The sequence below is a fragment of the Gilliamella sp. G0441 genome, assembly GCF_050589305.1.
GTDB lineage: Bacteria > Pseudomonadota > Gammaproteobacteria > Enterobacterales > Orbaceae > Gilliamella.
The window spans coordinates 1-57,671 of the sequence record NZ_JBNRJF010000012.1; the positions used below are offsets into that span (position 1 = coordinate 1).

The window sequence follows — 57,671 nt, forward strand, 5'->3', positions numbered from 1 at the left end:
TCAAAGGTAATGTAGAATCCAATGTTGCAAAAAACCAAAAAGGTAATGAATCAAGTAATTTTGGTGACCATGTAAAAAAAGAACAAGAAATTAATGCTGGAAAGGGGACGGGAGGATCTTTAACCGGAAAACCAACTCAATTACCACATTCAAGTAGTTCTGACAATATACGCTCAATTATGAGAGAAAATGAAAGTGCTCAAATTCTTGCAAACAATGGTTATCATGTTGAGCAAAATCCCATTATTCCTGGATTAAAAAATTCTGACTATAAAATAAATGGTGAGATATTTGATAATATTGCCCCTAAAACAAATTCGGTTCGTAATATCTATGACCGAGCATTAGAAAAAATAAATGCAGGTCAAACAAAAAGTGTTGTTATTAATTTGGCCGATACAAAAGTAAGTGTTGGCGATTTGCAAAAACAATTTAATGATTGGCCAATGAAAGGGTTAGATAAAGTCATTGTCATTGATCAATCAGGAAAACCTACAAGAATTAAATAAGGATAAATAAATGGCAATCGATATAACATGTTATACCAAAATAGAAACCAACGTGTTACAGTCAAAGTTAGATTTGATTAAATTTAAATTTAATCATTTGTTTAGTCTATCATATATAATGTATGACGCACATAATATTCTAAATAATCAACAAATTGAACTCATTGACGATCGTACAGAAAGATATAATCAAGAGACTAAATTGTTAATTGCTGAGGAATTTGGTCTTAAAGAACCAAAATCTTATTTTATGATATCTGTTAATGATAAATCCTTTCCGGAAATGAACACATCTGAAATAGCAGATCTATTACGCACAGAGCTAGGAAAAGAAAATATTATTATACTGCTTAATGGAGAAGAATTAATTTAATAAATTTCCCCGATCACCAGATTGGGGATTTTTACGTATCTCTTGATCTGTATTGCAATTTTATTTGTAGCAAAATATTTTGGACAAAAGTGAAAATATTGGAGCAAAGATCCTATAGGATATAATGGTAATAAAGTTTATCAACGTAATGATTTGTTTGATCCTAAATCAGGAAAAACAAACTCACAGCTTATGGAACAAGGGAGAGCACCAATAGGCTATGATAAAAAACTAATTAATTTACATCATATGACTCAACGGCAAGATGGTGCTATAGCGGAAGTTACACAATCATTCCATCAACAATATGGTGATAGAATTCATATTAATCCAAATACCATTCTTTCGGGAATAAATCGTAACCAGTTTAACAAATGGCGCTCTAATTATTGGAAAAATAGAGCAAATGATTTTAAATAATGGGAGTATCAATGAGTGATCTAAATAACGTTATTGAACTTTTAAAAAAATTATCAAATGGAGAGGTAATTGATGCCCCTCTTCCTGATGATAATTTGCTTGATAATTATGAGAAAGAAATTAACTTTTGTTTACCAAAAGATTACAGAAAGCTTCTTAAAGAAGCAGATAATATCTTTTATGGAACAATTGAATTATTATTAGTAACAAAAGAAAAAAAATATCCTTCTGAATTATCATTAGTATTGAATGAAGCAAGGGAGCTAGGTTTACCTGAAGATTGGCTACCAATATGTGAGGATAATGGTAGCTATTATTGTTTACTTCCAAATGGTAAAGTACATTATTGGACACCAGATGGCTATAGCAATGATTCTTGGGAAGATCTTGCAGATTGGGTAGAACAAGTATGGATTAATGGAGATTAAATAGTTTATTAGTCAAAATTTAGAATTAAGATCATTATTAAATAAATTATGAAAATAGCCAATTAAAATGGATAGAGTTCTTTTATATCGTTTTAAAGTTTCAAATCAATCTCTATCACTAACTTGCACTGTTCAATCTTAATAATAACAGGGCAGCCCACATAAAAACCAAAATGCTCCAGCCAGCGCCCCTTAATGGTCAGTTGTGGTTTGGGGTTGGGTTTTGTGCCTTGTCTGTGGTTGATTGTAGCTTAGAATATGTCTTATCCATAGTTAACTTCTTTGAAGTTAGTTGTGGATAGCAATAGTAGTTGGTTATTGTTTGTTCGTATTGTTTTACTTCAGTGCTTTAGTTAGCCAGCAGTTGAATCAACTTCTTGGTTAAAAAGATATCCAAAAATATTTTAATCACAATTTAATCTTCTTTCGTTAACTCCTTAATCTCCTGAAACATCTTTAAAAGCTTTCAGTTTTAAAACTGAATATTCAGTCACTGCAAGATACGGATGATTACGACTACGAGAAAATCAGTGCCTCGGTCAGTGGCACGGCAGGCTCAGGATTTAGTGTCAATGGTTCGATATCAGCAACGAATATAGACAGTAAATGGGCAAGTGTGACAGACCAGTCGGGGATATTTGCCGGAAAAGGCGGTTATGATATTTATGTGGGCAATAATACTGACTTAAAAGGTGCGGTGATAGCGTCGGAAGCGGAAGATAAAAGTAAGAACAAACTTGATACCGGCACCATCAGCTTCAGTGATATAAAAAACAAGGCAGACTTTAAAGTGACGCATGTTTCGGTGAGTGGGGGTATCGGAGGTCCGGGTGTCCCAACGGCTTATCAAAACAGTGATAGTGACTCAAGCACGACAAAATCGGCGGTTGAAAAAAGGCGAGTTAATCATCCACAATAAAGAGTAGCAAAAATAGGCTATCAATGAATTAAGTCGGGATACTGAGAATGCGAATAATCTGCTGAAACAGATATTTGATAAGCAAAAAGCGTTAGACAAAACTGAAAAATTGAATTGTTTAGTAAATATTCTTAAATTATATATCGTTTCAAACAACGATATATCTAATATCACTTATCTTTTTGATAGAAGTATGTTCAAATATGAACGAAGCTAGGTAACGATAAGTTTGGTAATGAATAATAATGATTGGAAAAAATAGATCAAATTTAGAATTTCATATATCAATATTAGACAAAATAAATAGAAGATATCCATCGATTATACTTAATAAAAATATTTCTATTATCTTGTTGTTATTCATAATAGTATTTAATTGCTTTGCAATAGATAGCGATACTCAATTAGATCCAATGAAAGCGTTTGATAAATATGCTTGGATGGAAACTGAGCAAGAAAAAATGCATAATTGGTTATTATCTGAATCCGATCGTTCAGTCAATATTCTTGAAAAGTTGGATTGGTTTGCTCCGATTAAAAAACGACTTGAAGAATTAACTGAATATGGAACTGAACCAGTAATTTTTTATATTAGATTACAAGGTAATAACACTTTTTATTTTAAACAAACAGCTCAGCATCCTTATAATCGTCTCTTTGTGAAAGATCGTTTTGGTAAAGAAACACTATTGATTGATCCTCCTGTTGGTTACGGTATCTATGATTACTATCCTTCTTATGATGGGCAATATATTGCTTATAGTATTTCTGAAAATGGTTCGAATATTTCTACAATAAAAGTGTTTAATTTAAAAACTCGAACACATCTTCCAGATAACTTATCGGGCATTACTGACACAAATTTATTGTGGGCGGAGGATAATTTATCTTTTTTCTACCATAGAAATAATTTATTCGAAGCCAAAAATATAAAAGCCGGAATCGAGGAAATTTATTTTCATCGTTTAGGTTCTGATACAAAAAAAGATATCGTAATTTTTGGTAAAGATCAGCTGTCGAACTATAACGCCAGAACAGATCAAAATACATCTTTATCACTTTCTTCGAATTGGGCGATTGCTTGCTCTTCATCTTCATTATCAGGCTATAATCTTGATTTATACAAATTACCTCGAGAGAACCTTAATAAAAATAATGTTAGTTGGAATAAAATTATCGATAGAAAAGAGAATGTTACGGATTTTTTGATAAAAGATAATTGGTTATATTTGGTTAAATATAATGATTATTCAGGCTATAGTATTTTTCGGGTTAATCTTAATAATATCAATCAATCAGAAGAAAAAATTATTGAATGGCAAAATGGAGAATTAACGAATTTTGTCGCCAATAAAGATGCAATTTATCTCACCTATCATGATTCTGAGCAATTAAAATTTGTGTCTATTCCTTTTTCAGATATTCATAATATTAAATCGATTCCTATTTCAAATAATAATGAAGTAACGGCTATATTTACGAATTCAGATCAAGATGAGATTTTATTTACGCAACAAAGTTGGACTAGCCCACCCAAAATATTTCGTTATCATCCGAATAATCAGTTAATTGAAGATTCTAAAATTTTAAATTCAGATCATGCTTTATTTTCAGAATATGAATCTGAACAAAAATGGGTTGAATCAAATGATGGAACACTCATTCCATTAACACTCATTTATAAAAAAGGAATGAAATTTGATAGTAGTGCACCAACTTGGTTAACAGTGTATGGTGCCTATGGTGAAAGTGAATTCCCCAATTATGATGCTTCACGTTTAATATGGCTTGAAAAAGGTGGCATAATTGCCATAGCTCATGTGAGAGGCGGGGGAGAATTAGGTCCGAAATGGCATTATGATGGTACAGGTTATAAAAAACAAAATTCAATTAATGATTTTATAAAATGCGCTGAATACTTAATTCATTATCATTATACTCAATCCTCTAAATTGGTGATAAGTGGAAATAGTGCTGGCGGTATTGTTATAGGTATGGCATTAATAAAACGTCCGGATCTTTTTGCTGCTGCATCAATTAAGGTTGGCATGTTGAATATGAGTCGATTAGATAAAATTCCAATAGGAATGGCTAATTTTGAGGAATTTGGTTCACCCTTTAAAAAACATGAGTTAGAAAATTTAATTAATATTGATGCCTATCTTAATTTAAAAGAAGGTGTTAAATATCCTAATGTCATGGTGTCGGTAGGATTACAAGATGATCGCGTTTCACCATGGCAAAGTGCTAAATTTGCAGCAAGACTTAATGATATTAAGCGTCAACAAGATGAAAGGGTTTTTATTATTACCGATAAGTATGGTGGACATTTTATGGATAACTTTTTATATATGATGACATTCTTTTTTTGGAAAACAGATAGTGAATAGTAATCTTATATAAATCTTAATGAAAAAAGATAACTAAAATTATATTTATAACGCCATTAGTTGTTTCTTATTAGCAATAAAAACACCATTATTTTAAACGAAATATTGAGTTCTAAAAACGAGTTAAATATAACGCCATGTTATTATTTTATAACCTACAAAAATAATTCTTATCTTGCTTGTTTTATGATGATATTTTGCTTTAATAGTAAAAAAGTCTCTTGGTATAACATCTACTTTTGGAAATAAAATATGAAAAATGTTGGTTTTGTTGGATGGCGTGGAATGGTGGGGTCGGTTCTGATGCAACGTATGGTTGAAGAACACGATTTTGATTATATTAATCCTATTTTCTTTTCGACCTCACAAGCAGGGCAAGCTGCACCTAGTTTTGGCGGTAAAACAGGAACATTGCAAAGTGCCGATAATATTGAAGCATTAAAGGCGTTAGATATTATCGTGACTTGTCAAGGTGGAGATTATACTTCCGAAATTTATCCAAAACTACGTGCTTCTGGGTGGCAAGGATATTGGATTGATGCCGCATCTACATTGCGTATGGAAGATGACGCCATTATCGTATTAGATCCTGTCAATAAAGCGAATATTCAAACTGCATTGGACAAAGGTATTAAAACGTTTGTCGGCGGGAATTGTACAGTCAGTTTAATGTTAATGTCACTGGGTGGCTTATTTGCTGAAAATTTGATTGATTGGGTGTCGGTATCAACTTATCAAGCAGCTTCTGGTGGTGGTGCTCGCCATATGCGTGAACTTTTAACGCAAATGGGGATGTTAAATGCCGAAGTTGCCAAAGAACTACAAGATCCACATTCTTCTATTTTAGAGATTGAACGTAAAGTAACCCAAAAAATGCGTGATGGAAGTTTGCCAACCGATAATTTTGGTGTACCACTTGCTGGGAGTTTAATTCCTTGGATCGATAAAGCATTGGATAATGGACAAAGTAAAGAAGAGTGGAAAGGGCAAGCTGAAACCAACAAAATATTAGGTACCAATCAAATTATTCCTGTAGATGGACTCTGTATTCGTATTGGTGCTTTGCGCTGTCATAGTCAGGCATTTACCATCAAGCTGAAAAAAGACATTAGCGTGCCGGAAATTGAAAAATTACTTGCTGCACATAATGATTGGGTGAAAGTGATACCCAATGATCGAGAATTATCAATGAGAGAGTTAACCCCAGCAGCCGTTACTGGTACATTAACCACTCCTGTTGGTCGTTTGCGTAAACTAAATATGGGTAAAGACTATTTATCAGCATTTACCGTTGGGGATCAGTTATTGTGGGGGGCAGCAGAACCGTTACGGAGGATGTTACGCATCTTAGCATAATGGTTAACCGATGGCATGATAAAACAGCTCGATTTTTTCGGGCTGTTTTTGAATTTAAAAAGTTATTTATGCTGCATCATGTTCGAGCAAAATCATCAAAAGTGATCCATTAAATAACGCTTGTTGCACTAAAGCAAATGCACCAATTGCCGAGCGGTCATTGAGTGAAGAGCAGTTGATTGAAAGATTCTTTCTTAAATCTTCTAAACTCAATGAGTTTAAAGCGCTAGTTACTGTATCTAAAAGTATTTCTGTCGCTTTGGTGAGTTCACCTGCTAATACAATTCGTTGTGGGTTAAAAATATTGACCATAATCGCTACTGCTCGACCTAGATTTTCGCCTGCATCTTTGACTAACTTAATGGCAAGCTCATCCCCTTGATTGGCTAATTGGCAAATGTTGACGATATCACAACAATCTTTTGTTAATTTAGTCGTATAACCTTGATCAATCATCTGTTTTGCTCGTCGTTCAATGGCATCATTAACAACTCGGTTTTCCAAACAACCAAAATTACCACAATGACAGCGTTCACCTAACGCATCGACTTGAATATGTCCCACTTCGCAAGCACTTTGATTATGGTTAGTCAGTAATTGTTGATTGACAATAACACCTGATCCGACACCACGATGAACACGAATCAAAATTGAATCATCAACATCTTGCGTAGAGCCAAAATAATTTTCGGCTAATGCTAGACTTTGGATATCATTACCTAAAAAAATAGAAACATTAAATTGTTTCTGCAATATATCGGCTAAAGGCCATGCGTTAACTTGAATATGAGGTGTATATCGAACAATTCCTCTTACAGAATCAATCAATCCAGGTAGAACCACCGATATAGCAATAAGATGCTTAATCTTTTTACTATTTTTTTGAATAAATTGTTCAATTAATGTAATTAAATATTCTTGTGCTTGTTGCTGTATAAAAACGGTAAGAGGATACACTTCAGAAACTAAGCTGTTTGCTCCAAGATCATAGAGTTCAATGGTGACATGTGAACGACTTAATTGAATAGCAATGGCTTGATAATAGTCAAACTTGGCTTGAATGGAAACCGCTGGTCTTCCACCAGTTGATTGCTGGGCATCAACTTCTTTTATTAGTTTATTCTTAAGTAGCTGTCGGGTAATTTTAGTAATGCTGGCTGGGGCTAAATGACTGATTTCGGCTAACTGGATACGAGAAATGGGAGCTTGCTGAACAATTAAACGATAAATCATAGCATAATTTAATTGTTTAATTAGTTCAGCATTTCCAACTAAATTCAGATAATTAAATGTCATATTTTTTCTCAATACTATCATTAATTATCTGATATTCTAACGGGTGATTTCTCCATTAACAACCGTTTTAGTTATCGTAAAGTCTCGATTAAAAACAACTAAGTTGGCAATTTTACCTTCACTAATACTACCAAGTTGTTTATCCACACCGATTGCTTTTGCTGGGTAAAGTGTCGCCATTCTTAAGGCTTCATCTAAAGCAATACCCACATATTCAACAGCATTTTTAACTGCATCAATCATGGTTAATGCAGAGCCGCCAAGTGTGCCTTTATCGTCAACGCATAGCCCATCTTTATAATAAATGGTTTTACCTGCAAAAACAGCAGAAGACAAATTAGAACCGGCTAACAACATTGCATCCGTAATTAAAATTAAGTGATCTTTCTTAATTTTATGGCTATTGCGAATGTTTGCCCAACTTACATGATGTCCATCGGCAATAATACCAACATATACTTCTGGTTCATCATAGATTGCACCAACTACGCCTGGTTCACGTCCTGAAATATAAGGCATAGCATTAAATAGGTGAGTGCCTAATCGAATTCCATCATTGAAGCCACGACGACAGTCATCGTAATGACCATTGGAGTGACCGACAGAAACATGAATTCCTGCATTAACTAATTGTTTAATAAAATGGCTTTCAACTCTTTCTGGCGCAAGAGTAATGATTTTAATTACATCAGCATTTTCACATAGAAAATCAATCATTTTTTGCGAAGGTAAACGAATAATGTTTTCGTCATGAATCCCTTTCTTTTCAGGACTAATATAAGGACCTTCAAGATGTAAGCCTAATGCTTGATTAGGATGTCGAGCTAAGTATTCACGCATTACCGCAACCGCTTTTATCATAAATTCATCTGTTGATGTGATTAAAGTCGGTAAATAGCTAGTACAACCATAAATAAGATTGGTCGCTTGCATCGCTTCTAATGTTTCAACACTTAATGCGTCGAGTGTCTCATTAAATTGCACACCGCCACATCCATTGACTTGAATATCAATAAATCCAGGCGCAACGATCGCTCCTTGTAGATCTTCAATTTTGATATTGTCGGGTAAATTATCTTGTTTACAAATTTTGTCAATTTTATCACCGTCGATAATAACAGCATGATTTTCAAGAATCTCATAACCGGTATAAATACGACAATTTGTTAATGCATACATTGAGTTATCCTTTATAAAATGGTCACTTTAAGATTGTCTGCTTCCATTTGTTTGAAATATTTTAATGTTTTTACTTTAAGGTCATCAGTGCTTGGTTCATCACAAACAATAATAGATGCTGGGTGCATTTGTAATGCTGATACTGTCCATAAATGATTAATTGAACCTTCAACGCCGGCTTGTAATGCTAAACTTTTGTTATGACCACAGACTAATAAAATCACTTCTTGTGCATCCATTAAAGTGGCGACACCAATAGTTAATGCATGCTTTGGAACTTGATTCACATCATTATCAAAGAAACGTGAATTGGCAATGCGAGTATCTTCAGTTAGTGTTTTAATACGCGTGCGTGAACAAAGCGACGAGCCCGGTTCATTAAAAGCAATATGTCCATCTTGACCAACACCACCAACAAAAATATTGATTTTGCCATAAGATTTGATTTTTTCTTCATATTGACGGCACTCTTGAGCAATATCGGTTGCATTACCATTTAATATATGGATATTGTTTTTATCGATATCAATATGGTTAAAAAAGTTTTCATGCATAAAAGTATGATAACTTTGAGGATGATCTTCTGGAATGCCAACATATTCATCCATATTAAACGTCACCACATGTTTAAAGCTGACATCACCTGCTTGGTAGTGTTTGATCAGTTGTTGATACATCACTAATGGCGAGCTACCGGTTGGTAAGCCTAACAAAAACGGACGATCCGCTGTTGGTTTAAATTGGTTGATTTTATTCACAATACGTTGAGCAACCCAAGCGCCCACTTCTTGAGCATTTTCTAAAGGAATAAGCCTCATTAGATACCACCTTTTCTGATATAATTAGAACCACTTCTTTTTTTTTGAAGTAAAATATGTTGACTGTATTTTACTATATTAGAGCAATTAATCAAAAAAAAGCGTGATAAAAATCACATATATTGAATAATTAATTTGCGAAGTAAAATAATATAATATGAAATAGAATGGATCGTTTACTGATATCTGAAGATGCATAACAAATCATCATGTTTAGATATAGTTTAAATAAATATAAGAGGTTAAACTTATGGGAATTTTAGCTTATATGCAACGTATTGGGCGCTCATTAATGGTGCCAGTTGCAGTTCTACCTGCTGCAGCAATACTTCTAGGGATAGGATATTGGATCAATAGCGTTGAATGGGGTGCAAATAGTATTGCGGCGACATTTTTAATAAAATCTGGTGGTGCTATCATTGATAACATGCCAATTTTATTTGCTATTGGTGTTGCATATGGTATGTCGAAAGACAAAGACGGTGCAGCTGCACTTTCTGGGTTAGTCGGATTTTTGATTATTACAACATTATTATCGCCAAATTCAATTGCACTTTTTGAAGGTGTCGATACCAGTGTTGATGGTTGGCAAACGCAAATATCTCCAGCGTTTGCGAAAATCAATAACCAATTTATTGGTATTTTAGTGGGTATTATCTCAGCTGAACTCTATAACAAATTTAGTACGGTTGAGTTACATAAAGCGTTAGCTTTTTTTAGTGGCAAACGACTTGTTCCGATTATTGTTTCTATCGTGATGCTACTTATCTCTGTCATCTTTTATTTTATCTGGCCAATTATTTTTGAAGCATTAGTAAAATTTGGTGAATCGATTAAGAATTTAGGTGCAGCAGGTGCAGGGGTGTATGGCTTCTTTAACCGTATATTAATTCCAGTTGGTTTACATCATGCTCTTAACTCAGTATTTTGGTTTGATGTTGCTAACATTAACGATATTCCAAATTTCTTGGCTGGTCAAAGTGCGATAGATTCTGGTAAAGCTATTGTAGGTATTACTGGACGTTATCAAGCAGGATTCTTCCCAATTATGATGTTTGGTTTACCGGGTGCTGCTTTAGCCATGTATCACACAGCGAAAAAAGGCAATAAAGATAAAACCGCATCAATTATGTTAGCGGCTTCTTTTGCAGCATTCTTTACGGGAATTACAGAACCGCTTGAATTTGCGTTCATGTTTGTTGCGCCAGTACTTTATGTTATTCATGCAATTTTAACGGGTATTTCACTCTTTATTGCTGCAACGATGCAATGGATATGTGGATTTGGTTTCAGTGCCGGTTTAATCGATATGTTACTGCAATCTGGAAATCCTCTGGCAGTGCATTGGTATATGCTTATTCTTCAAGGTTTAGTGTTCTTTGTGGTTTACTATGTTGTGTTCCGCTTTATCATCGTTAAATTTAACCTTAAAACGCCAGGTCGTGAAGATGAAGACAGTGCTGCACAATCATCTACAAACGAAGCGGATAAACCAGCGCAGACAGCAGCGGATACCACAGCGCTTGCTGAACAATATTTAGCGATTGTTGGCGGTAAGGAAAATCTGACTAATATTGATTCTTGTATCACTCGGTTACGTTTGAGTGTAAAAGATTCTGATTTAGTTGATGAAGCAGCGGCTAAAGCATTAGGTGCAATGGCTGTGATTAAATTAGGTAAAACAGGTGTGCAAATTGTTGTAGGTCAACAAGCTGAAAAGATTGCAGATCAAATGAAAAAATTAGTTTAAACGATAACTACTTAAACTATCACTATTAATTAATCCGCCTTATTCGTCATACTTAACGACAAAATAAGGCGGGTTTTTATTTTTCTTGATTTCTTATCACCCTTCGATATTCTTATTTCTTTCCATTGTGTTTGATTTGATAATGAGTTATTGCGTTTCTAAATATGGCTTAGTTTAATGTTAATCAAACGAGATTAGTCTTAATTGAAAGGATGATGTGGGCGAAACAATTTTTAATAATGAAGCAGATTAAAAATTTAATATTAAATTAGAATGTTAAAATGACATCTTGCTCATCAAGCAATTGATTTAAATCGTAATGGTTAATTATTTTAGTGGTAATATTAAAGGTGAAATCAGAAAGGTTATGCGATTTTAGTGCTGACTCACTCACATAAACATCTTCAATATCATAAAGTTCAAGCATATTGAATGTGGCGATATAGTCACGCATCAAAATGAGATCGGGATGCTGATCAGGTAATAGATGAAAAATGCCTTTATCAATAAAAATGACCGTAATATGATTTAAAGCAGACAATGCTAAAGCTAAATCAAGTGCTTCTCGACCTTTGGCACTACCATGAGGAGAGGAATTAATAATAATGGCAATGTTTTTCATTTCATTAACCGTCATGTTTAAAATTGAATGACACGATCTGATAAAGTGATTGATTCTGTTAGCTCGCCTAAACCGGTTAATTGAAAATAATCAGCGATATTCTCTTCGGTTATTCCACGTCTTAGCGAAGCTGCAACACAAATTGTTAAGGGTAGATCATATTTTTTTGCTAATTCTTGCCAAGCGCTAACTAAATCAAATTCATCATTGGCAGGGTCGGTATATCGATTACCATTATAAACACCATCAGCATAAAAGAAGATATTTTTTATGGTGTGGGATGTATTTAACAATAAGGCTTGTGCAAATTGATACGCACAATAAGCAGATTGGGTCCCATAAGCAGGACCCAAAACAACAAGTGTATAGCTTAATGACGTCATCAACTTATTTTTTTGATGATGGTTGAGACTGTTCATTATTATTACCATCGATACCCAATAATTCAACCTCAAAGACCAACGTTGAATTTGGTAATATCGCTGCTTTATCTTCTTGAGCTGGATAATATTGACTACCATAAGCTAATTCAGGCGGGATTACTAATTTGATTTTACCACCGACCCCAATTAATTGTAGTCCTTCAGTCCAACCTTTGATTACCTCATTAAGTTTGAATGTTACAGTTTGACCTCGATCATATGAACTATCAAATTTACGTCCATCAACTAAAGTTCCTTCATAATGAACGATAACTGTGTCATTTTCATTTGGTTTTTGTTTCGATCCTTTTTGAATTACTTGATAAAGTAAACCTGATTGAGTTTTTTTAACTCCTTTTTGTTTTGCAAATTCATTACGGAATTTTTCACCATTTGCAATATTATCTGCTTTTTCTTTTTCAAATTGTGCTTTTGCTTTTTCTAAAAGGCGTTCACGAAGTGAATTAATAATAGTATTTACTTCATCTTTTGATAATTGTGATTGATTATTAAATGTTTCTTTTAAACCGCTGATCACATATTCAGGATCGATCTCAAATTCGCTATCTTTTAAGTTCATTGCAATTGATGAACCAAAGGCATAAGACTCTTTTTGTGCTAGAGTTGATAAAGTTACTTTTTCAGAATTGGCTTTTGGCTCTGCTGAGTTAACGACTTGTTCAGAATTAGCAGTAATTTGCTGAGTAGTGTTTGTGGATTGTTGTGTAGTCTGTTCTGATTGATTGGCACTATTAACATCTTTAGGATTGCTTTTAGCATCACATCCAGTTAAGGCTAATACAATTGCGCTACTAATTAGCGTCACTTTTAAAAATGATTTCACTTTTCTTCTCCAGATTGAAATTTTTCTATTATTTTGAATATTATATCTTATTTATCAAAGGATAATATATTATTTACCAATCATTTGTGTAATAAAAATTTTTTTACGTTTTATTAACATTTTCAGTAATGTATTCAAGATGATTAAATCATCCTTGAGTGCAAGTGGCATCCTCAGTTATAATGTCGAAAGTTTATATTAATATATAAGGATAGCTATTTTGACTACCGAACTGAATACCCTTGATATCGAAGAAATTATTAGTTTATTACCGCACCGTTATCCTTTTTTAATGGTTGATCGTGTGATTAGTTATGAAAAAGGTAAAACGTTAAAAGCAATCAAAAATGTGACGGTTAATGAACCTTTCTTTCAGGGACATTTTCCTAATAAACCCATTTTTCCTGGTGTATTAATTTTGGAAGCGATGGCCCAAGCAACAGGTATCTTAGCTTTTAAAAGTATAGAAGAATTATCACCTGGACAATTGTACTATTTTGCATCCATTGATAAAGCTCGTTTTAAACGACCTGTTGTACCAGGCGATCAGCTTGTGCTTGACGTGGAGTATATAAAAGAGCGTCGTGGAATTGCATTATTCCATGGTGTAGCAACTGTTGATGGTAAGTTAGTTTGCGAAGCCGAGATGATGTGTGCTCGTAAATAATTTTGATTTTTTAAATATCCCAAAAACAGTATGAAGGAAATGCTATGGCAACGGAAATACATCCAAGTTCAGTGGTAGAAAAAGGGGCTAAAATTGGCGACAATGTCAAAATTGGACCTTTTTGCTTCATTGGTGAAAATGTTGAAATTGGTGAAGGGACATTTTTAAAATCACATGTAGTCATCAATGGCCATACAAAAATTGGTAAAGATAACCAAATATATCAATTCGTATCGATTGGTGAGGTTAACCAAGATTTAAAATATCGAGGCGAACCAACGCGCACTGAAATTGGTGATCGTAATATGATTCGTGAAAGCGTTACCATTCATCGTGGCACAGTTCAAGGTGGCGGAATTACCAAAATTGGCAGTGATAATTTACTAATGATTAATGCGCATGTTGCACATGATTGTCAAATTGGTAATCATTGTATTTTGGCAAATAACGCAACACTTGGTGGTCATGTTCAGTTAGATGATCATGTCATTATTGGCGGTATGACTGCGGTGCATCAATTTTGTGTCATTGGATCGCATGTCATGGTTGGTGGTTGTTCAGGTGTTGCGCAAGATGTGCCACCTTATGTGATAGCACAAGGAAATCATGCTACTCCACATGGCGTGAATTACGAAGGTTTAAAACGTCGTGGATTCAGTAAAGAAGCTTTACAAGCTATCCGTAATAGCTACAAAATTCTTTATCGAAATGGATTAACTTTAGAAGAAGCGAAAGCCGAAATTGATGTTATTGCAAATCAATACCCTGAAGTAAAATTATTCAATGATTTTTTTGCACGTTCAACACGTGGCATCATTCGTTAATGACTATTCAATCTTTTACAAACCAATCACAAACGAACAAATTATTAACTATTGCTTTAGTCGCCGGAGAAACATCTGGCGATATTTTGGGCGCTGGATTGATTCGTTCTCTCAAAAAACGTCATCCTAATATTCGATTTGTTGGTATTGCTGGGCCTTTAATGCAAGCTGAAGGCTGTCAAGCTTGGTATGAAATGGATGAGCTTTCTGTGATGGGGATTGTAGAAGTGTTGGGAAAATTACGACGTATTTTAGCAATACGTCGTGATATTACTAAACGTTTAATTGAATTAAAACCTGACATTTTTATTGGAATTGATGCGCCTGATTTTAATCTTTCTTTAGAAGGTAAGTTAAAGCGAGCAAGGATTAAAACAATCCATTATGTGAGTCCTTCGGTATGGGCTTGGAAGCAAAAACGTGTTTTCAAAATTAAACGTAATACTAATCTCATATTAGCTTTTTTACCTTTTGAAAAAGCGTTTTATGATAAGTTTAATGTCCCTTGTCGTTTTATTGGTCACAAAATGGCAGATGATGTGCCGCTGGCACCTGACCAAGTGGCAATGCGTCAACAATTAGGCATTCCGCTCAGTGGTCGTTGTCTAGCATTATTGCCGGGAAGTCGTCATGCGGAAGTCACCTTGTTATCTGCCCCTTTTTTACAAGCAGCTCAGCTTTTACGTGATCGTTACCCTGATTTGCATATAGTCGTACCTTTAGTCAATGAAAAAAGACGACAGGAATTTGAGCAGATTAAAACGCAAATAGCACCAGAGCTGAAAGTTCAGCTGTTAGATGGTTATGCCCGTGAAGCTATGATTGCTAGTGATGCTGCGATTTTGGCATCCGGAACAGTAGCATTAGAATGTATGCTAGCCAAATGTCCAATGGTGGTGGGTTATAAAATGAAGCCATTCACTTTCTGGTTAGCCAAAAAATTAGTTAAAACCCTTTATGTTTCATTACCTAATATTTTAGCTGGTAAAGAAATTGTACCTGAGTTATTACAGCAAGACTGTACCCCTGAAAATATTGCTAATCATATTATTCCTTTTTTAGAAGGAAATAATAGTGAACTTAAAAAAACATTTTTATCATTACATCAGCAAATTCGTTGTCACGCTGATGAACAAGCAGCTCAAGCTGTACTTGATGTATTAGAGGATTCACCTTGTTGTTAGAATTTAGTTATCCTGATGCCACCTTAATTGCCGGAGTTGATGAAGTTGGACGAGGACCACTTTGTGGTGATGTTGTGACGGCAGCCGTTATTTTAGATCCCAATAAACCAATCAAAGGATTAACTGACTCTAAAAAACTTTCCGAAAAAAAACGTGAACAATTTTTTGATATCATCAAAGAAAATGCATTAGCTTGGTGTATTGCAAGAGCTTCGGTTGAGGAAATTGATAAATTGAATATTTTGCATGCTACCATGTTAGCTATGCAACGAGCGGTGACTGGACTTGCGATCCAACCTGATTTTGTTTTAGTCGACGGTAATCGTTGCCCTGAATTTGGTATTCAAACACAAGCCGTTGTCAAAGGTGATTTACTGGTGGCAGAGATTAGTGCTGCGTCGATTTTAGCAAAAGTGACGCGTGATCGTGAAATGGTAGAATTAGACAAATTGTATCCCCAATATGGACTGGCAAAACATAAAGGATATCCCACTAAGGATCATTTAATGGCAATTGAGCTGCACGGTATCAATCATCTATATCGTAAAAGTTTTGCTCCAGTTAAAAAGTTATTACTTATCTAAGGCGACCAATGTTGGTCTACTGTTATTAATAACGGTGAATTAAACATAGCGACAGGCGAAATAACAGTTTCTTGAAAAGGGACTTTATTGCCATAACGCGCTTTTAATTTTTGTTTTACTGCGGCAGATGAAAGGTTGAAATCTTTGATATTTTGTAATTGACCAATTTTTAAGTTAAGTGCTCTATTATAAATTTTCCAAACTAATTCAGAACAATAGATATAATTGTCATCCCAACCAAACCAGATATCATAAGGTTTATTTTCAAAAGTTTTTGCAACTAGCTTTAATTTATTGGTTTCCTTAAGAGATAAATTATGATCTTTAAGACGTTTGATTACATAATTTCTTTTTTTTCCTCTTTCAATAAAGCTTTTTAATGGTGTATAAGCGACTTTGCTCCCAGCTTCAAAAACATAAGGTTTACCATTTTTTATAAAAATGATTCCCATATGGCTATAGGGTGAATTTGTTGCTTGTTCAACGGCTTTACTTTGACTGGATTGAGACGATTGAAAAATAATATCGCCATCTTTTGGCTGATAATTTGCTTCACAAATAAAACAGGAAAATAACAATATAAAAATTAAAATAAATCGCATAATTTCCTATTATTCCTATGGTTACATTTTGAATTGAGTTGAAAAGTACTCTCTAAATATCCTATATAAAAAACAGCTACTGAGGATTATTTATTATCAAGTAGCTGTTGTTTATATTTCGGTTAATAATTAATTTTGCTGATTAAAAATAGAAGCAAATTTACTTTTATATTTAGCTTTGCAATCACGAGCAAAGCGGATAGTTTTAAAGATACCCAATAAACTAGCTTGATGCATTCGATATAATAATCGATGGATAATTAACGCAAACCAACCTTTCACACTCATTTCTTTATTGCCGATCAACTTAACCACGCCTTGGGCGGTATCGTGTAAAGAAATAATGGTTCCTTTATCGGTATAGACAAAAGACTTCATGGCTTGATTGTTAATCATTCTGACAATATTTTGAGCGCAAATTTTTGCCATTTGATTAGCTGCTTGTGCTGTGGGCGGAGATGCACGACCGCTATCTTGCATCGCATAAGCACTATCACCAATAACAAAGATATTATCGTCTCGTGTGGTTTGTAATGTCGGCTTAACAACTAATTGATTTGAACGACTCGATTCTAAACCGGCTATTTCTTTCAGATAATCAGGTGCTTTAACGCCAGCAGTCCAGATCATAATATCGGCTTTAATGGTTTCCCCCTCTTTTGGATAGAATCCATCACTTTCGGCCTTAGTAATCATGGTATTCGTTAAGACATGAATACCGCGTTTTTCAAGGGTTTTAGTAATACTTAATGCCGTTTTTTCGGGTAACGCCGGTAAAATACGATTGGTTGCTTCAATAACAGATACATCTAAGAAATCAGCACACATTTTGTTTTTTCGACATACGCCGAACGTTTCAACCATATGAGGTAGTTCAGAAGCTAACTCGACACCGGTTGCGCCACCACCAACAATAGCAATGCGAAGTTTTTCATCTTTAGTGTCAGCGTCTGTATCGAGAGTTGAACAGAAATTTGTGAATTTTGATAGCAGTATTTCACGTAAGCGGATAGCAGCATTTTGGTCATCTAAAAATATACAATGCTCTTTAACACCAGGCGTACCAAAATCATTTGAAGTACTGCCTACTGCTATAACCAAAATATCATATGATAGAGAAGTGTTATTATCATTTATATCCTTGATCAGAACTTGCTTATTTTCACGATCAATATTGGTAAATGTACCTTGAGTAAACTCAAAATGATGTTGTTTTGCTTGTTCAGAAAAGAAGATGTTATCAACTTGTTCATACATGGCACCTGTTGCAACTTCATGCAGTAGCGGTTTCCAAATGTGGTAACTATTTTTATCGATGAGCGTAATTTCTGCCTGTTTATTTTTACCTAACTTATCGCCAAGATTAGTTGCTAGCTCTAATCCACCAGCACCACCGCCTACAATAATTATTTTTTTCATATTTAATACCTTACGATCCTAATTAAAAATATCATACTAAATAAGTAGGTTTTTATCTATAGCCTTTTAACTAATAACATTTATAAACAAAACCTATTAAAATATTAATTTACAATAATTAAAAATAATTTATTGTATTAAATACTCTGCGTTTAATATTTATTGAATAGAAAGCAAATAAGGTGTTTATTTCGAATTAAGTTTTGTAAGCTTGTACAAATATAGCTCTTTTCGTATAATGCAAAAAGAATGTTCTTGTATGTATTTTTAGTCAATATATAATTTTCTAAACATCTCGATGTCTTATCTATTTAATATCACACACTAAAGAATTTTATGAATAAAAAAATATTTATTAGTTTTGCGTTAATCGTTATTTTAATTTCAGTGACGATTTTAATACGCTCACACAATAGTCAGCTTATTTTGCAAGGTGAGGTGGATGCACCTAATGTTAGTGTTGCGTCAAAAGCTAAGGGGCGTGTACAGCTTATCCATGTCAATCGTGGTGATGATGTTAAACCAAATGATTTACTTATCACACTTGATAGTCCGGAGCTACTAGCTCAAGTAAAAGCCGCCGAAGCAGCTCGTGATCAAGCCCAAGCCCAGGTTGCGTTATCAAATCATGGAACACGAGAAGAAAGTATTCGTTATTATGAAGCGTTACTTGAGCAAGCTAAAGTAACTTATGATAATGCGCTGAAAGAGTATAATCGTAATAAAACTATCTCAGCTAAAGGTTATGTATCACAGTCAATCTTAGACAGTGCGTTAAAAACTCGTGATGCAGCTTTTCAACAAGTTCAATCAGCACAAGCTAATTTAGATCAAGCTAAAAATGGTGATCGTATTGAGCAGCGTGAAATTTATGCAGCGAAATTAAAAGAGGCCGAAGAGCAGCTAAAACAGCTCCAAATTCAGTACGACGATTTACAAGTTAAAGCCCCTGTTGGTGGTGAAGTTGGTTCAATACCGGCTGAAGTAGGGGAACTATTTAATGCGAATAGTCCGTTATTAACAGTGATTCGCTTACCGGATGCCTACTTTGTGTTTAATCTTCGAGAAAATATTATGCCAAATGTTCACAAAGGGGATCGTATTAAATTAGAAGTGCCTGCACTAGGAAATAAAGAAATCGAAGCAGAAGTTCGTTACATTGCCCCAATGGGTGACTATGCAACTAAACGTGCTACACGTGCAACGGGTGATTTTGATTTAAAAACGTTTGAAGTCCGATTATATCCAATTAATCAGATTGAAGGTTTACGTGCAGGGATGAGCACTTTATGGAAATTGGACAACTAATGTTGGATTTCTGGACACGTTTTAAAGATGCATTCAATGATGAAGTAGCGCAAATTTTTAAACGTTTTACTTCTCATTGGTTAATGTGGATATTGCCACTGATTATTTTTGTTTTAATCAGCAGTATTTTTTATCGAGGAGTTTTATTTGATTTGCCTGTTGGTTATGTAGATCAAGATAAAAGTGTATTGTCACGTGAAATAGTTCGTAATTTGAATGCTGGCGCTCATGCAAACCTGATTAACTATGATAGTCAGCTTTCAATCGCTGAACGAGATTTGCAAGAAGCAAAAATTTACGCCATATTATATATTCCACCCAATTTTGAAGCGGATGTATTATCTGGTCGTCAACCAACCCCTATGCTTTATTATAATGCGTTATATTATAGCGCAGGATTATACTCCATTATGGATTATTCGGGGTTGATTGCCGCTTTAAATACTGAATATCGAACAACTTTAGCCACCAGTATTGGATTACCCGTTCCTCCACTTGCCAAAGTAAATTTTAATTATGATGGGCTATTTAATGCCAGTGGTAATTCCATGTACTTTCAACAGTTTTCGGCGGTAGTCCATTTATTGCAGCTATTTGTTGTTACCACAACAATTTATATTTTATCGCAATTACCTAAACGAACACGTCCCAGTTATCCCTTTGTGCTTGGAAAATTAGCGCCTTATACCATTTGGTATACTATGTTACTCATTTTCGAAATTGCGATGTTAGTTCTGTTTTCTCATGCCAGAGTATCAGGATCCCCATTTGCGATGATGACGGTGGTGTTTTTTTATGTCATAGCGGCACAAAGTATTGGTATTTTACTGTATACCTTTACGAAAACGGCTATTGATGCGTATACCTATATCGGTGTGCTAGTCGGATTGGCATTGACCTATTCAGGTATTGTTGTGCCCGAACTTTCAATGCCATGGATAGCCAGATTTATTTCTTCACTTGAGCCATTAACTTATGCACTAAATAAATTATTTGATCTCTTTTTACGGCATTCAAGTTATCTTTCTATTTTGAAAACCTGCGGTATTTTAATGATTTATCCAATAATTATAACCGTATTAGTCAGAAAACGTTTAGTTAAACGCTTACATCAACAAGAAAGGGTCAGTTAAATGATGAAAATATTTTGGTCTTCATTTATAAAACTTTTCTTCTACATGTTGATGCGACCAATGTGGTTATTGTTACTTTTATCAGTTTTATTAATGAGCTTAGTTTATATTAATGGCACTATTACTAATTTACCGGTGGCAATAGTCGATCAGGATCATTCCGCTACAAGTCGAAATTTAGTCCGTGCATTGAATACCAGTTCAAAAATTGATGTAATTACTTATGAAAATTCAATACAAGCCTATAATGATATAAATAATCGCAAATTATTTGCAGTATTTACCATACCAAGAAATTTTGAGAAAAAATTATTAAATGGTGAAGAAGTGACTATACCTGCTTACGGTGATGCATCCAGTCGGTTAGCTAATGGTTTGATACAAGTTGATATAAGAGGAATTTATCAGCAAATATTAACTGAATATAATACTCGAATAATGCGTGATGCGGGTTTTTCGGGTAAACAGATTAATATCATCTTATCACCTATAAAAGGTCAAACTGAACCGCTGTATAATGCAGGGATTAGTTTTGCGGCTATTACTTTTCCTGGCTTACTGGTTATGCTTTTGCAACATTCATTTTTAATTGCTGCAACTCGGACTAATATTACGTTAAATTCATTACCACAAGGTAGGCCGCCTAGAATAGTTATTTTTGGTAGTTTATGTGGTTTATTACCAATTTGGTTATTTTTATCCATCGTGCTTTTTGGATTATGGCCTTGGGTACTGGGTTATCGTCAGTTAGCTAGCCTCACCGAAATATTAATTATGACATTTCCATTATTACTCGGTGCCTTGGGATTGAGTAAATTATTGACTGAGTGTTTACGCAAAACCGAAATGATATATTTAACATTAGCATTTTTGACGACCCCTGTTTTTTATCTATCCGGTACCATTTGGCCAATCGATGCAATGCCACATTGGGTTCAATTCGTCTCTTATTTACTACCATCAACATGGGCAACTAACATGATTGCAGGTGTGAATCAAATGGGACTTGGACTAACAGATAATTGGCATAATATATTGATGATACTCTTATTAGGTGCGATATACAGTGTAATGGGTATTCTTGTTGCAGCATTAAGAGAAGGTCGAATTCGCAAATTTTTCAGAAAGAGAAAAATTAGATTGAAATCTTAACGTTATTTCATTTTTATTTATTTGAATTTTTATTTTTAATATTCAATCCTCAAATTATTCGTTAATTGTCTTAAAAGTGATGACAATTAACGAATGTTAATTTGCGTAATGCATCACTAAAAAAGATTTTCATTATCAATGTCGATTTATTGGTTTTTCCTGTTATGATCTTTCGCTTGTTGTTATCAAATAAATAATGTGTTGTTGTTAATGAAATATTATCCCTGGATTATTAGTCTTCGATTAAAAACCTTACCCCTCTCTTTATGTGCAATATTAGTTGGTAATGCGCTGGCTTATTGGCAACAACAATTTGATTTTTGGATTATGTTATTATCTATCATTACTGCCTCGTTATTGCAAATTCTGTCAAATTTAGCTAATGATTATGGGGATGCAGTAAAAGGAAGCGATAAATACAATATAAAAGCCCACACCCGAGGTATTCAACTAGGGTTAATCACGTTAAAACAGTTAAAGATAGCGTTAATCATCAATATTATTTTTTGTATTTTATCCGGGTTATGTCTATTACTTGTAGCTTGCAACAACCGATATGAACTATTGAGTTTTATAATACTAGGTTTGATATCTATCATTGCCGCTATTACCTATACTATTGGCAATAAACCTTATGGCTATAGTGGTTTTGGCGATATATCTGTTTTAATATTTTTTGGACTTATTGGTGTAATGGGAAGTTATTATTTACAAACAAAGTCATTAACTGGCGCAATTATGCTACCTGCTTTAGGTTGTGGATTATTGTCAGTAGCGGTTTTAAATATCAACAATTTGCGTGATATTGATAGCGATCGAAATTGCCATAAACGTACGTTAGTGGTCTTAATGGGACAAACCAAAGCTCGCTTTTATCATTTATTTTTAATCATGACAGCATTTATTTTGTTGGTACTCTTTGCCAGTCATCAGTTACACACCATTTGGCGATGGTTATTTTTGATAACGCTACCGTTATTTATTTATCATATTTATGCTGTTTTTCGATTTAAGGTGGCTAAGGATGCTATCCCTTTATTATTACAGATGGTCAAACTTGCATTATTCACTAATTTACTTTATTGTTTGGGTATTATTTTGAACTAGCTCACGTTTATTTAAATTCGGTATCGTGTAATTCTAGGTAAGCGTTATACTAAATAAACTAAAATATAAAGGCTAAAGGAGGCTTGGCAATGGAGTTTGATACTTCAATTCTTTGTGATTATTATCCAGAAGATGTTAACGTAGTAGAACCAATTTTCACTAATTTTGGTGGGGTTGCATCATTTTCAGGTCAAGCCGTAACAGTTAAATGTTTTGAGGATAACGGATTATTATACGAAATCTTGCAATCTAATGGTGCTGGTAAAATATTAGTCATTGATGGTGGTGGTTCAGTTCGTCGAGCATTGATTGATGCAGAGCTGATTGATATTGCTGTTCAAAATCAGTGGGAAGGTATCATTGTCTATGGCGCAGTTCGACAAGTGGATTATCTGGCAGAAGCAGATATTGGTATTCAAGCGTTAGCGGCGATACCCGTAGGTGCAGAAGATCAAGGTATTGGCGAAGTAGACATTAGAGTCAATTTTGGCGGTGTGACTTTCTTTTCTGGTGATTTTGTTTATGCTGATAATACCGGTATTATTTTGTCAGAAATCGCTTTAGAAATTGGAGAAGAGTAAAACTCTCATAAGTAATCATCCGTCGCTATAAATCGGCGGATGTCTTAAGTGTAACATATCATGAATCTATGATATTTTTAAATCAAAGCGTTCGATTACGTATATACCCGCCAGTTATCGTTTTAATTAAACCAGCAAGTTCCATATCTAGCAATTTAATTGTCAAATCAGGAATTGATATATTTAGCTGTTGAGCAATAATATCAACGGGAATAGGCTGATGATGAATCAAAGCAAAAATTTCAGGATATAAAATAGTTTCAACGGTTTCGACAGATTGGACTGTTAACGGCTTGATAGTTGATAAATAACCACAATAGTGCTCTAAAATATCGGTTGGTTTAGTGACTAAATAGGCTCCTTGTTGGATTAAAGCGTGAGTACCACTACTGTTTTCATTGTTGATTTCACCGGGTAAGGCAAAAACATCACGGTTTTGCTCAAGTGCATAACGGGCGGTAATCAATGAACCACTTTTTTCTGAGGCTTCAACCACAAAAGTACCCAGACTTAATCCGCTTATTATCCGGTTTCGTCTTGGAAAATATTCTGATCTTGCTGCTTCAAAGGGCAAAAATTCAGAAACTAAAGCACCATTTTGCGCCAATATGTCATGGGCAAGTTTTAAGTTTGATCGTGGCGCAATTTTAGCTAGACCGCTACCTAAAACCGCTATAGTGTGTCCTGATACTTCAAGTGCTCCTCGATGACAGATTGCATCTAGTCCCAATGCTAAACCGCTTGTTACTGTTAAACCATTAATCGCTAATTCACCCGCAAAATAGCGTCCCCATTGTGCGCCATAATCACTAAATTGCCGACTACCAACCATCGCTATTTGAGGCGTTTGCAGTAACTGTTTATTGCCCATAACAAATAGTAATAAAGGCGAGGCACTAATTTGTTTGAGCAGTGGTGGATAATCAGGATCACAATAGGCAATAAGTGTTTTAGGTAAACCATTACTATTGAGCCAATCAAGTACAGGTTCAAAATGAAGGTAAGAGGTTGCCAAAAAACGTTCTTGTTGAGTTGCATTTAATCCAATTTTATCCAGAAAAAACGCAACATCTTTAATTGTATTTGGTAAACCTTTAGAAAAAAGGTGACTAATTTTCTTAAAAATAGCGAGTTTTCCCTGTCCAAGCATTGAAATTCGTAATAAGAACTCATATTTACTCATCATAGTGTTTATTCATTTTAATTAGATGTGATTTCGTGAATTGGTTAGATATATTTTATCAATAGCTAACAAATGCTATTCACCATCATCATAAATGTTTACAATGTACTTGAATCTGAAAAATCTTACATTTGAGGAGTAGATCGAAGAATTTATGGCTATTTTACCGGTATTACGTTTTCCTGATGAGCGATTACGCAAAATTGCAAAACCTGTCACAGCATTTACGCCCGAATTACAGACCATCATTGATGATATGATAGAAACCATGTATGAGCAAAATGGTATTGGGCTTGCTGCCACTCAAGTCAATGTACATGAACAAATTATTGTGATTGACGTATCAGAAGATCGCAGTAATGTTTATGTAATCATTAATCCAGAAGTGATTAGTCAAGAAGGAGAAACGGGCATAGAAGAAGGTTGCTTGTCGATACCTGATTGTCGTGGATTTGTACCAAGAGCAGAAAAAATTAAAATCAAAGCGCTCGATCGCAATGGAAATCCTTACCAAATTGATGCTGATGAGCTTCTTGCGATTTGTATTCAACATGAAATGGATCATTTAAAAGGTAAACTCTTTGTTGATTATCTTTCTCCTTTAAAACGTCAACGAATCGAACAAAAAATGAAAAAAATGACTCGAGAAGAGCTTAAAAGTAGATAAAAATAATGATAATTTATGCGGTAATTTAACTGAAGATACCCATTCTATTTGTTAAGCTACCGCATGGATATTTTTTTATTTAACCAACCGTCAAAAGGTTTCCCTCCGATAGTTTTATTACTTATAATGAATTATCATTTTTATAAATTCAATATGTAATAACTGTTTTATCGCCGTATCTTAAGATATATTGCTTAAACTATTCAACCAGCTAATGCTGTTAGCATTGTCGAAATATGTTCAAATATCTGTTCAAACACAAATTCGGCAAAAGCGGGTAACATCGACATTAAATAAGTTAGCATGATTAATCCTAATAATAAGGTTAGGGGATAACCAATAACAAAAATGGATAGTTGAGGAGTCATTCTATTTAACAGCCCTAACGCCATATTGATAATTAATAACAAAGCCATTAAGGGTAATGCTAACATTATCCCATTGATAAATAGTAATCGGCTGATATCAATCAAAGTAAGAACGCCATTTGCTTTTAACGGTAAAGTTGTTATTGGAATGATGTCAAAACTATTGGCTAGTCCATATAATAACCATAAATGACAATCTAAACTAAGAAAAATCAATAAAGCGATGATATTGATGAAACGCGACAATACTGAAGTTGACGGTCCACCAATAGGATCAAAAAAAGTAGCCATACCAAGCCCCATTTGCATACCAATTAATTCACCAGCTACTCTCATGGTCATAAAGGCAAGTTGCATAGCAAGACCAATCAACACACCGATAATAACTTGCTGTGCAATCATCCAAATACCCATTAACGAATAAAGTGTTAAAGGCTCATTGGAAGGGGGTAATGGTAGTAAAAGAGCAATGAGTAAAGCTAAACTGATTTTGACTCGGTTAGGTACCTCTTTTTCGCCAGTAATCGGGGCAACCATAATTAGCGATAAAATACGCACAAACGGTAAAAACGAGTTTTTGACCCAAGAAAAAAAATCAATATCAAATAGATAATTAATATCAAATTCCATTAAATTTAGCTGGTTAGATTTGGAATGTTGGTAATAACAATTTTAATATAGTCAGTCATTGTCGATAGCATTGATGGGCCTAAAACAATTAAGACAACAATTACTGCTAAAATTTTAGGAATAAAAGATAAGGTCATTTCGTTAATTTGTGTTGCAGCTTGTAATAAACTAATAATCAAGCCGGTCACCAATGCAGCTAAAAGTAAAGGGCCAGCAAGTGAGGCTGCGACTTTGACTGCTTGAATGGCAAGTGTACTAATCGAATCAGGTGACATAATTTTCCTTAATATAAAAATCGTTAATTTCTACTTTTCAACTGAAAAAGCTTTGTGCTAGTGAACCTAACAACAAATGCCAACCATCGGCTAACACAAACAACATTAATTTGAATGGGAGTGATACGGTTGCAGGCGGTACCATCATCATCCCTAATGCCATTAACGTACTTGCAACGACTAAATCAATGACCAAAAAGGGAATAAAAATCGTAAAACCAATTTGGAAGGCTGTTTTTAATTCACTGACGACAAAGGCAGGTATTAGTACATTCAATGGCACTTGTTCTCGTGTTTCAACTTCGTTGACATGAGACATATTCATAAATAAGGCGAGATCATTTTCCCGTGTTTGGCTTAGCATAAATTCGCGTAATGGTTTTGCAGCTGTTGTTAAGCCTTCTTGCATCGTGATTTGATTTTGTGAATAAGGAACATAAGCATCTTGATAAATTTTATCGATCACCGGTGACATAATAAAAAATGTCATAAATAGTGCAATGCCCAAAATAACTTGGTTGGGTGGGGCTGATTGCGTGCCAAGCGCATTGCGTAATAATCCCAATACAATGATGATTCGGGTAAAACTGGTCATCAAAAGTAAAATAGCAGGTATAAACGTGAGTAACGTTAAAAATACCAATGTTTCAACTGGTAATGACCAACTATGTTCACCATTTTGAATTGTTTCAGTCATAAACGGGAGTGATGAAGGATCGGCAAAACAAAATCGGCTAAAAAACAATAAGCTTAGTAACGTCGTAAGTAATATAAAAATTTTTAACCGCACAAGAGATCACTCCTTTTTAGATTTTAACGCTGATTGCAGGACTTGCTTGAACAGGTTGTTATCCATTGATTTTGCAACAGGTATTGATTGGGATAATAATTTTTCTGCTCGTTGTTCATCAATAGTATGTAGCAACGTCATATGATGGGAAGTGATACCAACAACCAATAATTGTTTATCCACCTCAACTAAAATGATTCGTTCTTTTGGGCTAATGCAATGCGTTGCTTTAACATGAATATATGCATTGCGTTTCTTATTTTGACCCAGACGTTTAACTATCCAACCTAACAATAGAATCATAAAAATAACACCGATTAGCGCCGAGCCAATTGATGTGCCCATTTGACTGTAAAGATTTAATTCAGATGATGACGATACAGTATTGCTCGTGATAGTTTGGCTAGTTGAGATCTGAGTCATATTTTTCGGATTTATCGCTATTAACGGCTCAATCTGCGTACACGCTCAGATGGTGTTATAATGTCGGTAATACGGACACCGTAATTATCGCCAACAACGACAATTTCGCCTTGCGCAATCAAATAACCATTGATCAAAATATCTAAAGGTTCACCAGCTAATCCGTCGAGTGCAATTACCGATCCTTGAGTAAGATTGAGTAAATCTTTAATTGCCATCTTTGTTCGACCAAGTTCGACACTTAAATGAACGGGTATATCTAAAATAAGATTGATATCTTGTTTGTTATCTTGTGCATGATTTGGTGATAGCGTTTCAAAGATTGCCTCTTTGGTAATGAGCTCATCATTGGTCGTATCATTCGCTTGGTTTTCGTCATTATTTTGTTTGTTATCAGTCATTGAATTCCCCTTCATTCAATTGTTCTAATACTGGATTAATTACTTGTTCTACTTGGATAGCATATTGCTTATTAATTTTACCGTAGTGTCCTTTTAATATAGGTACGCCACCAACAGTTACATCGAGAAGAGTTGGTTTTTCGATTACTAAAATATCATCTACTTTGAGCGCCAGTAGCCTATCTACTGTTGTTTGAATTGTCGTAAAGTTAGCGACTAATTCAATGGTAGATTGTTTGATGCCGCTGGTTAATGAACTCATCCAAATGTTATCATCTTGATGCGATTGTTGTTCAATTGGTGGTTTTATTAACAGCTCTTTGATGGGTTCAACCATTGAATAAGGAATACAGATACTGAACGTGGTTTTAGAGTTACCAATCTCAACTTTAAAGTTTGATGTTAAAACGACATCATCAGGTGAACTTGTGATGTTGGTGAATTTGCTCTGCATTTCAGAACGAATGTATTCAGTTTCAATAGAATATATATCTGTCCAGGCATTTTGATAAAACGTTAATGCTAATTCGAGCACCCGCTTAATAATTTGCTGTTCGGTATGAGTAAATTCCCGTTCTTCTGTATCGAGTTTTGAAGCATGACCATCACCACCAAATAAAGTATCAACCACGGTATAAACAATCTCTGGTGAAAACGCAAATAGGCTTGAACCTCGTAATGGATTGAGATGAACCAGATTTAAATGGTTAGCTGCTGAAATTTGTGAAAACTCTTTAAAAGTTTGAGGTTCAATGGGAGAAGCAATAACATCCGTATTCCGTCTTAATAAGTTAAATAAACCTATTCTAAATTGACGAGCAAAGCGCTCATTCACAATTTCTAACGCAGTTAAACGTTCAGGAATAAAACTATGTTTGACTGACAAATCATAAGGTTTAACTTCAATTTTTTTGGCAGATAAATGATTGTCAGGATTTTTCTTGTTTTGCGTTATCAGTATGTCTTCTGAATGCGATAACTCAGCAGAAGAATCATCTATTTCTGGCTTAGGTTCGTGCTTATCTGGCATGTTAATCACCGTATTATAAAATCAGTGAATAATACTTCGTCAACCTTAACTGTATGTTTAGGATCATACTTTCTGGATAAGGCGACTTTGATTTGCTCTTGTAAATCAAGTTTACCTGTTTCAAGCTTTAAATTATTGACATATTGTTTAGACGTTAACAGTAATACATCGCTTCTGACTTCTGGTAAATATTCTAATAGCACAGATTTTTGTTCTTCGTCAGCAACACGTAATACCATACCAACATAGAGAACTTTGTTAATTTCTGTACTATCTTCTGAAGTTGGTAATGAAATTGTAAACGGTTTTAGTGTTAAAAATACCGGTGATAAAACAGGTGGCTCTTCTTTAGCTTTAATTGTATTTTTAGACTGATTTTGGAACCATAAATAGGCAGTTGTTGCTAATGCTAACATTGTGATGATAATAAGTATTAGGTTTAAAATACTCACTTTTTTCTTGGAAGTTGGCATGTTTATTCTTATCTCAGTTAAAATTTGGAAAAATAATAACCAATTGAATGGTTAAAAATACAAGAATAATAAATCAAGCTGACAGAATTGATTTGAAGAATAGGCGATAAAAATATCACCTATTCAGCCTTTTTATTCTCTCATCATTTAAAAAAATAAATGCAATGCCTTACTCAGCTTTACGCAAATATACTCAACCCAGATTTTGCTAAATGATTACTAACCTGATTAGGTTGATGAATTTCCTCAATGACGTTTGAATGTTCGATTATTGGTGTTTGACGATTCTTTGTTTGTTGATATTGCGCCGACTGATCAGCATCATTCATCATCGAGAAGTCACTAATATCGGCTTGTTCTAGTGTGATACCTTGTTCTTCAAGCGAACTTTTCAAATAGGGTAAGGCAGATTCTAATACGCTTTTGACTACGGCATGAGCAGCCATCATATGCAAGTTCATTTTATCCTCTATCATATCCAGTTTTATATGTAATGAACCTAGCTCTTGAGGATTAAGTTTAATATTCGCCGTTTGAATCCCTTGCCGATTAAACATGATGATCTGCTCAGTAAGTGATGACGACCACTGTTGATTTGTGACGGCGACAGGCAAGTTTATCGATGTAGTGATTTTGGGGGGCGTCAAGGTTAACCCTGCTGGGTCTTGTCCATGCGACGATGTGGTTATTGCTGCCTCTTGATTGAAAGTTATATCGTTAGTGATAAGAGGCGTCGAGACAGGACGTTGTTGGTATTGTAATTCCTGTTTAACACTATTTAGTTGAAAACTATCATTAGCTACGGTAGATAATTGATGATTTGAACTCTTTATTAAAGTTGCTGTTTCAGTGTTATTTAAGTTCGCACTAAAATGATTTTGGTTACTCTCTTTTATTGCCATATTGATTTGCAATGAACGTTCATCGATTATTGCTTCACAGTCATCAATGCTATTAACGGGTAATCGTTGCTCTTCATCAGTGATGTCTGATGCGAAAGAATTTAATCTATTGATTGCATCATTTAATGGGTTAGTGATTGCACTATTAAGATGATATGAAAGATGACTTGACTGTAATTTGTCACGCATTTCGGATTGAATCATACTGGTATCATAAGGGAAAACAGGGAAGATTAATCCACCAAGACTATTGTTTTGATCATCAAATTCACATCCCTCATAGTCAATTTGATTTAGGTTATTTGGCTGTTCTGGATGCGATAACGGCTTTTCATTGTCAGCCAATAACTGCTGAAAAAGATTCGCATCATTTACATTAGCTTCCTCATCAAGTTGTTTAGATAGATTCGTTGATATTAATTGCATATCACTATTTAAATTAATATTCATGTAATATTCTCCTTGATAACTGTTGCTGGGCAAATTCATCCGTCATTTTTTGCTGTAATCGATTTTGAAGTTGTAACTGCTTTTTGTGCTGTTTTTCTAATAACGTGGTGTAGGTATTCAAACTTTTATTGGATTGATTAAGTTCATTGGTTATTTGTTGTTGTTTAATCGCTAATGTGAGTAGCAATTTTTTTTGTTGTTCGATACCTTGCTCAATATTGGCTATAAATGCGGTAAAATTAGTTAATTCGCATCCTTTAATACCATTCGATAAAGCGCTATTTAATTGCTGTTGATATTCAGCGTAATAATCATTAAGTACCTTAAGTTGTGATTGTGCTTGTTGATGACTTTCGTTTGCTTTTTTTAATCGAATTAAACTATCATCAATCGATTTTTGCGCTAACTGTTTCAAGGTTAAAAAAGCATGTTGTGTCGAATTTTTATTGTTCATGATACTTCCTTACGATCCCATGGCGTTAGGATCAACAATTGCAACTAGCTGTTGATAGGCTTCTTGATAACTACAATGTTCATTAATCCCTTGCTGTAAAAAGGTTTGCATAGCCGGAAATAGCGTAATTGCTTTATCTAATAAAGGATCAGTACCGGCGACATAAGCACCAACATTGATTAAATCACGATTGCGTTGAAAACTCGAAAACAGTTGTTTGAACAGACGTGATTTTTTCTCATCTTCAGGCGCGGTGAGATCCGTCATAACACGGCTAATGGAGGCTTCTATATCAATTGCTGGATAGTGCCCCGATTCAGCAAGTGAGCGTGAAAGTACGATGTGCCCGTCTAAAATAGCCCGGGCTGAATCAGCAATCGGATCTTGTTGATCATCCCCTTCGGTTAAAACGGTATAAAATGCGGTAATCGCGCCTTTACCATGATTATCATTACCGGCTCTTTCAACCAGAGCGGGTAATTTAGCAAATACTGAAGGGGGATAACCTTTCGTCGCTGGTGGCTCACCGATAGCTAAGGCAATTTCACGCTGCGCCATTGCATAGCGAGTGAGCGAATCCATAATTAAAAGGACATTTAACCCTTGTTCACGAAAAGATTCCGCAATTTTGGTGGCGTAAGTCGCCCCTTGTAAACGTAAGAGTGGTGATACATCCGCTGGCGCTGCTACCACGACAGCGCGTGACAGTCCTTCTTCGCCTAAAATATTTTCGATAAAGTCTTTAACTTCTCGTCCCCGTTCGCCGATTAAACCAACGACAATAACATCTGCTTGGGTGTAGCGTGCCATCATACCGAGTAACACACTTTTACCGACGCCCGAACCGGCAAATAAACCCATTCGCTGTCCTTGCCCAACGGTGAGTAGAGCATTGATTGCTCTAACCCCTACATCGAGCACTTGATGAATGGGCGTGCGTTGTAATGGATTGAGTGTTTTACTTGATAAGCCTTGATACTCGACATTTTCTGGTAAGGGTTTTCCGTCTAACGGTTTTCCCATTGCGTCAACAACTCGTCCCAATAATGTCATACCAACCGGTAATAATTTGTGACTAAAATGGGCTAAATCGTATTGTGCGGTGTACACTCTTGCACCCAGTAAAATACCGTCAGTAGATTCGAATGGCATTAGGTAAAGTGTATGTGCATTAAACCCTACCACTTCGCATTCAACGGCATCGATATGACCTTGGCACTGTCTTTCAATATAACAGTTGGAGCCTAATGGTAATTTTAATCCCACGGCTTCAAGGACTAGCCCAGACGCTTTCACTAATCGACCATAATGACGAATTAATGATAAATCTTTAAGCTGCTTTGTTGCTTGAAGGAGTTTGGTTGACCATTGGCTTGAGTATCGCACGTTAATGGTTCTCGCCTAATAAATGATCAGACATCATTTGCCAATGTTGATTTATATTGCTATTCACTTCATTGGTATCTGTTAATAATTTACATCCGCCTACTTCGACATTTGCATCAGCAATAAATTGCCATTGGTGTGGATTAATATCATCATTTAACATCGGTTCTAACCAGCGTAAATCAGCAGGGTTAAGACGTAATACAATCGGATCTGATAGCATGGAACATTGTTCAACTAATTGATTAATTGTGTGCATTAATTGCTTTTGTTTAACTTTTGATAGGCTACCAACCGTTTTTTGTGCTGCAACTAATGCCAAATCAAATAATTGGGGCACAATTAATTCATCAATCTCTTTAATGGATTGCTCAAAATTGTTGATTAAATCTGTGATGGCTTGAACAGCTTGCTTTTTTTCATCATCAAGTTGTTGTTCAATCTGTTCACGACCTTGCTGTTGACCAACTAAATATCCTTGGTCATACCCAGATTGTTTGCCATTCTCAAAGCCCTCTTTATGACCTTGTTCGAATCCTTCTTGATAGGCTTGTGATTTTGCTTCTTGCTTTAACTGTTCTAACTCTTCTTCACTGATAGAGGGAGCCGGTACAACATCTATGTGTTCTGGCTCAGGCTCACTTTCTACTTCGTCAACCTGAGTAGCCATAGATTGTTGTGTTAATGGTGAAAAGACTGATGACGATAAATCCTGAAAACAGAGCGGTTCCCAGCTTAATTTATCTGAACTATTACACATATTCGTCGTCACCGCTACTTAAGATAACTTCACCGGTTTCAGCTAAGCGACGCGCAATAACCAAGATTTTCTTCTGCTCCGTTTCCACTTGTGATAAGCGCACCGGCGGTCTGTTTTCAAGATCTTCACGTAAAATAGAGGCTGCGCGTTGTGACATGTTGCTAAGTAATTTGTCACGTAATGCAATTGATGCACCTTTTAATGCAATAATGAGCGTCTCGTTATCGACATCTTTAAGTAGACGTTGGATGCTTCTATCATCCACTTCAACCAGATTTTCAAACAAGAACATTTCATCAATAATTTTCTGTGCAAGTTCATTGTCGTAATCGCGTAATGCATTGATAACCAACTCTTCTTGTTGGCTCTTCATTAAGTTAATGATTTCGGCTGCGGTTCTAATTCCGCCTAAGTTATTAAGTTTAATATTTTGTCCGTGTAATAATGTTGATAATGACGTAGATAATAATCGGAGTGCTGAAGGTTCAACACCACCAAAAGTGGCAATACGTAACATCACATCATTACGTAAATCGTCATCGAATAGATTAAGAATTTCCGCCGCTAAATCTCGGTGTAAATGGACTAAAATAGTGGCAATAATTTGTGGATGTTCTTTTTTAACCAAATCAACAGCTCGAGCAGCATCAACAAAATTAAGCATTTCAAGACCGTCGGTAGCTTCTTCAATATCTTTTCCTAACAGCTCATCGAGTAAACGACCAGCTTTTTCACTACCAATAGATTTTTCTAATACTGAACGTAAGTAGCCATTGGTATCTGTATTAAGTACCGCACACTCTTCGAGTGTTTTTTGGCATTCATTAAGAATACCTTTTAACTGTTCTTGTGAAAGCTGTGGCAAAGACATCATCGCACTACTGATTTGTTGCACCTCTTTAGGATTGAGATATTGCATCACTTGTGCAGCAATTTCTTCACCTAACACCATTAAAACTGTTGCGGCTTTTTGTGATTCATTTAAATTCATTCGTTGCTGTCCTCTTTACTGATCCAGCTGCGAATAATTAACGCCATGACACGTGGATCCTTCTCAACAATTTTACGGATGTATTGCTGTTGTTGCATATTATCTTCAAATATCTTCTGTTGTTGTTTACTGTGCGCTTTGTAATCTAATTTTTCATCGATACCGGTTTGAGCATCTGATGTATTATCATGTGTATTGAAGTACTGTCGTTGTAACTTCATCCAAACGCCACGTAATACTTTTCGCCAAACAATCCACGCAATAAAAATATAGATCAGATATTTAATGCCTGATTTAGTGTTTTCATAAAATTGGTGGGTTTCCCAAAATGCTAATCCGTCATCTTCATCATCAAGTTGATGACTAAATTTTAAATTAGCCACTGTTAAGGTATCACCACGTAAATCAGAATATCCCATTGCTTGACGTGCTAATGCTTCAATATTTTGTAGCTCTTCATTATCCAGTTTGACCCATTGAGGTGTTTTGTTCTTTGTTTGATTTTGTTTGTTGTCTGTTTCAGATGTTGTAGAGACAGTGTTTGTCTCATCAGAATCTGAATGATTAGCATCTTGCTCAACATATTTATAATTGACTAACACGGCAACCGATAAACGTTTGATTCTGCCCTCGGGTATTTTACTGTGAACAACTTGTCGATTAACTTCGTAATTTAAAGTATTATTTGACTGTAAATTATAGATTTTTTGCTTATCATCTTGTTCTTTCGACTCGGCTTGTTCATCAATTGGGGCACTTGCGGTTGGCGCAGGTTGATTAGATAGCGCACCAGGCACACCACCTACACCAGCATTATTACCCACTTGACGATTTTCGATTCGCTGTTTGCTACGAATAGTTTGGTTAGCCAGATCACTATTTGGATCAAAGGTTTCCGATGTGGTTTCTTGTCGACTAAAGTCAATATCGGCATTGACTTGTACCATGACATTTTTTTTACCTAAAATCGGAATAATAATTTTTTCCACACGCTCACGAACGCTATTTTCAATTCGTTCACTAAACTCTAAATGAGCAACATTGAATGTTTTATCTCGATAATTTTCACCGGTGAGTAAATTACCTTTCTGATCGATAATGGTAACTTTATCGGCTTGTAATTCCGGTACACTACTTGAAATAAGGTGAATAATCGCATCAATTTGGCGTTGTGATAGACTACGCCCCGGTAATAAGGTTAATGCGACAGAAGCTGAAGGAAATTTTCGTTCTCTAACGAATAATGAAGGTTTAGGCATGGCTAAATGCACTCTGGCATCATCAATACTGCTAATGATTGCAATTGTGCGGGATAGTTCACCTTCTAAGGCTCGTTGATAATTGATCTGCTCGTTGAATTGACTCATCCCAAAACTTTCTTTATCGAGCAATTCAAAGCCAACAGCCCCCCCTTTTGGCAATCCTAATTGGGCAATACGCAAACGTGTATCGTAAACTTTCTCTTCAGGAATTAAGATGGTTGAACCTGATGAAGTGAATTTATAAGGAATATTCATCTTATCAAGTTGGCTGATAATTTCGCCGCCATCTTTGTCGTTTAAATTACTGAACAAAACCCCATAATTGTCATTTTTCATCCATAGGTAAGCCATACTTAAGATTGCTAATATCACCACGCCGGCAATAAGCATTAACATTTTTGGATTTTGTTTTAATTGATTGATAAAAGGTAACTTATTTAGTATTGATTCGCCTTTTTTACCGACAGTTTGGCTAGTCATAAATATCCTAATTCTAAACTAATTAGATGAATTCTAAAGTTTATTATCTGTGTATTTAGAAAAATCAATAGCTAAAAAAGGAAAGGATTTTCCCCTTACTTGTGGGATTTAAATTTTTTGTTGTATGGTAAATTGAGGATTAGTTGAGCAATTTAAATGAGAGTGAGGTTTTAACTCCATGAATACATTGAATAATTATAATGACATCGTTCTTGCATCGATAAAAGAACCTAATTTACTTCAAAAGAAACAATCGATTGTTAATCAATCTGATTTTGCCTCTGAGTTAAAAACAGCTTTAGATACGATTAGTCAAACGCAAATCCATGCTCAAAATCAAGCAAAAGCGTTTGAATTGGGTGAACCCAATATTGCCTTAAATGAAGTTATGGTAAATATGCAAAAATCGACAGTTTCACTTCAATTTGGTATTCAAGTTCGTAACAAACTTGTTGCTGCCTATCAAGAAATTATGAATATGAATGTTTAATGTGCATTAAGCATTCATATAAGTGCAAGATTGTTAATGTCTAATCATTATTCTCAATCTTGCACTTAGCAAATATTCAATAAAATTTATCCGTTAAATTAAGTTAGCGACGTGTTGGTAATTCTCAATTTTGGATTGTTGACGGACTTTTTCTCCGATTAATTCCCCTAATTCAGCATGCCGTGTGGTAACCAATTGGCTGATTTGCTGTTGGTAACTCAAAATATTTTGAATATACATTCGTACTCTATCTTTACATTGCGAGGGTACGTGTTCCGTGATTAAAGTACCGTCAAGTTCCTTAATATTTTCAGATAATTGTGAGTATTGGCTTTGCCAACTCAGTAACGTATTCCAATCTTCCTTATGTGCGCTAATTAACATTTGTTCTGTCACATAATCAAGTTGTTCATAGTGTCTTAATAATGTTGTTCCTTTCATAACCATCTCTTTTTTATTTTGCAATTTCACGCCAAGATTCAGCAATATTGTTGAGTAGGTCAAAACAGTTTTGTAGCTTATCTTGATCGTTATATAAATTAGCCAGTACTAATTGTTGGCTGATATAGTGATACAAGCGTTCTAAATTTTCGGCAATTTCGCCTCCTTTTTCTAAATCTAAACAGCTTTTTAGTCCGTTATCAACGATATTGATTGCTTTTGATATCGCCATTCCTTTACCCGCTATGTTTCCTTTTTGAATGTATAATTTAGCAAGTTTGATCGCATTTAGTGCGCCATCATAGAGCAATACGATCAATTGATGTGGTGAGGCTTGGCTCACACATGTTTCTAAATTAACTTGCTCATAAGCTTGAGATCCTAATTTATACATTGTTATTAATCCTTATTTTTTCATGTTTGCCATCATTTCGAATTGGGTTGTTAAATAATTACTCATGCTATCTAATGAACTAATTAAAACATCTAATTTAGTAAATTGGACTCGATAGCGTTCGACGGTTTGCTCAATTGAATTGTTCACTTGTTCATATCGTTTATCTAACGATTTCAATGTTGAATTTAATCCTGTGGTGGCTGAATCAATCATGCCTTCACTATCTATAAATCCACTGACTTTATTGAATACTTCATTAGCAATACCGGTAGTTTCACCGTCACCGGTAAATAACGTAGCAACAGCATCACTATTTTCACTTAGCGCTTTTTTTAATTGATTTTCATTGATAGTAAGCGAACCTTTGTTATCCATGTTAACGCCAATTTGGGCAAGAACAGAAAACTCACCTGATTGACCCTTAGCAAAGATTGAACGAATACTTTGATCGATATTACGTAGTGTAGAATCACCAATTAGTGGGCCATTATTGTTGCTTAACTCGTCAGAATTGGTCTCTTTAGCGGTAAATTGAGTCAGGCTTGAAATGGTAGATTGTAATTGATTAAATGCCTCAACCCACTCTTTTATCGCCGTTTCTGCTTTTTCATTATCAGCAGTAATAGCTAAATTTTGACTGGTCGTGGTGGTTGCTTTTAAGGTGATATCAACACCTTCAATCACTTCTTTAATGGTATTTGAAGCACTTGTTATGGCAACACCATTAAATGTTAATTTAGCATCTTGCGCTTTAGCAACTTCTACCATATTACTTGTGTCGGGTTGCTGATGATTAAATCCAATAATCTTATTGAGTTTTTCATCGTCTGACGAAATTGACTTAATGGCTTGTTGTTCACCGGTTTCTTTCGATGTGATAACTAATTGATAGCTATCTGAACCACTGCGAACAATCGCTGCACTCATGGTTGAATGACTAGTTGTCCCATCTTCATTAACCACTTTGGCATTATTAATGGCGTTGGCAATGGATTCTAATGATGTTTCGTCCTTAGACAGGTTAACTTCAAGTTTTTGACCATTAGCTTGTTCAATGGTAATGGTTCTTGTTTCATTTTCATTACCTAAATTAGTATTCTTATCATTGATGGCTGATGTTGCAATACTGTGTGAAGTTGCTAACTGATCAACAGTCACCGCATAATTACGCAATGCCGCTTTATTATTAACTGTTGTGGTAAAATAATTGTCATTACCTGCTGATGCTCGACTATAAAAAAGTTCTTTTTTCTGTAGTTTTTCTGTAGCAGAATTAAACGAGCTTAACGCATTTTTTAACTTACCGAAGCCACTGATTTTGGCATTAATTGCTTTTTGTTGAGCGGTGATCGGGGTTAAACGTGTTTTTTCAACGGATTCTAACTGACTTAATACTTCATTAAGATCGATACCAGAACCAATCCCTAAAATGCTCATTGCCATAATTTTTTGCCCTTATTTAATCACTATTTATCAACCATAACTTATCTAGCTGTTATATCGGCTTTTGGCATAAAAAGTTTAGAAGAAATTTGTGACGAATTTCTGGTTTTTAAAAAAATAAAAAACAAAATATCTTTTTTATTAATTTAATAAACTGAATTATAAAAAGATATTTTAAATATGGTGGTGGCTTTTAGTTTGATAACACAACAAAAAATAAAAATTATTAAAGTTTCCTATTTTGCTACCGATAAGTTAATTATCAGCAAATATATTGGACGTCGTGCTTCAATATGCCGTTGATTTGACTAATCATATTAAGGAGATAAAAAAATGGCACAAGTAATTAATACTAATACTATGTCTTTAATGGCAAAAAATAACCTGAATAATTCACAAAGCGTTCTTGGAACAGCAATTGAACGTTTATCATCTGGTATGCGTATTAACAGCGCAAAAGATGATGCGGCAGGTCAAGCTATTGCTAACCGTTTTTCATCAAATATTCGTGGTTTAACTCAAGCTGCTCGTAATGCTAATGATGGTATTTCACTTGCACAAACTACTGAAGGTGCATTAAACGAAATCAATAACAACGTACAACGTATTCGTGAGTTAACTGTTCAAGCTGCAAATGGTACTAACTCTCAAAGCGATTTAGTATCAATCCAAAATGAAATCGATCAACGTTTACAAGAGATCGACCGTGTTTCTAAACAAACTGATTTCAATGGTTCAAAAGTATTATCAGAAGATAAAACTCTTAAAATTCAAGTGGGTGCAAACGATGGTGAAACCATTGAAATCAATTTGAAAAAAATCGACAGTACTGAGCTTGGTTTAGCGGATTTTAATGTTTCTGATACCCCAACTGCCGATCCGTTAAAAACACTTGATGCAGCACTATCTAAGATTGATGGATTACGAGGTCAATTAGGTGCGGTGCAAAACCGTTTTGAATCAACTGTGACTAACATCAACAACACAGTAAACAATTTAAGTTCTGCTCGTAGCCGAATTGAAGATGCGGATTATGCAACTGAAGTTTCAAACATGACTCGTGGTCAAATCTTACAACAAGCAGGTACTTCAGTTTTAGCACAAGCAAATCAGGTACCACAATCTGTACTTTCATTATTACAATAAGACTAAATTTATCTGATATTCTGCTTATTCTAATTTTACGACAGAGTAATAACGGTATTTTTAATACCGTTATTATTAATAATGATAATTACCTATTTTTTATATCTTTATTCATCTCATTAAATCTACTTGTTAACGACATAATAGTATTAAGCATATTTTTAACCTTGGCTCCAAAAAATGGATGATAGCTTATATAACTCGCAAGGCATAATTAATCAAGTTGACTGGCAACAGTATATCCATTTAGTTCGTAATGAAGCATTAAAATTAGCCGTTCGTTTGCCAAATACTATTGAACTTGATGATTTACTGCAAGTTGGTTACATCGGCCTGTTAGATACGATAAAGCGTTATGATGTATCTCAAGGCAATACGTTTGCCACTTTTGCTATACCGAGAATAAAAGGGGCAATGTTAGATGAACTCCGTAGTCGGGACTGGCTACCAAGACAAACTCGAAAAAAGATCAAAGATATCACTCAAGCCATTAATCAACTGGAACAGAAACTCGGTACCACGCCTAATGATCACCAGATTGCAGAATATTTGCAATTATCGATTTCTGAATATCGTAAAGCGTTGTTGGATTCAAATTGTAGTCAAATCTGTTCTTATGACGAAATGCAGAAAAAATTAGGGGATAACATTGATGCTATTGTCGATCATGGTGAAGATAGTGATCCTTTTTCGACTATTATCAATGACGAAATTCGTGACCAAATCGCTCGACAAATTGATAAGTTACCCGAAAAAGAAAAAATGATTTTAGCCTTGTATTACCAAGAAGAACTGAATTTAAAAGAGATTGGGAAAGTGATGGATATTAGTGAGTCACGAGTCAGTCAACTACATAGCCAAGCGATAAAAAGAATACAAAGTAAAGTGACGCTATAGAAAAATAAAAATAAACTGCGTAAAACAAAGTGTAATTAAACGAAAATAAATTGAAATGATTTTTTTATTGACCTTTCTCGTTTAAAAATGTAATTTTATGTGTAAAAAAACAGTTAATAATAATTTTTGATTGTTTTTTGTTTTTTTACTGCGAATTAAAATAAATAGGATTGGTGATTAAATTGGGTAATATACTAGAAGACGATATTCTTAAATGTATACATCATTTAAATCTTTCAACATTATTGTTAAGCCAACGAATGCTTGAGAAAGACAAAGCGATGGCGATGTTTAGATTAGGTATTGATGAAGAAACTGCTGACGCAATAAGTAATTTAACAGCATCACAGATGTTAGTGTTATCTGAAACAAATCAATTAACATTTCAACTACGATTTGAAAATTCAGATATGATTAAAAAACTGACTGAAGATTCTCGGATTAGCGATATTAAACAGATGCATACAGGAATTCTTTTATCTAGTTTACTGTTAGATTCAATCAATAAGTAGGTAGGTAAATAAGATGAGATGTACAAGTATCGTTCAATCATATAAAGAGATTCAACTCGCTATTCGTTTAATTTCACTCGGTGCCAGAATTCAAATGCTTGAAAGTGAAACTAATTTAAGTCGAGGCAAATTAATTAAACTTTATAAAGAAATTCAAGGTTGCCCACCACCGAAAGGATTGTTACCGTTTTCAACAACGTGGTTTATGACATGGGAACCGAATATCCACTCAAGTATTTTTTATAATGCTTATCATTTTTTAGTAAAACATGGCACCAAACCTGGAATACAATCGATTTTAAAAGCTTATCAGCTCTATCTTGAACAATGTCCTGCTCATAATGAAGAGCCAGTATTAGGATTAACACGAGCTTGGATTTTAGTCAAATTTGTCGAAAGTAATGTAATGCAGCAATCTTGTTGTAAAGAGTGTCATGGTCATTTTATTACTCATGCTTACCAACCGATCAACAGTTTTGTTTGTAGCTTATGCCAACCACCATCAAGAGCAGAAAAAAACCAAAAGACACAAAAAGAGAATCACGCTAAATGTTTACAAGTATTATCAATTCCTAATAATTTTGATTTAGCGATTGCAAAGCAGGTGGCGAGTTAAATAAATATACAGGGCACAGAACCGATTTATTGTTATTTTATGGAGAAAGAAGAAAGCCAATGCTAATCATAATTGGATATATTGTTGTTATCGCCTCTGCTTTGTTAGGTTACGTATTAAGTGGTGGTTACTTAGCGGTACTTTTTCAGCCGTTAGAATTTTTAATTATTGGCGGTACCGCTATTGGTGCTTTTATTGTCAGTAATGAAAAAAAAGTGATCAAAAAGACGCTTAAAGCATTAGGACAGTTATTTAAATCGTCTAAATATAATAAAAATCTATATTTAACCTTGATTAATTTGATGTACACCATTTTAACGAAAATCCGACAAAATGGCGCACTATCGATAGAGGGAGATATTGATAATCCACATGAAAGTGAATTGTTTAAGCAATATCCGCTTATTTTAGCCAATCCTCGAATTTTAGATTTTATCACTGATTACATGCGTCTGATGATTAGTGGCAATATGAATGTTTATGAAATCGAAGCCTTAATGAGTGAAGAAATTGAAACTTTAGAGCATGAACTTGAAAAACCCGTTAATGCTATTTCTAGTATTGGTGATGGCTTACCAGCTTTTGGTATCGTTGCTGCTGTTATGGGGGTAATTAATACTCTTGCTCAAGCCGATAGACCAGCAAGCGAATTGGGTGAACTGATTGCACATGCAATGGTTGGAACATTTTTAGGTATTTTATTGGCTTATGGGTTTGTATCGCCATTAGCGGCTTTATTAAAACAAAGAAATGCTGATATGACCAAAATACTTGAATGTACTAAAGTCATATTAATCGCCAATATGCACGACTATGCACCACAAATTTGCATTGAATTTGGTCGGAAAATGATATTTTCTGATGAACGCCCATCTTTCTTCGAATTAGAAAAATATATACAAGAAGCTAAAGATAAGAATGCCAACTCAAATGAAAACAATTAACAATGAAAGATAGCTCTGTAAGAATCATAACAAGAAAAAAGTCGGGACATGGTGATGGGCATCATGGTGGTTCGTGGAAAATCGCTTATGCTGACTTTATGACCGCCATGATGGCACTGTTTTTAGTCATGTGGTTAATCGCAAAATCGACGCCACAAGAACTACAAGGAATTGCTGAATATTTTAGAACGCCGTTACTTATGGGGCAAAATGGCGGTCAAAATATCAGTGATAGTGAAAGCCCGATTCCTGGTGGTGGCGATGATGTCACTCAGCAACTAGGTGAAGAAAAAAACGATATTGCCAATCAACAGCAACAAAGCGAATTTGAAAAAAAACAACTCGAAAAAATTCAGTTGATTGAAACAGCACGTAAAATTTTTGAAATGTTTAAACTCGATCCTCGTCTAAAAAAATTAGCACCTAATTTAATTATTGAACTCACTGAAATGGGATTACGTATTCAAATTCTGGCATCAGATGATAAACCGATGTTCAATGTGGGCAGTGCGGTTATACATCCTGATATGCAAAGCATTTTGCATGCCTTAGCACCTATTTTAAATTCATTACCTAATAAAATAACCTTATCAGGTCATACCGATGAACGTCAATATGTCACCGGTGATAGAGGTTATAGTAATTGGGAGTTATCTGCTGATCGAGCCAATTCATCAAGACGAGAACTTATCGCAGGTGGATTAGATAAAAATAAAATTATCCGTATTGTTGCGCTTGCCGATACCGTGGGATTGAACAATCCACATTATAGTAAAGATGCTAACCGACGAATTAGTATTTTAATTCTAAATAAATCGGCACAACAATACATTGAGGATGAAAACAATATGACTGGCATAGATTTTTTAAAACAAGCTAAACCAGTTAAACAAAATTAATCCTATCGTTATATTATGAAAAGCATGAATCAAAAAAAGAAATCTGCTGAATTGAAAATAAAAAAATAAAAATTCAAAAAAAATAGCAAAAATGATTAAAGCTTTAATGAATTGTGCCGATATAAAAATTAAGTTTACAAATAATCATGATGTTATTAACTAAGTTATATTAAGGAGTTTTTTAATGGCAAATTCATTGATGAATACTGGAATTAGTGGATTAAATGCAGCGCAAAATATGCTTAATGTAATTAGCAATAATATCAGTAATGCCCACACCGCAGGCTATAATCGGCAACAACAGATATTAACGCAGGCAAATGGTACTCATCATCATTTTGGTTTTGTCGGTAATGGGGTTTCAGTGACAGCGGTAAATCGTGCATTTAACCAATTTGTTGTTGGGCAATTGCGACAATCGCAATCACAAAATGGATCGATTAAATCATATTATAATGAATTATCAAAAGTTGATAATCTTTTAGCTGAAAATGAAAACAGCATTTCATCGCAAATAAATAATCTTTTTTCTAGTTTAAATAAGCTTACGTCAAGTGCGGGTGATGCCTCGACAAAACAATCGGTTATCAGTAATTTGACGTCGTTGGTTGGACAATTTAATAAAACCGAAAATAATCTTAAAAATCAAATTGCCAATATCAATACTGAATTAACGAATAATGTCGATCAGGTTAATACTTATTTAGAGCAAATTGCTGAATTAAATCAAAAAATCTCAAAATTACAAGCCGTTAGTGGTGGTAATGAACCTAATGCCTTGCTTGATCAGCGTGATCAGCTGGTCAATGAATTGAGCGAAATTATAGGAATTACCGTGACGGAGCAAAATGGACAATATAATCTGTCGTTAGCTAACGGTTTAAGTTTAGTGCAGGGATCGTCGGTGAACTTACTATCTGTTCAACCGTCACAACAAGATCCTGCAATAAATACAATTGTTTACACGCATAATTCTGGTGCGACTCAAGAACTGACAAGTCAAAATATCGCATCAGGCCGATTAAATGGATTATTAACTTTTCGTGATGGACCACTCTCTCAAGCTCGCAATCAATTGGGCTTAATTGCACTTAATTTAGCTGAACGTTTCAACGAAGTGCATATGTCTGGCGTGGATATTAATGGTCATGCCGGTGAAAAAATGTTTGATTACCGTCAACCAAGTAGTATCACTAATGCTAAAAATCAAGGTAATGCTACCGCTAAAATCAATTTTGATTCAGTCACCGAAGTTAAAGCCTCGGATTATAAAATTGAATTTAATGGTACTGATTGGGTTGTGACAAGACTGTCTGATCATCAAACTATTACCCCTCAAATTGAAGATGGCAAACTAATGTTTGATGGTTTATCGATTGAAATAACGGGTAATGCGGTAAAAGGGGATTCGTTTTTAATTAAACCTGTTGCTGATATTGCATCGTCATTAGCGTTGTTAGTGACAGATGTGAATAAATTGGCAACCGGAATTAATGATGAAGAAAACGGTGCGGGTGATAACCGCAATGTGAGCAAATTATTAGACATACAAAATGAAAAATTAATTAACGGTACAACGACCTTAAGCAGCGCTTATAGCACGTTAGTTAACTATATTGGTAGTGAAACTCAAACCGCTAAAATTTCGGCACAATCAAGCCAAAATATAACGCAGCAGATTGACGAACAAAATCAATCAATATCGGGTGTAAATATTGAAGAAGAGTATATCTCAATGCAAGTTTATATGCAGTATTATCAAGCAAATGCCAAAGTTATTGATGCTGCAACAACGCTATTTGACACTATTTTAGGTTTAGCGAAGTGATAAAAGGATAAAAAATGCGTGTAAGTACCAATTCAATGTATCAAAAAAATTTAAATAGTATTTTAAATACCAACAATAAATGGCAAAAATCGGGGTTACATTTAGCAACGGGTAAAAAGATTTTATCGCCTTCTGATGATCCGATGGGCGCATCACAATCATTAATATTAAAACAAGCGCAATCTCGAAACGACCAATTTCAAGCCGCGCGTGAAAGTACCGATAAGTCACTTAGTCGTCAAGATACTATCTTAAAAGAAGTTAATACCGTCATACAAAGTATTCAAGAAACATTGGTTTATGCCGGTAATGAAACGTTAAATGATGAAAACCGACGTGATTTGGCAAATAAATTACAAGGTTTGAAAGATCAGCTTGTCGCTTTAGCCAATTCAAAAGACACTAACGGCAATTATCTGTTTGCCGGTAATAAAAATGATACGCCCCCTTTTGTGGTTAGTGAATCTGGCGAAGTGAGTTATGTCGGTGGTACCACCACAATTAATATTTTTATTGATGATTCACGCGAAGTCCCACTCAGTTTTACCGGTCTTGAAGCCTTTATGACAGGCTCTACCGTTAAGTTGCCAGACGGTTCGCCAGCAGAAAGTAATCTATTTGCGAGTATCGATTATGCGCTTGATGCGTTAAAGCTCGATTTAGATGATAACAATGAAGATACCATTAAGCAATTTCGAGAAGGCTTATCTAAAGCAAGTTGTGGTGTTGATAACTCATTTGATAATGTTTCGACCCTTAGAGCAAAAGGTGGAACAGTATTACAAGAAGTCGAAAGATTAACAACACTGGGTAAAACGTTAGATATTGAGTTTGAAACGCAAATTAGCCAACTTGAAGATGTAGATTGGTACGATGCCATTTCAGAATACGTTATGCTTCAAGCTAACTTACAAGCAGCACAATATACATTTATGAACATGCAAAGCATGTCACTGTTTCAAATGAAATAGTCGAGTGAAAACAGATAATAGTATTTATTTCTACTCATTATAACTACAACAATATATATCCAACACGTTTAGGAGGCTTAAGCCTCCTTTTTTATGTCTTTTTTTAATGAGTCAATAATCACACAGTGGAATTGAAGCGTTTTACTGGAAAAAAAAGATTAATTAAACGCTATTTTCCTGAAACCTGAAACGGTCGTTATTGAATTTTGTTGAGCAATTTGTTCTATACGCGCAATAATTTGTATGAGCTTGTCACTGTAGTTGGGATCGGTTGCGTATTTTGCTGCTTGTAATGCTTTGGCGGCGGTTCTTGCATCGGGGGCTTTGACCACCGCCTGATAGCGAGGGCTTTTGGTTAATAGATTGATATAGTCAGTTAATGCATGTTGTTTACTGGTATAGACTTTGAAATTATCTTGAATTTTTATCATTCGGTCATTGATAAATTCTTGTGTTGTTAAGCGAGTCGCATTACCTTGCCATGTCGGCGTGGCTTTGATACCAAAGTAGTTATGGCTTGATTGGTTATCTGTGGTTTTAATCAGTTTTTGTCCCCAACCTGTTTCTAATGCAGCTTGTGCAATGATTACTTCGTAAGGTATACCTGAACTTTTTGAAGCTTGTTGAGCAGGAATAAGCCATTCTTTGATAAATGCGGTTACATGATCTTGATTTGCCTTATCGGCAGGTTTTAACGATGTGATTTCTGATGCATTTATTTTTGAAGCATTATCGATTTTATGGCTATGATAAAGCATTTGTCCTAATGCTTCAGGCGTAACTGTCGCTGATGCGTTGCTAAATAAAGATTGTGCAAGTTTAAGGTTAGGTTGTTGCGACGATTTTTGGGGTTGAATAGGAATAGTGCCCGACGATGATACATTGGGTGACAAAGGTTTGCCATGCGTGAGTTGCTTGGTAATGATATTAGCAAGCCCCAACCCTTTACCTGCTGCTTGCAGAGCAATTTGCTGATCAAACATCGAGGTAAAGAGTTGTGTTGCAGGTTGATTGAATAATCCACTGTCTGGCACTGCTTTACGCATTGATTGCATCATCATATTAATAAATAGCGTTTCAAATTGTTCGGCAACTTGTTTAATACTTTGGTTAGTCCCTTTTGCCACATTGCGCTTTAATTGATTTAGTCCATTTACATCATAGGCAAAGCGGTGAACAGATTGATTAATCAGATTATTCATATTCTATTTTTTATATCTAAATGGTTTCTAACGAAGCATGTAAGCAACCGGCTTTTTTAAGTGCTTCAAGGATTGACATTAATTCGGTCGGATTGGCACCCAGTAAGTTGAGCGATTTAATCACACTATTTAAATTCACCCCTGCGGTGACTTTTTGTAATGCACCACCTTGCTCTTCAACCGCAATTTGTGTTTCAGGTGTGACCACGGTTTCCCCACCCGCTAAAGGTGTATTGGGTTGATTAACTTTAAGTTTGTTATTGACGACAACCGATAAGTTACCATGGGCGACAGCGCAGTTATCCAACTGGACTTTTTGATTCATGACCACAACCCCAGTACGAGTATTAATAACAACTTTGGCTGAGATCGGCGTAGCACCAATTTCAAGATTTTGTATTCGTGATAATAATTTAACCCGTTCTTGACTGGTAACAGGCATTTTGACTGTCACCGTCGTACCGTCCTGTGCCACAGCGGTGTTTTTTTGTAATTTATTAATCGCTTCAGATATTTTTAAGGCTTGAGTAAAATCGAATTGATTCAGATGTAGGTGAATAATGTCTTGTTCATCTAATCGCATGACTAATTCACGTTCTATCGTTGCACCATTCGGGATCGTCGCACCAGCTAATTGGTTGACACTTACACTACTTCCGCCACTACTTGCGCCCATTCCGCCCAGAAAAAGATTACCTTGAGCAATCGCATAAACTTGGTTATCTGCGCCTTTTAACGGCGTCATAATTAATGTGCCCCCTCGTAAACTTTTGGCATTACCCAGTGAGGATACCACGACATCTATTTGTTGTCCTACTCGTGCATAAGCGGGTAATTTTGCTGTGACCATAACGGCGGCAACATTTTTAAGTTGCATATTGCTACCTGTTGGAACAGTAATGCCTAATTGAGACAACATATTGGTGATACTTTGAATCGTAAACGGTGTTTGCGAGGTTTGGTCGCCCGTTCCATCAAGTCCCACCACAATGCCATAACCTACTAACGCATTATCACGTACCCCTTGTATGGTGACTAGATCACGGATGCGTTCAGCGTAACTATAAGGTATCGCTAAAATCATCATTAAGATAAAACAGATAAGAGTAGGTAATTTTTTTATCATGCTAAGACTCGTTAAAACGGTGAAAGATTAAGAAATAAACGCTGTAGCCAACCCATAGTTTGTGCTTCATCGATGTAACCATTTCCGACATATTCAATACGGGCATCGGCTACTTGTGTTGAGATAACGGTATTATTGCCGCTAATTGTTCGAGGGTTAACTACACCTGAAAATCGTATAAATTCCGTTCCTTGATTAATCGCAATTTGTTTTTCACCAATGACTTTTAAATTGCCGTTTATCATGACATCTTGTACGGTGACAGTAATAGTACCGCTAAAGGTATTTTTAGCGTTTGCTCCTCCAGATCCTTTAAAATCATTACCGCCAGACATGTCTGTTTCGACTTTTCCACGTCCAACCAGTCCATCTAAAAAAGTGGGCACAGCTTTTAGCCCTAAATTCAGTGAACTATTACGTCCAGCATTGATTGATGAGCTTTTGCTGGCACTAACGTTTTCTTGTAATACTATGGTTAACACATCACCAATATTGCGTGGACGGCGATCTTCAAACATGGGTTGGTAACCAAAATTACTTGGTTGTGCTGCTTGATAGATAGAGCCGCTGGTGTTAACAATTTCTGGCATTTGCGGAACGATACTCGTTTCACCTTTGACTAATGGTTTTTTCGGTAACTGTGCGCAATTCACTAAGCACAGCGCAGCGATCACGATATACAGGGATTTCATCACGTTTATCATGGTATTAATTTATAACTGATTTAATCGTTGTAGCATCTGATCGGATGCCGAAATTGCTTTACTGTTAATTTCATAAGCACGTTGTACTTGAATCATATTTACCAGCTCTTCGGCAACATTGACATTCGATGTTTCGGTATAACCTTGGTATAGCAATCCTGCACCATTTAGCCCCGGGGTGTTTTCAGTCGGCGCACCAGAACTTTCGGTTTCTAAGTAAAGATTTTCACCCATGCTTTCAAGTCCTGCATCATTAATAAAGGTGTGTAATGTCAGTTGACCTACTTGTACTTGCGAGGATTGATTGGCAAGGGTGACATTGACAATACCATCACGCGCGACCGTCATTTTAATCGCATTTGCGGGAATATTAATGGTTGGTTGAATTTCATAACCGTTGGCGGTGACGAGTTGTCCATTTTGGTTAACTTGAAATGCGCCACTACGGGTATAAGCTTGGGTTCCGTCTGGTAATAGCACTTGGAAAAAGCCTTGTCCATTAATAGCAATATCACTACTGTTGTCGGTTAATTCTAAATTACCTTGGCTGTGAATTCGTTCGGTGGCAACCGGTCTTACCCCTGTGCCAATTTGTAAGCCTGACGGTAAGGTAGTTTGTTCTGAAGATTGTGCGCCCGGTTGGCGAACAGTTTGATATAGCAGATCTTCAAATACTGCTCTTTGCCGTTTAAAACCACTGGTACTGACATTGGCTAGATTGTTGGAAATAATATCCATATTCATTTGTTGTGCGGTTAAACCGGTTTTGGCAATCCAGAGTGATTTAATCATTGGTGATACTCCTAATTAAGTCAGTGATAATATTTGATTCGCTTTTTGAGCATTTTCGTCAGCGGTTGTGATCCCTTTCATTTGCATTTCAAAATGACGAGAATGGCTGATTAAATCAACCATTGCGACAACGGGATTAACGTTACTGCCTTCTAATACGCCCGACATCAATTTGGCATTGGGATTATCGGGTAATACGGCGCCACGGGCATTACGTGTTTGTTCAGTCAATTGAAACAAGCCATTATCACCCCGAATTATTTCGTTGGGTTTAAGTTGGACTTTTTTAATTTTACCCACTTGGGCTATAGTGGTCGGTTTATCACCTGCGCCTAAAGCTGATAAAGTCCCGTCTGAACTGATACTGACTTTTGATTGTTGCGGAACGGTTAATACACCGCCATCACCCATTAAAGGATATCCTTGCACACGCAATGTACCTTCTTCATCAATTTGGATCGCACCATTACGGGTATAAGCCTCACTACCATCGGCAAGTTGTACCGCTAACCAGTTATCTTCGGCTAAAGCAACATCTAATTCTCGACCAGTATAATTAAATGCCCCCATACTGGCATCAAATGTGGGGGTGGTTGCCGTGACCATTGTTCGGGTTGGCATAGTGCTGCCAACAATAGGTATCGCTTTCATTGCGGCTAATTGGGCACGAAAGCCTGATGTTGAAATATTGGCTAGGTTATTACTGGTTATTGCTTGCCGATGAAGAGTCTGACTTGCTGCCGACATGGCTGTATAAATAACGCGATCCATAATTTATTCCTTAATTAACGCAAGTTAACCAATGTGTTAAGTATCTGATCCTGCGTTTTTATGGTTTGTGAATTAGATTGATAATTGCGCTGGGCAACAATCATGTTGACTAATTCTTGACTCATATCCACATTGGATGATTCTACTGCACCGCTGGTCAATGCGCCCATCGTGCCTGAGTTTGCGATACCTAATACTTCAGCGCCGGATTGAAGTGTTGAACGCCAATTGTTATTGCCTGCTGACTCTAGTCCGTTTACATTGGCAAAATCCGCCATCGCAATTTGACCTAACAACATGGTTTGTTGGTTAGAATAGATACCGTAAATCGATCCATCATTATTGATGTTGTACCCGACTAAATCCCCCGGTGCATAACCATCAACGACAGGGGTTTTGATACTGCCCACTTCTTTGCCCATATTTTGTTGAGAGCTATTAGCCAGTGATAGTGTAAAGGTGTTGTCAGCCGAGCCATTAATACCGTTAATATTTACGGTCATTTCTGGATCACTGATTAATTTACCGGATGAATCAAATTCCATTTGCCCCATTTTTTGTAATGTTGCATTCGGGTCGCTACTGTCAAGATAATGCACATCCCATTGATTATCGGCTGTTTTGACATAAAACAGTTGTACATTACGTTGATTACCGAGCGAATCGTAAGTTGTCAGCGTTGTTGAGTAGTTGAACGTATCGGCATCAAGTGCATTAATAGGCTGTTTTTCAGGTACCGTACTATTTGAGTTTAAGTTAGTTTGTAATGATGCTTTTGTTGTTGCGGCAGCATTTAACATTTCTTGCGAAATTTTAAGAGGCCCCGGTGCTGCACCTTGTGCAATTTGTGGCGGTGTGCCGGTGGCTAAGTAGCCAGTGAGTTGCAAACCATCCGCCGAAATGATGTTGCGCTCGGCATCTAATTGAAATTGACCATTACGGCTATAATAAATTTGTCCACTACTATCCACTAAGCGAAAAAAACCATTGCCAGAAATAGCAACATCTAAACTATTGTTAGTGGCGGTTGTTGTTCCGTCACCAAAATTTTGCATGACGGCTGCAACTTTCACACCCATACCAACTTTTGATCCGGCATACATGTCGGCAAATGAGATACTCGCACTTTTAAAGCCAACGGTTGCAGAATTGGCAATATTATTACCAATGACGTCTAATTGTTTTGATGCAGCATTCATGCCGCTAATTGCTTGAGAAAATCCCATTTGAATTTCATCTCCCTTAAAGAATTTGACGTACTTCGTCAATACTAATTGAACCAAGTATTCCTAAATCGAGTAATACTTTATTATTAACTTTACTGTTTATCACACCATAGACTACCGAGTAGCCAAGTGACGTTGAGGATACTTTTTGTCCATCGTAACTGGCATTGACCGAAAAGGTATAACTACCATCGGGGGCGGTGGTGCCATCGTTTAGCTGACCGTCCCAAGTGAAGGAGCTAACTCCAGCAGGAATCGAACCTAAATCGACTTCACGTACGACATTACCATTTTCATCTAAAATCGTAATGATGACTGAATCAGCATCACGCATTAGCTCAAAACCAAATGGGGTGGTAATGGTTTCGGTTTCGTTATCAGTACCTTCAAGCTCAGAGGTCGCCACTAAAATTTTATTGCCAGGTACCATTACCCCTTTACCAATCATGTTGCTGGCATTGACCGATAAACTATCGTCAATTTGCCCAGACACCATCCCTAGCGTGGTATTTAATCTTTCAATCCCCGCTAATGTGTTAATTTGAGCAAGTTGCGAGGTTAATTGGCTATTATCCATTGGATTGGTTGGATCTTGATTCTTCATCTGAGCAATCAGTAACGTTAAAAAGTTATCTTGTAATTCTTTACTCGAATTGCCATCAGTTGTACTTTTTTGTTTGGTTTGAACACCGTTTACGCCTACCGATTCGGATACAGACACATTTGTTACACCCATCTATCACTCCTTGCTATTGACCTAATGTCAATGTTTTTAACATTAGGCTTTTGGCGGTATTAATGACTTCGACATTGGCTTGATAACTGCGTGATGCTGATATGGTGTTGACCATTTCGGCAACAACATCGACATTGGGTTTTTGGATGTAACCTTTCTCATCGGCTAATGGATGATGTGGCTCATAAACTAAGTTCATAGGTGACGGGTCTTCAATCACTTGGGCGACTTTAACGCCAGCAATACTATTTTGCTCACCGTCATTATCCACCTGAAAAATAACTTGTTTTGCTTGGTATGCTTTTCCTGATGTGCTGGTGATGCTGTCAGCATTCGCTAAATTACTGGCGCTGACATTCATTCGCTGAGTTTGTGCCATTAAGGCCGAGCCAGAAATTGCAAAAATTGAAAAACTCATATTGATTATCCTTGCTGTAATACAGACATTACATTTTTAAATTGTTCACCTAAAAAAGTTAAATTGCTTTGATAGTGGATACTGTTATCCATAAATGCTGTGCGTTCTTGATCCATTTCGACCGTATTACCGTCCGCTGATGCTTGATAAGGAATACGATAAAGCATATTTACATTTGTCATAGCAGGTGCATTGATCTGTATATGTTGATTCGACGTTACGTTAAGTTGTAGGTGATGGCGACTATTCTGATGAGTTAGTGCTTTTTTCAATTCGGCATTAAAATCAATATCACGCGCTTGATAATTCGGTGTATCACTATTAGCAATATTTGATGCTAAGATAGTTTGTCTTTTTTCACGTACATTTAATGCTTGTTGATGAAAATTAATAAAGGTGTCTAATTTATTCAGCATAAAATCGTCTCACTTTGTTTGATATTTAAAATTTTATGTGAATCAAAAAAAACTCATCGTATAAATAACAACAAAAATTGTCCTTATTTCAACATTCAATAAAATTGTTCATACAGTAAAATCGGCTTACAAATAATTTTAAAACAAGCAAATATGATTAAGGTTATTAGATTAATACAGCTTATTTCACTGTTATTGGTGACCAATATGGCGATGGCTGATTCATTTGAAAGAGCGGTGAATGATTTAGTTTCAAAACATATAACGGTTCCTGTCGATAATATTTCGATATCTTATATATCGCCTAAACCGCAGTTAATGTGTGATGAGCCCAAAATTACGCTACTGAATAATAAAAAACAGTGGGGTACAATGACCATTGGCGTTAAATGCGGTAATAAAACCCAGTATTTGCAAATAAAAGTCAGTGCAGAGGGACGTTATTTTGTCGCTGATAAACCTATAAGTGCAGGAACGATCATTACTGATGCACTGATACGGTCAAAATTGGGGCGACTTGATCTTTTAGCCAATTCGGTAATTTTAAATAAACAGCACATTATTAATCATATTGCATTACGTAACATTGAGCTTGGTGAGCCAATTCGAACTTCAATGCTGCAACAAAATTGGCACATCAAGGCTGGTCAAATGGTGAAAGTCTTGATTAATGGAGAGGGGTATGTGATTGCAACAAAAGGTAAATCTCTCAATAACGGCGCCTTAGATGATCATATTAGTGTAAAGCTTAATTCTGGCAATATTGTTGAAGGTATTGTTACGCAAGAAGGTGTGACAATTTTCGATAAATAAAATTAATGATTTTTTTATTTTTGCCGATAATTAGACTAAACAAATCATTAAATTTTTGATCAAAGGTATTTTATGAGTATAGAAGCGACTAAATCGGTAACGACAATAGCAGGATTACTTAATCGTGATGTTATCAATGAGCAACAAAAAAGCCCACGATCATCTCAGCAGACAGAAAATAGCCTGACCAGCAGTGCTAATGTGACATTAAGTCAAAATACCTTATCGCTTTTACAGTCTACGCATAATGACATTGATATGGAAAAAGTTGATAACATAAAACAGGCTATTACTGAAGGTAAATTAGTGATAAACACCACAAAAATAGCTGATGAACTTATCAAACAGATGATTGAAAATATTGAATAGTTAGTAAAGTTTGAAAGGAAATAAAAATGTTAGAATTAAATGACATCTTAAATAAAATAACCGTCATGTTACAAACACTTTCAGACATTTTGCAGACCGAGCAACAAGTGCTTATTGAAAACAGTTCTATCAATCAACTTAATGAAATCATCAATAAAAAGAGTCAATTACTTATTGAATTAAAATTATTAGATGAAAAACGAATTAATACCAGTAAACAACTCAATCTATCTTCCCCTTATAGTGAAAATCCAGAACTGGCAGAGCAATGGCAATCCATTACAACCACTACGCGGTTATTAGCGAATATCAATCGTGATAATGGTTTGATTATTCAAAATCGTATGCATCGTACTCAGCAAACTATCGATCATTTAAAAAGTATTCATAATCCGGTTGTTTATACCAATAATGGTTATCAACAAACCGAAACAATCTCATCAAAACGAGCAAAAGTTTAATGATAATTGCGGTGTGTTCAGTGTAAACGCGTTAAATACACCTTAATTTGTCGTTTAATCAAGCCAATAACTTTAGTGTGTTAAGTACATACTGTGTACTATTTTATTTCTATTTAGACAGTTAGATACTATTAACCCCTATCATGGCTAATGAAAGTGATGTAGATAAAAGCGAACGCCCCACCGATAGCAAACTAAAAAAAGCTAAAGAGAAGGGACAGATACCCCGTTCACGAGAATTGACTTCCGTCATTATTTTGTTGGTGGGCATTATGCTTTTTTGGTTAATGGGTTCAGCATTAGTCCAGAAGTTAATCATCATAATAAAAACTGCGATGCAGGTCTCTTTTCGTGTAAATGATGAATCTCGTATTCTGACCAATTTGATTGAGTTAATGACCGCAGGTTTTTGGGCTATTGTTCCTCTGTTTTTTGCCTTGGCTATCTTTGCTATTGTGGCGCCGCTTTGTGTGGGTGGCTTGTTATTTAGTTGGCAATCAATTAAACCCAATTTTAAAAAGTTGAATCCGATTTCTGGTTTTGGGCGGATGTTTAGTCGCCGAATTTTAGCGGAATTATTTAAAAGTATGTTAAAAGTCATATTAATTACCTTAGCTGCTTCATTGTTATTATTCGACTTATTTCCAAATCTGCTTTCTCTTCCAAAAATGTATCTAAATAGCGCATTAACAAAAGCGATGGATCTTATTTTGATTTGTGGATTATTCATGGTGATGTCACTTATTCCGATGGTCGGTTTTGATATCTTTTATCAGATTTGGAGTAATTTAAAAAAACTGATGATGTCAAAACAGGAAATTAAAGATGAGTTTAAAGAGCAAGAGGGGAATCCTCAAATAAAAGGTCGTATTCGGCAGATGCAGCAAGCCATGGCAAGGCGTCGCATGATGAAAGATGTCGCTAAAGCAAATGTCATTGTAACCAACCCGACTCATTATGCGGTTGCTTTACATTATGATGAAAAAACCATGATAGCCCCTAAAGTATTGGCAAAAGGAACCGATCAAATCGCTTTACGAATCAGGGAGATCGGCAATCAACATCATATTCCACAATTAGAAGCGCCACCACTGGCTAGGGCTTTATATCGTTATGGTGAAATTGGCGAGACCATTCCAACCGAATTATATACAGCTGTTGCGCAAATTCTTGCTTGGGTTTATCAATTAAAACGGTGGCATAAATTTGGCGGTGATAAACCGATTACACCTAACAATTTG

The 57,671-nt window shown here is 35.5% G+C and carries 64 protein-coding genes and 2 pseudogenes (1 of these 66 running past the window's edge); 31 read left to right on the forward strand and 35 right to left on the reverse strand.

Going from position 1 to position 57,671, the window contains the following annotated elements; all coding sequences use genetic code 11:
- From ACKJXD_RS09755 to ACKJXD_RS09770, 4 genes and pseudogenes are all read left to right on the forward strand, one after another.
- A pseudogene (locus ACKJXD_RS09755) lies at window positions 1-509 on the forward strand (hypothetical protein); the annotation flags it as partial.
- A 10-nt stretch (window positions 510-519) separates the two neighbouring features.
- Window positions 520-882, forward strand: a complete 363-nt coding sequence (locus ACKJXD_RS09760; protein ID WP_430876189.1) for a hypothetical protein — start codon at window positions 520-522, stop codon at window positions 880-882.
- A 153-nt stretch (window positions 883-1,035) separates the two neighbouring features.
- Window positions 1,036-1,302, forward strand: a complete 267-nt coding sequence (locus ACKJXD_RS09765) for an HNH/ENDO VII family nuclease (protein ID WP_430876190.1) — start codon at window positions 1,036-1,038, stop codon at window positions 1,300-1,302.
- A gap of 11 nt (window positions 1,303-1,313) precedes the next feature.
- Window positions 1,314-1,730 (forward strand): SMI1/KNR4 family protein, encoded by a 417-nt coding sequence (locus ACKJXD_RS09770; RefSeq protein ID WP_430876191.1) that lies wholly within the window; start codon window positions 1,314-1,316, stop codon window positions 1,728-1,730.
- Between the two features lie 92 nt (window positions 1,731-1,822).
- On the opposite strand, the gene ACKJXD_RS09775 is transcribed toward ACKJXD_RS09770, so the two are convergent.
- A complete protein-coding gene (locus ACKJXD_RS09775; protein ID WP_430876236.1) occupies window positions 1,823-1,975 on the reverse strand; it encodes a SymE family type I addiction module toxin in 153 nt (50 codons plus the stop codon).
- A gap of 371 nt (window positions 1,976-2,346) precedes the next feature.
- Between ACKJXD_RS09775 and ACKJXD_RS09780 the strand changes: the two genes are divergently transcribed.
- The 3 genes from ACKJXD_RS09780 (at window position 2,347) to asd (ending at window position 6,395) form a co-directional block, all read left to right on the forward strand.
- On the forward strand, window positions 2,347-2,649 hold the full coding sequence (locus ACKJXD_RS09780; protein ID WP_430876192.1) for a hypothetical protein: 303 nt from the start codon (window positions 2,347-2,349) through the stop codon (window positions 2,647-2,649).
- 413 nt (window positions 2,650-3,062) lie between these two features.
- Window positions 3,063-5,039: a prolyl oligopeptidase family serine peptidase gene (locus ACKJXD_RS09785; protein ID WP_430876193.1), complete on the forward strand. Its 1,977-nt coding sequence runs from the start codon at window positions 3,063-3,065 to the stop codon at window positions 5,037-5,039.
- A gap of 252 nt (window positions 5,040-5,291) precedes the next feature.
- On the forward strand, window positions 5,292-6,395 hold the full coding sequence (asd, locus tag ACKJXD_RS09790; protein ID WP_430876194.1) for an aspartate-semialdehyde dehydrogenase: 1,104 nt from the start codon (window positions 5,292-5,294) through the stop codon (window positions 6,393-6,395).
- 66 nt (window positions 6,396-6,461) lie between these two features.
- Here the strand turns inward: asd and ACKJXD_RS09795 are convergent, their stop codons facing one another.
- The 3 genes from ACKJXD_RS09795 to nagB are packed head-to-tail and all read right to left on the reverse strand — an operon-like array spanning window position 6,462 to window position 9,688.
- On the reverse strand, window positions 6,462-7,691 hold the full coding sequence (locus ACKJXD_RS09795; RefSeq protein ID WP_430876195.1) for an ROK family protein: 1,230 nt from the start codon (window positions 7,689-7,691) through the stop codon (window positions 6,462-6,464).
- Window positions 7,692-7,727: 36 nt separating this feature from the next.
- Window positions 7,728-8,870, reverse strand: a complete 1,143-nt coding sequence (gene nagA / locus ACKJXD_RS09800; RefSeq protein WP_220216145.1) for an N-acetylglucosamine-6-phosphate deacetylase — start codon at window positions 8,868-8,870, stop codon at window positions 7,728-7,730.
- A gap of 11 nt (window positions 8,871-8,881) precedes the next feature.
- The gene (gene nagB, locus ACKJXD_RS09805; protein ID WP_220216144.1) at window positions 8,882-9,688 is read right to left on the reverse strand and encodes a glucosamine-6-phosphate deaminase; all 807 of its coding nucleotides are present in this window, start codon (window positions 9,686-9,688) and stop codon (window positions 8,882-8,884) included.
- A 250-nt stretch (window positions 9,689-9,938) separates the two neighbouring features.
- Between nagB and nagE the strand changes: the two genes are divergently transcribed.
- A complete protein-coding gene (gene nagE / locus ACKJXD_RS09810; RefSeq protein WP_430876196.1) occupies window positions 9,939-11,438 on the forward strand; it encodes an N-acetylglucosamine-specific PTS transporter subunit IIBC in 1,500 nt (499 codons plus the stop codon).
- Between the two features lie 268 nt (window positions 11,439-11,706).
- On the opposite strand, the gene tusC is transcribed toward nagE, so the two are convergent.
- Genes tusC through fkpA form a run of 3 tightly spaced genes read right to left on the reverse strand, consistent with a single transcriptional unit; the run spans window position 11,707 to window position 13,326 of the window.
- Window positions 11,707-12,060, reverse strand: a complete 354-nt coding sequence (gene tusC, locus ACKJXD_RS09815) for a sulfurtransferase complex subunit TusC (RefSeq protein WP_430876197.1) — start codon at window positions 12,058-12,060, stop codon at window positions 11,707-11,709.
- A 17-nt stretch (window positions 12,061-12,077) separates the two neighbouring features.
- Window positions 12,078-12,443, reverse strand: coding sequence for a sulfurtransferase complex subunit TusD (gene tusD, locus ACKJXD_RS09820; protein WP_363317407.1), 366 nt, complete (start codon window positions 12,441-12,443; stop codon window positions 12,078-12,080).
- Window positions 12,444-12,447: 4 nt separating this feature from the next.
- Window positions 12,448-13,326, reverse strand: coding sequence for an FKBP-type peptidyl-prolyl cis-trans isomerase (gene fkpA, locus ACKJXD_RS09825; protein ID WP_220216140.1), 879 nt, complete (start codon window positions 13,324-13,326; stop codon window positions 12,448-12,450).
- Window positions 13,327-13,546: 220 nt separating this feature from the next.
- Between fkpA and fabZ the strand changes: the two genes are divergently transcribed.
- From fabZ to rnhB, 4 genes are read left to right on the forward strand one after another with little or no spacing between them, the layout of a single operon-like run.
- Window positions 13,547-13,993 (forward strand): 3-hydroxyacyl-ACP dehydratase FabZ, encoded by a 447-nt coding sequence (fabZ, locus tag ACKJXD_RS09830; RefSeq protein ID WP_255556783.1) that lies wholly within the window; start codon window positions 13,547-13,549, stop codon window positions 13,991-13,993.
- A 44-nt stretch (window positions 13,994-14,037) separates the two neighbouring features.
- Window positions 14,038-14,817, forward strand: coding sequence for an acyl-ACP--UDP-N-acetylglucosamine O-acyltransferase (lpxA, locus tag ACKJXD_RS09835; RefSeq protein ID WP_430876198.1), 780 nt, complete (start codon window positions 14,038-14,040; stop codon window positions 14,815-14,817).
- Window positions 14,817-16,001: a lipid-A-disaccharide synthase gene (gene lpxB, locus ACKJXD_RS09840; protein ID WP_430876199.1), complete on the forward strand. Its 1,185-nt coding sequence runs from the start codon at window positions 14,817-14,819 to the stop codon at window positions 15,999-16,001. Before lpxA ends, lpxB begins: the two co-directional genes overlap by 1 nt.
- Entirely contained in the window at window positions 15,995-16,585 is a 591-nt protein-coding gene (rnhB, locus tag ACKJXD_RS09845) for a ribonuclease HII (RefSeq protein WP_363317408.1), read from the forward strand. The genes lpxB and rnhB overlap by 7 nt, the downstream gene beginning before the upstream one ends.
- Here rnhB and ACKJXD_RS09850 read toward each other — a convergent pair.
- On the reverse strand, window positions 16,582-17,187 hold the full coding sequence (locus ACKJXD_RS09850) for a YiiX family permuted papain-like enzyme (protein WP_430876200.1): 606 nt from the start codon (window positions 17,185-17,187) through the stop codon (window positions 16,582-16,584). The genes rnhB and ACKJXD_RS09850 overlap by 4 nt on opposite strands.
- 129 nt (window positions 17,188-17,316) lie before the next feature.
- Window positions 17,317-18,606: an NAD(P)/FAD-dependent oxidoreductase gene (locus ACKJXD_RS09855; protein ID WP_430876201.1), complete on the reverse strand. Its 1,290-nt coding sequence runs from the start codon at window positions 18,604-18,606 to the stop codon at window positions 17,317-17,319.
- Between the two features lie 336 nt (window positions 18,607-18,942).
- On the opposite strand from ACKJXD_RS09855, the gene ACKJXD_RS09860 reads away from it, so the two are divergent.
- The 5 genes from ACKJXD_RS09860 (at window position 18,943) to rraA (ending at window position 23,887) form a co-directional block, all read left to right on the forward strand.
- Window positions 18,943-19,914: an HlyD family secretion protein gene (locus tag ACKJXD_RS09860; RefSeq protein ID WP_430876202.1), complete on the forward strand. Its 972-nt coding sequence runs from the start codon at window positions 18,943-18,945 to the stop codon at window positions 19,912-19,914.
- Window positions 19,896-21,047, forward strand: coding sequence for an ABC transporter permease (locus ACKJXD_RS09865; protein WP_220216134.1), 1,152 nt, complete (start codon window positions 19,896-19,898; stop codon window positions 21,045-21,047). The genes ACKJXD_RS09860 and ACKJXD_RS09865 overlap by 19 nt, the downstream gene beginning before the upstream one ends.
- 3 nt (window positions 21,048-21,050) lie before the next feature.
- A complete protein-coding gene (locus tag ACKJXD_RS09870) occupies window positions 21,051-22,199 on the forward strand; it encodes an ABC transporter permease (protein ID WP_430876237.1) in 1,149 nt (382 codons plus the stop codon).
- A gap of 210 nt (window positions 22,200-22,409) precedes the next feature.
- Complete coding sequence (locus ACKJXD_RS09875) at window positions 22,410-23,306, forward strand: 1,4-dihydroxy-2-naphthoate polyprenyltransferase (RefSeq protein WP_220216132.1); 897 nt, start codon at window positions 22,410-22,412, stop codon at window positions 23,304-23,306.
- Between the two features lie 89 nt (window positions 23,307-23,395).
- Window positions 23,396-23,887 carry a ribonuclease E activity regulator RraA gene (gene rraA, locus ACKJXD_RS09880; protein ID WP_220216131.1) on the forward strand — a complete coding sequence of 164 codons (492 nt, stop codon included), beginning with the start codon at window positions 23,396-23,398 and terminating at the stop codon, window positions 23,885-23,887.
- Window positions 23,888-23,969: 82 nt separating this feature from the next.
- On the opposite strand, the gene dprA is transcribed toward rraA, so the two are convergent.
- A complete protein-coding gene (gene dprA, locus ACKJXD_RS09885) occupies window positions 23,970-25,073 on the reverse strand; it encodes a DNA-processing protein DprA (RefSeq protein WP_430876203.1) in 1,104 nt (367 codons plus the stop codon).
- Window positions 25,074-25,224: 151 nt separating this feature from the next.
- Between dprA and def the strand changes: the two genes are divergently transcribed.
- Entirely contained in the window at window positions 25,225-25,737 is a 513-nt protein-coding gene (gene def, locus ACKJXD_RS09890) for a peptide deformylase (protein ID WP_294828431.1), read from the forward strand.
- Between the two features lie 203 nt (window positions 25,738-25,940).
- Here the strand turns inward: def and fliR are convergent, their stop codons facing one another.
- The 13 genes and pseudogenes from fliR to fliF form a co-directional block, all read right to left on the reverse strand.
- Window positions 25,941-26,735, reverse strand: a complete 795-nt coding sequence (gene fliR / locus ACKJXD_RS09895) for a flagellar biosynthetic protein FliR (protein WP_430876204.1) — start codon at window positions 26,733-26,735, stop codon at window positions 25,941-25,943.
- 5 nt (window positions 26,736-26,740) lie between these two features.
- Window positions 26,741-27,010: a flagellar biosynthesis protein FliQ gene (gene fliQ / locus ACKJXD_RS09900; RefSeq protein ID WP_065558107.1), complete on the reverse strand. Its 270-nt coding sequence runs from the start codon at window positions 27,008-27,010 to the stop codon at window positions 26,741-26,743.
- 37 nt (window positions 27,011-27,047) lie between these two features.
- Window positions 27,048-27,800, reverse strand: a complete 753-nt coding sequence (gene fliP / locus ACKJXD_RS09905) for a flagellar type III secretion system pore protein FliP (RefSeq protein ID WP_430876205.1) — start codon at window positions 27,798-27,800, stop codon at window positions 27,048-27,050.
- 6 nt (window positions 27,801-27,806) lie between these two features.
- Window positions 27,807-28,223, reverse strand: coding sequence for a flagellar biosynthetic protein FliO (gene fliO / locus ACKJXD_RS09910; protein WP_430876206.1), 417 nt, complete (start codon window positions 28,221-28,223; stop codon window positions 27,807-27,809).
- Window positions 28,224-28,243: 20 nt separating this feature from the next.
- On the reverse strand, window positions 28,244-28,624 hold the full coding sequence (gene fliN, locus ACKJXD_RS09915) for a flagellar motor switch protein FliN (protein WP_220216126.1): 381 nt from the start codon (window positions 28,622-28,624) through the stop codon (window positions 28,244-28,246).
- Window positions 28,617-29,654 carry a flagellar motor switch protein FliM gene (gene fliM / locus ACKJXD_RS09920; RefSeq protein ID WP_430876207.1) on the reverse strand — a complete coding sequence of 346 codons (1,038 nt, stop codon included), beginning with the start codon at window positions 29,652-29,654 and terminating at the stop codon, window positions 28,617-28,619. Before fliM ends, fliN begins: the two co-directional genes overlap by 8 nt.
- Before the next feature lie 5 nt (window positions 29,655-29,659).
- Window positions 29,660-30,127 (reverse strand): flagellar basal body-associated FliL family protein, encoded by a 468-nt coding sequence (locus tag ACKJXD_RS09925; protein WP_220216124.1) that lies wholly within the window; start codon window positions 30,125-30,127, stop codon window positions 29,660-29,662.
- A gap of 179 nt (window positions 30,128-30,306) precedes the next feature.
- Window positions 30,307-31,479: a flagellar hook-length control protein FliK gene (locus tag ACKJXD_RS09930; RefSeq protein WP_430876208.1), complete on the reverse strand. Its 1,173-nt coding sequence runs from the start codon at window positions 31,477-31,479 to the stop codon at window positions 30,307-30,309.
- The gene (fliJ, locus tag ACKJXD_RS09935) at window positions 31,469-31,933 is read right to left on the reverse strand and encodes a flagellar export protein FliJ (protein ID WP_220216122.1); all 465 of its coding nucleotides are present in this window, start codon (window positions 31,931-31,933) and stop codon (window positions 31,469-31,471) included. The genes ACKJXD_RS09930 and fliJ overlap by 11 nt, the downstream gene beginning before the upstream one ends.
- Before the next feature lie 9 nt (window positions 31,934-31,942).
- The gene (fliI, locus tag ACKJXD_RS09940; protein WP_370632185.1) at window positions 31,943-33,325 is read right to left on the reverse strand and encodes a flagellar protein export ATPase FliI; all 1,383 of its coding nucleotides are present in this window, start codon (window positions 33,323-33,325) and stop codon (window positions 31,943-31,945) included.
- Window positions 33,321-34,079 carry a FliH/SctL family protein gene (locus ACKJXD_RS09945; protein ID WP_430876209.1) on the reverse strand — a complete coding sequence of 253 codons (759 nt, stop codon included), beginning with the start codon at window positions 34,077-34,079 and terminating at the stop codon, window positions 33,321-33,323. Before ACKJXD_RS09945 ends, fliI begins: the two co-directional genes overlap by 5 nt.
- Window positions 34,072-35,070 carry a flagellar motor switch protein FliG gene (fliG, locus tag ACKJXD_RS09950; RefSeq protein ID WP_220216119.1) on the reverse strand — a complete coding sequence of 333 codons (999 nt, stop codon included), beginning with the start codon at window positions 35,068-35,070 and terminating at the stop codon, window positions 34,072-34,074. The genes ACKJXD_RS09945 and fliG overlap by 8 nt, the downstream gene beginning before the upstream one ends.
- A 377-nt stretch (window positions 35,071-35,447) precedes the next feature.
- Window positions 35,448-36,812 (reverse strand): annotated as a pseudogene (gene fliF / locus ACKJXD_RS09955) (flagellar basal-body MS-ring/collar protein FliF); the annotation flags it as partial.
- A 178-nt stretch (window positions 36,813-36,990) separates the two neighbouring features.
- On the opposite strand from fliF, the gene fliE reads away from it, so the two are divergent.
- Window positions 36,991-37,302: a flagellar hook-basal body complex protein FliE gene (gene fliE, locus ACKJXD_RS09960; RefSeq protein WP_430876210.1), complete on the forward strand. Its 312-nt coding sequence runs from the start codon at window positions 36,991-36,993 to the stop codon at window positions 37,300-37,302.
- Window positions 37,303-37,395: 93 nt separating this feature from the next.
- Here fliE and fliT read toward each other — a convergent pair whose 3' ends face one another.
- From fliT to fliD, 3 genes are read right to left on the reverse strand one after another with little or no spacing between them, the layout of a single operon-like run.
- Window positions 37,396-37,743, reverse strand: a complete 348-nt coding sequence (gene fliT / locus ACKJXD_RS09965) for a flagellar protein FliT (protein WP_430876211.1) — start codon at window positions 37,741-37,743, stop codon at window positions 37,396-37,398.
- 13 nt (window positions 37,744-37,756) lie between these two features.
- Window positions 37,757-38,137, reverse strand: coding sequence for a flagellar export chaperone FliS (gene fliS / locus ACKJXD_RS09970; protein WP_065558120.1), 381 nt, complete (start codon window positions 38,135-38,137; stop codon window positions 37,757-37,759).
- Between the two features lie 12 nt (window positions 38,138-38,149).
- Window positions 38,150-39,583 carry a flagellar filament capping protein FliD gene (gene fliD, locus ACKJXD_RS09975; RefSeq protein WP_430876212.1) on the reverse strand — a complete coding sequence of 478 codons (1,434 nt, stop codon included), beginning with the start codon at window positions 39,581-39,583 and terminating at the stop codon, window positions 38,150-38,152.
- Between the two features lie 333 nt (window positions 39,584-39,916).
- Between fliD and ACKJXD_RS09980 the strand changes: the two genes are divergently transcribed.
- The 8 genes from ACKJXD_RS09980 to flgL all read left to right on the forward strand — a co-directional run bounded on the left by ACKJXD_RS09980 (window position 39,917) and on the right by flgL (window position 47,396).
- Window positions 39,917-40,729, forward strand: coding sequence for a flagellin (locus tag ACKJXD_RS09980; RefSeq protein WP_065558122.1), 813 nt, complete (start codon window positions 39,917-39,919; stop codon window positions 40,727-40,729).
- A 180-nt stretch (window positions 40,730-40,909) separates the two neighbouring features.
- Window positions 40,910-41,626 (forward strand): RNA polymerase sigma factor FliA, encoded by a 717-nt coding sequence (locus tag ACKJXD_RS09985; RefSeq protein WP_220216114.1) that lies wholly within the window; start codon window positions 40,910-40,912, stop codon window positions 41,624-41,626.
- Window positions 41,627-41,817: 191 nt separating this feature from the next.
- Window positions 41,818-42,138, forward strand: coding sequence for a flagellar transcriptional regulator FlhD (gene flhD / locus ACKJXD_RS09990; protein WP_363317382.1), 321 nt, complete (start codon window positions 41,818-41,820; stop codon window positions 42,136-42,138).
- A gap of 13 nt (window positions 42,139-42,151) precedes the next feature.
- Window positions 42,152-42,754 carry a flagellar transcriptional regulator FlhC gene (flhC, locus tag ACKJXD_RS09995; protein ID WP_294827532.1) on the forward strand — a complete coding sequence of 201 codons (603 nt, stop codon included), beginning with the start codon at window positions 42,152-42,154 and terminating at the stop codon, window positions 42,752-42,754.
- 59 nt (window positions 42,755-42,813) lie between these two features.
- On the forward strand, window positions 42,814-43,698 hold the full coding sequence (motA, locus tag ACKJXD_RS10000) for a flagellar motor stator protein MotA (protein ID WP_220216111.1): 885 nt from the start codon (window positions 42,814-42,816) through the stop codon (window positions 43,696-43,698).
- A gap of 2 nt (window positions 43,699-43,700) precedes the next feature.
- Window positions 43,701-44,597 carry a flagellar motor protein MotB gene (gene motB / locus ACKJXD_RS10005; protein ID WP_430876213.1) on the forward strand — a complete coding sequence of 299 codons (897 nt, stop codon included), beginning with the start codon at window positions 43,701-43,703 and terminating at the stop codon, window positions 44,595-44,597.
- Between the two features lie 184 nt (window positions 44,598-44,781).
- Window positions 44,782-46,425 (forward strand): flagellar hook-associated protein FlgK, encoded by a 1,644-nt coding sequence (gene flgK, locus ACKJXD_RS10010; RefSeq protein ID WP_430876214.1) that lies wholly within the window; start codon window positions 44,782-44,784, stop codon window positions 46,423-46,425.
- Window positions 46,426-46,439: 14 nt separating this feature from the next.
- Window positions 46,440-47,396 (forward strand): flagellar hook-associated protein FlgL, encoded by a 957-nt coding sequence (gene flgL / locus ACKJXD_RS10015; RefSeq protein ID WP_065558128.1) that lies wholly within the window; start codon window positions 46,440-46,442, stop codon window positions 47,394-47,396.
- A 158-nt stretch (window positions 47,397-47,554) separates the two neighbouring features.
- Here the strand turns inward: flgL and flgJ are convergent, their stop codons facing one another.
- Genes flgJ through flgB form a run of 9 tightly spaced genes read right to left on the reverse strand, consistent with a single transcriptional unit; the run spans window position 47,555 to window position 54,787 of the window.
- Entirely contained in the window at window positions 47,555-48,598 is a 1,044-nt protein-coding gene (gene flgJ, locus ACKJXD_RS10020; protein ID WP_430876215.1) for a flagellar assembly peptidoglycan hydrolase FlgJ, read from the reverse strand.
- A gap of 16 nt (window positions 48,599-48,614) precedes the next feature.
- Complete coding sequence (locus ACKJXD_RS10025; protein ID WP_430876216.1) at window positions 48,615-49,724, reverse strand: flagellar basal body P-ring protein FlgI; 1,110 nt, start codon at window positions 49,722-49,724, stop codon at window positions 48,615-48,617.
- Window positions 49,725-49,735: 11 nt separating this feature from the next.
- Window positions 49,736-50,416, reverse strand: a complete 681-nt coding sequence (locus ACKJXD_RS10030) for a flagellar basal body L-ring protein FlgH (RefSeq protein WP_255556776.1) — start codon at window positions 50,414-50,416, stop codon at window positions 49,736-49,738.
- A 21-nt stretch (window positions 50,417-50,437) separates the two neighbouring features.
- The gene (flgG, locus tag ACKJXD_RS10035; RefSeq protein WP_267361001.1) at window positions 50,438-51,220 is read right to left on the reverse strand and encodes a flagellar basal-body rod protein FlgG; all 783 of its coding nucleotides are present in this window, start codon (window positions 51,218-51,220) and stop codon (window positions 50,438-50,440) included.
- Between the two features lie 15 nt (window positions 51,221-51,235).
- The gene (locus ACKJXD_RS10040; RefSeq protein WP_430876217.1) at window positions 51,236-51,991 is read right to left on the reverse strand and encodes a flagellar basal body rod protein FlgF; all 756 of its coding nucleotides are present in this window, start codon (window positions 51,989-51,991) and stop codon (window positions 51,236-51,238) included.
- Between the two features lie 14 nt (window positions 51,992-52,005).
- Entirely contained in the window at window positions 52,006-53,217 is a 1,212-nt protein-coding gene (gene flgE, locus ACKJXD_RS10045; protein ID WP_065558039.1) for a flagellar hook protein FlgE, read from the reverse strand.
- Window positions 53,218-53,233: 16 nt separating this feature from the next.
- Entirely contained in the window at window positions 53,234-53,953 is a 720-nt protein-coding gene (locus tag ACKJXD_RS10050) for a flagellar hook assembly protein FlgD (RefSeq protein ID WP_220216102.1), read from the reverse strand.
- A gap of 13 nt (window positions 53,954-53,966) precedes the next feature.
- The gene (flgC, locus tag ACKJXD_RS10055; RefSeq protein WP_411597012.1) at window positions 53,967-54,371 is read right to left on the reverse strand and encodes a flagellar basal body rod protein FlgC; all 405 of its coding nucleotides are present in this window, start codon (window positions 54,369-54,371) and stop codon (window positions 53,967-53,969) included.
- A 5-nt stretch (window positions 54,372-54,376) separates the two neighbouring features.
- Window positions 54,377-54,787, reverse strand: a complete 411-nt coding sequence (flgB, locus tag ACKJXD_RS10060; RefSeq protein WP_267349920.1) for a flagellar basal body rod protein FlgB — start codon at window positions 54,785-54,787, stop codon at window positions 54,377-54,379.
- Window positions 54,788-54,940: 153 nt separating this feature from the next.
- On the opposite strand from flgB, the gene flgA reads away from it, so the two are divergent.
- The 4 genes from flgA to flhB form a co-directional block, all read left to right on the forward strand.
- Window positions 54,941-55,600 (forward strand): flagellar basal body P-ring formation chaperone FlgA, encoded by a 660-nt coding sequence (gene flgA / locus ACKJXD_RS10065; RefSeq protein ID WP_430876218.1) that lies wholly within the window; start codon window positions 54,941-54,943, stop codon window positions 55,598-55,600.
- A gap of 72 nt (window positions 55,601-55,672) precedes the next feature.
- Window positions 55,673-55,969: a flagellar biosynthesis anti-sigma factor FlgM gene (flgM, locus tag ACKJXD_RS10070; protein WP_220216098.1), complete on the forward strand. Its 297-nt coding sequence runs from the start codon at window positions 55,673-55,675 to the stop codon at window positions 55,967-55,969.
- Between the two features lie 26 nt (window positions 55,970-55,995).
- Window positions 55,996-56,430, forward strand: coding sequence for a flagella synthesis protein FlgN (locus ACKJXD_RS10075; RefSeq protein WP_065558033.1), 435 nt, complete (start codon window positions 55,996-55,998; stop codon window positions 56,428-56,430).
- Between the two features lie 143 nt (window positions 56,431-56,573).
- Window positions 56,574-57,671, forward strand: the 5' portion of a protein-coding gene (gene flhB / locus ACKJXD_RS10080) for a flagellar biosynthesis protein FlhB (RefSeq protein WP_430876219.1). The gene runs 42 nt beyond the window's last position; the window shows 1,098 of its 1,140 coding nt (coding positions 1-1,098); its start codon is at window positions 56,574-56,576; its stop codon lies beyond the right edge, outside the window.

Bases quoted from the DNA above. Each gene is read 5' to 3' on its own strand.
- tusC (WP_430876197.1), bottom strand. From the start codon at position 12,060: ATGAAAAACATTGCCATTATTATTAATTCCTCTCCTCATGGTAGTGCC.
- tusD (WP_363317407.1), bottom strand. From the start codon at position 12,443: ATGACGTCATTAAGCTATACACTTGTTGTTTTGGGTCCTGCTTATGGG.
- ACKJXD_RS09925 (WP_220216124.1), bottom strand. From the start codon at position 30,127: ATGCCAACTTCCAAGAAAAAAGTGAGTATTTTAAACCTAATACTTATT.
- lpxA (WP_430876198.1), top strand. From the start codon at position 14,038: ATGGCAACGGAAATACATCCAAGTTCAGTGGTAGAAAAAGGGGCTAAA.
- flgK (WP_430876214.1), top strand. From the start codon at position 44,782: ATGGCAAATTCATTGATGAATACTGGAATTAGTGGATTAAATGCAGCG.
- ACKJXD_RS10040 (WP_430876217.1), bottom strand. From the start codon at position 51,991: ATGGATCGCGTTATTTATACAGCCATGTCGGCAGCAAGTCAGACTCTT.
- ACKJXD_RS09930 (WP_430876208.1), bottom strand. From the start codon at position 31,479: ATGAATATTAATTTAAATAGTGATATGCAATTAATATCAACGAATCTA.
- nagA (WP_220216145.1), bottom strand. From the start codon at position 8,870: ATGTATGCATTAACAAATTGTCGTATTTATACCGGTTATGAGATTCTT.
- flgE (WP_065558039.1), bottom strand. From the start codon at position 53,217: ATGGGATTTTCTCAAGCAATTAGCGGCATGAATGCTGCATCAAAACAA.
- ACKJXD_RS09980 (WP_065558122.1), top strand. From the start codon at position 39,917: ATGGCACAAGTAATTAATACTAATACTATGTCTTTAATGGCAAAAAAT.
- fliE (WP_430876210.1), top strand. From the start codon at position 36,991: ATGAATACATTGAATAATTATAATGACATCGTTCTTGCATCGATAAAA.
- flgJ (WP_430876215.1), bottom strand. From the start codon at position 48,598: ATGAATAATCTGATTAATCAATCTGTTCACCGCTTTGCCTATGATGTA.
- asd (WP_430876194.1), top strand. From the start codon at position 5,292: ATGAAAAATGTTGGTTTTGTTGGATGGCGTGGAATGGTGGGGTCGGTT.
- ACKJXD_RS09860 (WP_430876202.1), top strand. From the start codon at position 18,943: ATGAATAAAAAAATATTTATTAGTTTTGCGTTAATCGTTATTTTAATT.
- ACKJXD_RS09850 (WP_430876200.1), bottom strand. From the start codon at position 17,187: ATGCGATTTATTTTAATTTTTATATTGTTATTTTCCTGTTTTATTTGT.
- fliO (WP_430876206.1), bottom strand. From the start codon at position 28,223: ATGACTCAGATCTCAACTAGCCAAACTATCACGAGCAATACTGTATCG.
- motB (WP_430876213.1), top strand. From the start codon at position 43,701: ATGAAAGATAGCTCTGTAAGAATCATAACAAGAAAAAAGTCGGGACAT.
- fliD (WP_430876212.1), bottom strand. From the start codon at position 39,583: ATGGCAATGAGCATTTTAGGGATTGGTTCTGGTATCGATCTTAATGAA.
- ACKJXD_RS09945 (WP_430876209.1), bottom strand. From the start codon at position 34,079: ATGTGTAATAGTTCAGATAAATTAAGCTGGGAACCGCTCTGTTTTCAG.
- ACKJXD_RS10025 (WP_430876216.1), bottom strand. From the start codon at position 49,724: ATGATAAAAAAATTACCTACTCTTATCTGTTTTATCTTAATGATGATT.
- flgM (WP_220216098.1), top strand. From the start codon at position 55,673: ATGAGTATAGAAGCGACTAAATCGGTAACGACAATAGCAGGATTACTT.
- fliT (WP_430876211.1), bottom strand. From the start codon at position 37,743: ATGAAAGGAACAACATTATTAAGACACTATGAACAACTTGATTATGTG.
- nagE (WP_430876196.1), top strand. From the start codon at position 9,939: ATGGGAATTTTAGCTTATATGCAACGTATTGGGCGCTCATTAATGGTG.
- ACKJXD_RS10075 (WP_065558033.1), top strand. From the start codon at position 55,996: ATGTTAGAATTAAATGACATCTTAAATAAAATAACCGTCATGTTACAA.
- flgC (WP_411597012.1), bottom strand. From the start codon at position 54,371: ATGAGTTTTTCAATTTTTGCAATTTCTGGCTCGGCCTTAATGGCACAA.
- ACKJXD_RS09985 (WP_220216114.1), top strand. From the start codon at position 40,910: ATGGATGATAGCTTATATAACTCGCAAGGCATAATTAATCAAGTTGAC.
- fliG (WP_220216119.1), bottom strand. From the start codon at position 35,070: ATGAATTTAAATGAATCACAAAAAGCCGCAACAGTTTTAATGGTGTTA.
- ACKJXD_RS10050 (WP_220216102.1), bottom strand. From the start codon at position 53,953: ATGGGTGTAACAAATGTGTCTGTATCCGAATCGGTAGGCGTAAACGGT.
- fliR (WP_430876204.1), bottom strand. From the start codon at position 26,735: ATGGAATTTGATATTAATTATCTATTTGATATTGATTTTTTTTCTTGG.
- ACKJXD_RS09795 (WP_430876195.1), bottom strand. From the start codon at position 7,691: ATGACATTTAATTATCTGAATTTAGTTGGAAATGCTGAACTAATTAAA.
- flgA (WP_430876218.1), top strand. From the start codon at position 54,941: ATGATTAAGGTTATTAGATTAATACAGCTTATTTCACTGTTATTGGTG.
- nagB (WP_220216144.1), bottom strand. From the start codon at position 9,688: ATGAGGCTTATTCCTTTAGAAAATGCTCAAGAAGTGGGCGCTTGGGTT.
- flhC (WP_294827532.1), top strand. From the start codon at position 42,152: ATGAGATGTACAAGTATCGTTCAATCATATAAAGAGATTCAACTCGCT.
- ACKJXD_RS09865 (WP_220216134.1), top strand. From the start codon at position 19,896: ATGGAAATTGGACAACTAATGTTGGATTTCTGGACACGTTTTAAAGAT.
- ACKJXD_RS09855 (WP_430876201.1), bottom strand. From the start codon at position 18,606: ATGAAAAAAATAATTATTGTAGGCGGTGGTGCTGGTGGATTAGAGCTA.
- fliQ (WP_065558107.1), bottom strand. From the start codon at position 27,010: ATGTCACCTGATTCGATTAGTACACTTGCCATTCAAGCAGTCAAAGTC.
- flgB (WP_267349920.1), bottom strand. From the start codon at position 54,787: ATGCTGAATAAATTAGACACCTTTATTAATTTTCATCAACAAGCATTA.
- fliJ (WP_220216122.1), bottom strand. From the start codon at position 31,933: ATGAACAATAAAAATTCGACACAACATGCTTTTTTAACCTTGAAACAG.
- fliM (WP_430876207.1), bottom strand. From the start codon at position 29,654: ATGCCAGATAAGCACGAACCTAAGCCAGAAATAGATGATTCTTCTGCT.
- fliS (WP_065558120.1), bottom strand. From the start codon at position 38,137: ATGTATAAATTAGGATCTCAAGCTTATGAGCAAGTTAATTTAGAAACA.
- ACKJXD_RS09760 (WP_430876189.1), top strand. From the start codon at position 520: ATGGCAATCGATATAACATGTTATACCAAAATAGAAACCAACGTGTTA.
- flgL (WP_065558128.1), top strand. From the start codon at position 46,440: ATGCGTGTAAGTACCAATTCAATGTATCAAAAAAATTTAAATAGTATT.
- rraA (WP_220216131.1), top strand. From the start codon at position 23,396: ATGGAGTTTGATACTTCAATTCTTTGTGATTATTATCCAGAAGATGTT.
- ACKJXD_RS10030 (WP_255556776.1), bottom strand. From the start codon at position 50,416: ATGAAATCCCTGTATATCGTGATCGCTGCGCTGTGCTTAGTGAATTGC.
- dprA (WP_430876203.1), bottom strand. From the start codon at position 25,073: ATGATGAGTAAATATGAGTTCTTATTACGAATTTCAATGCTTGGACAG.
- lpxB (WP_430876199.1), top strand. From the start codon at position 14,817: ATGACTATTCAATCTTTTACAAACCAATCACAAACGAACAAATTATTA.
- fliN (WP_220216126.1), bottom strand. From the start codon at position 28,624: ATGACTGATAACAAACAAAATAATGACGAAAACCAAGCGAATGATACG.
- ACKJXD_RS09785 (WP_430876193.1), top strand. From the start codon at position 3,063: ATGAAAGCGTTTGATAAATATGCTTGGATGGAAACTGAGCAAGAAAAA.
- flgG (WP_267361001.1), bottom strand. From the start codon at position 51,220: ATGATTAAATCACTCTGGATTGCCAAAACCGGTTTAACCGCACAACAA.
- def (WP_294828431.1), top strand. From the start codon at position 25,225: ATGGCTATTTTACCGGTATTACGTTTTCCTGATGAGCGATTACGCAAA.
- ACKJXD_RS09770 (WP_430876191.1), top strand. From the start codon at position 1,314: ATGAGTGATCTAAATAACGTTATTGAACTTTTAAAAAAATTATCAAAT.
- ACKJXD_RS09875 (WP_220216132.1), top strand. From the start codon at position 22,410: ATGAAATATTATCCCTGGATTATTAGTCTTCGATTAAAAACCTTACCC.
- ACKJXD_RS09870 (WP_430876237.1), top strand. From the start codon at position 21,051: ATGAAAATATTTTGGTCTTCATTTATAAAACTTTTCTTCTACATGTTG.
- motA (WP_220216111.1), top strand. From the start codon at position 42,814: ATGCTAATCATAATTGGATATATTGTTGTTATCGCCTCTGCTTTGTTA.